Here is a 57,671-nt window from a genome sequence, read left to right as displayed (position 1 = left end):
CCGGGCCAGGGCCGGCGCCCTCGCCCCGCGCCAGCCGAACGAGGCCCTCGCCAGCACTGCGTAGGGCACGCCCCATTTCGCGCCCGCGTGGCCGATCAGCAGCATCGGAACCAGCACGATCAGGTTGCCCAGCAGAACGGCCCACACCGCCTGGGTCGCCGACATCCCCTGCTCGATCAGGCCCGCGGCCAGCATATAGGCCGGCACGGCGATGACCATGCCCAGCCACAGGGCCGCGAAATGCCACCAGCGCCAGGTGCGCTGGGCCGCCGTGGTCGGCGCCAGGTCCGGGTTCCAGAGGGTGTTGCCTGACTGATCCAATACCGCCCCCGCGATCGCGTCGTGGACGGAGCATGGGTCAGGGCCGGGTGGGCGTCACTGGGAAAGTGGGGAATGGCGGGCCAGCGCCCCGAAGTTGTCATCCCAGAAAGCGCGCAGCGCTTGTCCGGGACCCAGGTGAACCGCAAGGCATCAGCCCAGTCACCTGGATCCCGGACAGCCTCTACGAGGCTTCCGGGATGACAACATCAAGGTTCATTTGACGATCCCGTCCACCGTCTGCCGCGTGACCGCGTGATAGAGCGGCCGGGTCTTGGCGTAGAGCCGCTTGGCGATGGGCTGGCCCCAGTCGCCCTGGGCCATCAGGTCCTTGAACAGCGGGGCGACGAACTTGCGGCGGCCCTGGTCGGTCAGGAACGCTTCCAGCGAGGCAACGGCGGGCTCGTAGCGATTGGCCACGGCCAGCTCCAGCCAGACGAAGCGGATCTCGCTGTTGCCCTGGGCCGACAGGCCGAAGGCCTTGTCGAGCGCCGCCAGGCGCTCGGCCGACAGCTGGCGCGGCAGGCTGGCGACGAAGCGCGTGCGCTCCGGCGTGCTCCAGGCGTTCCATTTCGCGGTTGGGGCCGGTCCGCCCTTGGCGTAGGCGGCGGCCAGGGCGTCCACCGCCGGGAAGGCCGCCGACTTCACGTGCACGGCGTTGTCCGGCAGGCCCACGCCATAGACCCACTTGTCGATCCCGATCTGCGCCTCCAGCGTCGGGTCGCCCTTGATCAGGTTGGCGCGCAGGTCGGCGACGAAGCCGGCCGTGGTCTGGCTCTGGAAGGCGTGGCGGGCGAAGTAGTCCTTCAGATAGGCGTCCCAGCGGTCGCGGCCCACGGCCCTCTCAATGGTGCGCAGGAAGGTCGCGCCCTTCTCGTAGGCGATGTCGGTCATGCCGTCGTCGGGATCGCGGCCGGTCAGGTCCAGGTGCAGCCGGGTGTCGGCGCCGGTCGGGCCACCGGCGTCCTTGATCGCCGCCTGCAGGTCGCTCCAGCCCAGGTCGGCCAGCATGTCGGCGCGCGGCTTGCCGTACAGCTTCTCCATGATCCGGTTCTCGAAATAGACCGTGAAGCCCTCGTTCAGCCAGAAGTCCGACCAGGTGGCGTTGTTCACGAGATTGCCCGACCAGGAGTGGGCCAGCTCGTGGGCCACCAGGCTGACCAGCGAGCGGTCGCCGGCGATGATGGTCGGGGTGGCGAAGGTCAGGCGCGGGTTCTCCATGCCGCCGAACGGGAACGAGGGCGGCAGGACCAGCAGGTCGTAACGGCCCCAGGCGTAGGGGCCGTAGAGGCTCTCGGCGGCCTCGACCATCTTCTCGACGTCGACCAGCTCGTTGGCGGTCTTCTTCATCACCGACGGCTCGGTATAGACGCCGGTCCGCTGGCCGAGCGGCGTGAAGGCGATGTCGCCGACCGCGATGGCGATCAGGTACGAGGCGACCGGCTTGTCCATCTTGAAGCGATAGGCGCGACCGCCGGCGACCGGCTCGCCGTCCGGAGTCAGCATCTCGGCGCTCATCACCGCCTTCAGGCCCTCGGGCGCGACGATACGAGCCGTCCAGGTCTGGCGGATGCCCGGACTGTCCTGGGTGGGGATCCAGGTGCGGTTGAGGATCGCCTCGCCCTGGCTGAACAGGTAGGGCTTGGCCCTGCCCGCGGTCTGGGCCGGGGTCAGCCATTGCAGGGCCGCGCCGCCAGGGGCGCTGTCATAGCTGACCACGATGCGCCGGGCACCGTTCAGTTGCACCGTCAGCGGCGCGCCCAGGATCGGGTCGGCCTTGCCCAGGGTCCACGGCAGGGCCGCGCCCTTGGCGTCGGTGACGCGGCGGATCACCAGGCCCTTGCTGTCGAGCACCACCTCTTTCGCGTCCGGCGCGGCGGCGATGTCGAGGGCGGCCGTGCCGGTCATCTTCTGGTGTTCGAAGTCGGCGGTCAGGTCCAGGTCGATATGGGCGACCCGCGCCACCAGCGGCTGAGCGTAGGAGTGGATGTCGCGGGCTTCGGGGGTCATCAGGATGGCCGGGAGCGGCGGCTGGCCGGTCTGGGCCAGGGCGGGCGCGGCGACGCCGCAGAGCAGGACCGCCAGCAGGGCGGCGCGGGCGGTGGTCTTGAACGAGGGCATGGGAAGCGGGTTCCGTGTTCGGAAAGGCGTTGGGTCCGTCTTAACCCTTTGCTCCGCCTCCCCTCAACCGCGGTCGAAAGTTAGTTCAGATACTCCAGCAGGCTGGTTCCGCCCGTATTGACGCTGCCGTCGCTGTTGAACAGCGAGGCCAGCTTGTCGGAGAGGTTCTGCATCGCGACCATCTTGTCGTAGAGCGCCGGGGTCCAGCCGGCTGCCTGGCGCTCCTCGTCGCTCATGGCCGCGTACTGGGTGATCAGGCTCTTGCCGAAGGCCGAGCTGTCGGACCCTTGCGTGGTCTTGTAGGCGCTGGAGACGCTGTCGCGGTTGCGGGCCTTCACCTCGGCCGCCGCCTGGGCGACCTCGTGCTCGGAGAACTGGTCGCCCTTGTTCAGGGCCACGGCGGCCAGCGAGCGGTCATCGAACTTGGAGAAGTCGATGGTCCCGCCGTCGGGCGAGACCGCCATGCCCTCCTCGGTAGCCGAGGCGTACTGCTTGTCCAGCACGCTGCGGACGTCCGAGGCGACCTTGCCGATGTCGCGGGTGCGGGGGTTGGCGACCACGCCGCCGACGTCCTTCAGATAGGCCGCGACCGGATCGCCGTCTATGCCGCTGGGCGCGACGCCGGGCTTGGCCGTGGCCTGCTTGAGGCCCTCCGTCAGGGCGGCCTTGTCCTTGGCCCACTGCCCCATGGCCTTCTCCTCGGGACCGGCGGCCTCGAGATGGGCCAGGGCCGCCTTGTAGAGGCCCGCATAGTCGCCGGTCACCCGCATGGCCGACGCAGAGGCCGACAGGGCCGTGTCGCGGTCGGCCTTCATCTGCAGCGAGGCGACCACCTGCTCCTCGATCGAGAACTTGCCGCCCTTGTTGCTGGCGATGGCGTAGAGGCCGCGGCGGTCCAGGCCCGAGACGTCGATGGTCGCCTTGCCGTCCTTCAGGGCGCTGGTCGCTTTGGCGTCGGCCAGAAGCTTGTCCAGCGCCGTGCGGGCGGCGGCCACGACCTGGTCGGTGGTGCGGTTGTCGGTCTGGGCGGCGAGCGCGGCCTGGGCCTCCGCCGACAGGGTGACGTTGACGCTGGAGCCGCCGGTCTTGGCGGCGGCCGCCTCGGCCTGGGCGCCTTGGCCCGCCGTATTGGCGGCGCTGGCGGTCGTCGCCGTGGCGAGATAGGGATTCGCCGCGTAGCCGTTGGTGACGCTGCCGACCATGACGCCCTCGACTCGATCGCCGCGAAATTACGAATCGCGACGGGCCTGAAACATCGGAGCACAAGGCGCGATCAGGGTTAAGGGCGCATTAACCATGATCCGACGGGGAGCTTGGCCGCATGGTGGGGTCGAGCTACACCATGATGAGGCAGATGAAGGCGCATGCAGTGGGATGAAGACTTTGTTGCTCGAGACGTCCCAGATCCTGTTTCTGCTCGTAATCACCTCACCCGTTCTTTGGGCCCTGATCGTCAAGCCGTTGTTGATCATGGCGGTGTCGCCTCGATCCGACCTCCTGCGCATCAAGCGAGACTACAAGGGACGCGGCCGACGCGTGCTTAAGGCCATACGCCGGGGCACGATCTGGGGCTCCCGAAGCATGCCGAGCTATCGCCGCTATGAAGTCGAGGTCGTGCGGCATGACGGCCAGATCCAGACCTTCGAAGTCGGCGTGCAATTCACGCTTCTATCGGATCCAGGCCTGCAGGAGGGCGACGAGACGCGACGCAAGACGTTCTTCCGGGGCTCCGATAGCTATTTTGGGCCGGAAAGTTGAGGCGCCCCCAGCTCCGCCGCGCCATCGACGTGACGGCGTGGTTCAGGCCTTCGGCGCCCGTCGGCGGCGCGGAACCCGCACCGTGGCCTCGCCGTCCATCACCAGTTCGTCGCCGACGAAGGCCTCGCAGCGCAGGGTGACCCGTGCGCTGGCCTCGTCGACGGCCGAGACGACGACGCGGGAGCTCACCACGTCGCCGATGCGCACCGGCCGGTGGAACGCCAGGGTCTGTCCCAGATAGATCGCGCCGGCCCCGGGCAGGATGGTGCCGACCACGGCCGACCCGAACGAAGCCGACAGCAGGCCGTGGGCGATTCGGCCGCGATAGGCGGTCCTAGATGCGAAGGCCTCGTCCATGTGCACGGGATTGAAGTCGTCCGAAGCCTCGGCGAACTGCCCGATGCGCTGCTCGGTGACGGTGACGTGCTTTTCGGCGACCATCCCGACGACGAGTTCTTCGAGGATGTAGCCGCCGGAGGGATGAGCTTCGATCATGACGCGCCGTTAGCCGCGATGCCGCGCCATGGCCAGCGAAAATGCGCCGGAACGCGCTTGAGGCTCCTTTGATCCTTGTCCTGAACGAAACGGCGACGCCGCAGCCGGCTATCGGCGCGGCACGAAGCCGTCATCGGTGAGCTCCATGGCGGCCAGATCGAGTCCGGAGGCCAAGGCGCCCTGCCGGACGGCGGCGGCGACGCGCCGGGAAAGCGCGGGATCGCCCCTGGCCCCTTCCATGTGGGCGCTGATCAGCGCCGCCTGCACCAGATGGGCTTCCGCCATTTCCTGCTTCACCGCGTCGCCGGCCCCGGCCAGCGCCGGGGTAGCCATCAGGGCTTCGGCCGCCTGGGCGCGGACGGCCGCGACCTGCCTGGCCGTCGGGTCGTCGCTGCGCTGGCGTGAGGCGAGCCAGGCGTTGAGCCACCAGGCCGCATAGGCGTCGGCGACGTTGTCGGCGCGCATGCCGTAGCCGGCCAGGGCGCGGTTCATCCTTCCGATCACGTCGGTCCCCGCCAGCTCCTTTTCCAGCGTCGCCGCGCCGCGGGGATCCACCTTGCGCGACTTGGCGACGAAGCTGGCTAGGTTGGCGCGGCGGCGCTCCATCGACGGCGTGTAGGCCAGGCGCGACGGCGCGGGCGCCACGCGCGCGGCCTTGCGCCGGTCGCTCGACACGGTCTCCCGCGCCGCCTGCATGACGGTTTCCTCCAACGCGTAGACGCCCATGCCGGTCGCGTCCAACACGCCGTCCTGGCCGATCGCGGGCGGCGCCGCCACGACCAAGGCCAGCCCAAGAACCAGGCCGCGAACGGAGCTGAGACGAAGCGGCATGGAAAACTCCCCCGGTGAAGCAAAGCCTCACCGGAACGCGCGCGGCGGCCGTCGGTTCGTCGGCGATTGACGGCGTTGTTCCGGATCCGTCGGGTCGAAGGTCCGACAGGGGGCGACGCGGTCTGGCGAGGACGTCATTCCGTCTTCGGGTATTTGCTTCGCCACGGCGTCGACTTCAGCGTCGAGTCGCGGCCCCAGGCGCTGTTCGGTCGAAAGTCGGAAGCACGAGCGCCAGTTCTCGACCTCCTGGTTCAGTCGCCAGAATTCTCGTCCGGCCCGGGTGCCGATGAACGTCCGAAGCGCCTCAAGATCCGCGACCTGCAAGCGCGCGGCATAGCGCATGGCGACACAGGTGATCGCCGCGTCGATGATCTCGGCCTGCTCGGCCTTGGCGATCTTCTCGAGGCGCGCGTCCAGGGCGAAGTCGCGATCACGGGTATAGAGGTTCCGGGCGCGCAGGGCGTCGCCGCCGATCTGCGCGGCCGCGATGCTGATGCCCCACGAATTGACCGACTCGTTCGGATTGGCGGAAAACAGCGCCTTCGCCGCCTGTATCTGCTCGGGTGTCGGACGCGGCGGTCGCGGCGGCGGGATCGGCGCCCCGCCTATCGCCTGCGTCATCGCGAGAAATAGAAGCACGCCGTCCTCCCGCCAAAGCACGAGGACAGCTTCTCCGAGTTAGGAGCAGACGAGAAGCCCCGGGCTGGCGAAAGACCGCCTAGTCCGCGTGACCCGGCTTGCGCGGCGTCGACCAGGGCTCGGAGACGTCGGCCAGGATCACGTCCAGGCAGTCGACGGTCACCTTCAGGTCGCCCCCGCCGGCGAAGGTCAGCAGCACGGCCCCGCCCGGGGCCTCGCCGGGCTCGAAGACCACCGACAGCAGCTCGACCACCGCCCCCTTGGCGTCGCGACGCAGCTTGCGGGCCTGGACGCCGGTGACGTCGCCCAGCTGCAGGGCCGAGCGGATCCGCTCGCCTTTCTTGCCGCCGGACTCCCAGCGGAAGCGGTTGCAGGCCAGGGTCAGGGTCCGCGCCGAGGCGTCCCAGCGAATGTCGCCGATCTTGGCCACCGCGTCCTGTAGGGCGGCCGAGACCACCGCCAGATCGTCGACGTCCTGGGCCAGTAGTTTCAGGGGTGGGGGAGCCGCATCAGCCATCCAGGTCGCCCTCGCTGTCGCCCTTGATCCGGCGCACCTGGGCCCCGCAGGCACCCAGCTTCTCTTCCAGCCGCTCGAAGCCGCGATCCAGGTGATAGATGCGGCTGACCGTGGTCTCGCCGCGCGCCACCAGGCCTGCGATCACCAGGCTGACCGAGGCGCGCAGGTCGGTGGCCATGACTTCCGCGCCTTCCAGCCGCTCGACGCCGCGCACGCGGGCTTCGCCGCCCGACACCGAGATGTCGGCGCCCAGGCGCATCAGCTCGGGCGCATGCATGAAGCGGTTCTCGAAGATCGTCTCGCGAATCCGACTCTCGCCCTTGGCCGTGGTCATCAGGGCCATGAACTGGGCCTGCAGGTCGGTGGCGAAGCCGGGATAGGGCTGGGTCTCGACGTCGACGGCGTTCAGGCGCGTGCCGTCGCGCTTGATCACCACGCCGTCCTCGGTGCGGACCACGCCGCAGCCGGCCTCCTCCAGCTTGACCAGCAGGCTGTCGATCAGCTCGGGACGGGCGCGGGTCAGCTGGACCTCGCCGCCGGCCATTGCGGCGGCCACGGCGTAGGTGCCCATCTCGATGCGGTCGGGGATCACCGAATGGGTCGCGCCGTGCAGCTTGGCGACGCCAGTGATGGTGATGGTCGGGGTCCCCGCTCCTTGCACCTGAGCGCCCATGGCGTTCAGGCAGATCTGCAGGTCCAGCAGTTCGGGCTCGCAGGCGGCGTTGCGGATCACCGTGACGCCATCGGCCAGCACCGCGGCCAGCATGGCGTGCTCGGTGGCGCCCACCGAGACGAACGGGAAGACGATCTCCGCCCCCTTCAGGCCGCGCGGGGCCTGGGCGTAGACATAGCCCTCGTGCAGGTCGATCTTGGCGCCCAGGGCCTCCAGGGCCTGCAGGTGCAGGTCCACGGGCCGCGCGCCGATCGTGCAGCCGCCGGGCAGGCTGACCTTGGCCTGGCCAGTGCGGGCGATCAGCGGACCCAGCACGTTGAACGAGGCGCGCATCTGGCGGACCAGCTCGTAGGGCGCGAAGCCGCTGGTGATCTCCGGCGCGTGCAGCACCGTCTCCGAACCGTCCGGCCCCTCGCGCTCGTCCACGGTCGCGCCCAGGCGCGCCAGCAGCTTGCCCAGGAACCGGGTGTCGGCCAGGCGCGGCATGTTGGTCAGCCGCAGCGGCTGGTCGGTCAGCAGGCTGGCCGCCATCAGCTTGATGGCCGAGTTCTTGGCGCCGCTCACCGGGATGATCCCGTTCAGCTGCGCGCCGCCGGTGATGGCGATACGATCCAATGAAAGTCCCTCGTCACGCGGCCGGTCGGGGGGTGTCGCCGCGCGGTCACATGTGAAGGGGCGGTTCTACTGGTTGCAAGAGCCCGCGCAAGGGGGGGCGCCGATTCCTCAAGATTCCTCCTCAGCCGGAGGGGGTCTCGTCGTCCGACGCGGGCGAGTCCGGCCTGGCCGCGCCCTTGTCGGCGGCGGGCGGCGCGGCCTTCCTGCGGCGAAGATTGGTGCGCAGCGCCTGGGCCAGCCGCGCTTCGCGCTCGGCTTTTTCGTTGTGGGGCTTGGGGTTCCGGCTCATCTTTCCACAGGTGAAAGCGCTGCGACGATCGGTCAAGACGATTTTGTCTTTGCCAACCGCGTTTGGTTCGCTATACGCCCCCTCCTCTTCGCCGCCGTAGCTCAGTGGTAGAGCGCATCCTTGGTAAGGCTGAGGTCGGCAGTTCAATCCTGCCCGGCGGCACCATGAGGGTCCAAGCCTTAACCGGCTTGGACCCTCGCCACTTCCCCCCCCCCAAAATCCCAGGCTTCCATCGTCGGTCGCGGCGGGCGTGATCTCGCGACGCCTTCGCTATGAGGTTCCTTCCACCCTCTGTTCCGTCCAGGCGTGGACAGGCCGCCGACTTGGCTCTAGGGTGCCCCCATGATCCTCGCCGCCAGCCAACAGCTGTTTTGGTATTTTAGCTATCCGACGCCTCTGGCGCCGGGAGGGGATCGTTCGGCCTGAATTCAGAGCCGCGAACGTCTTCACCAGCCGCCAGGGGTTCCCCGGGCGGCTTTTTTCATGGCCGCCGGACGCCCAGATTTCTCCGGAGTTCCGCCATGCCTTCCTCGACCGCCGCCCACCTGTCCTCGATCCCCGTCCCCACCGACGACCTGCGCATCCAGCGCCTGCAGACCCTCAGTCCGCCCGCCCAGGTGATCGGCGAGGCCCCGGCCACCTCGTCGGTCGCCGAGGTCGTCGGCGACGCCCGCCAAGCCGTGCACCAGATCCTGCACGGCCGCGACGACCGCCTGGTGGTGGTGATCGGGCCGTGCTCGATCCACGACCCCAAGGCCGCCCTGGACTACGCCCGCCGCCTGGCCGTCGAGCGCGAGCGCCACGCCGGCGAGCTGGAAGTGGTCATGCGGGTCTATTTCGAGAAGCCGCGCACCACGGTGGGCTGGAAGGGGCTGATCAACGATCCGGACCTGGACGGCGGCTTCCGGATCAACGAGGGCCTGCGGCTGGCGCGGCGCGTGCTGCTGGACGTCAGCGCCCAGGGCCTGCCGGCGGCCTGCGAGTTTCTGGACGTCACCACCCCGCAGTACATCGCCGACCTGGTGGCCTGGGGCGCGATCGGGGCGCGCACCACCGAAAGCCAGATCCACCGCGAGATGGCCTCAGGCCTCTCCTGCCCGGTCGGCTTCAAGAACGGCACGAACGGCGACGTCAAGGTGGCCATCGACGCGGTGCTGGCCGCGGCCCAGCCGCACCATTTCCTGGCGGTGACCAAGGAAGGTCGCGCCGCCATCGCCACCACCACCGGCAACGCCGACAGCCACGTCGTGCTGCGCGGCGGCAAGACGCCCAACTACGACGCCGCCAGCGTCGCGGCCGTGGCGCAGGCCCTGGTCAAGGCCGGCCTGCCGCCGCGCATCATGGTCGACGCCAGCCACGCCAACAGCGGCAAGAACCACGAGAACCAGCCCGCCGTCGTCGCCGACCTCTGCGCCCAGGTCGCGACCGGACGCGCGCCGATCATGGGGGTGATGATCGAGAGCAACCTGGTTGCCGGCCGCCAGGACATCGTCCCCGGCCAGCCCCTGACCTACGGCCAGTCGGTCACTGACGCCTGCGTCGACTGGGAGACCTCGGTGCGCCTGCTCGACGACCTGGCGGCGGCGGTGCGCGCCGGACGCCAGGCGGCGAAGTCCTAGCTAGCGCGCCGCGGGTGACGGGACGCGCCGGCGTGTCCCGTCACCCCTCCCTATTGTCCTACAATTCGTCTGGCCCGTTTCGCGATCCGTGTTACCCATGGCTCAACGGCGCGACAGGCGCTGGCGATAGGGGATGACGTCATGCGGAACGGTGTCGGCGCGGGCTTGTTCGCCGCTTTCTGGCTGGCGGGATCGTCGGCCCTGGCCCAGGCGCCGCCCGCCGACATCCCGGTCTCGATCACCGTCGACGCCGGCAAACAGGTCGGCGAGCTGCGGCCGATCTGGCGGTTCTTCGGCGCCGACGAGCCGAACTACGCGACCATGAAGGACGGCCGCAAGCTGCTGGGCCACCTGGGCGCGCTCAAGCCCAAGGCCGTCTATTTCCGCACCCACAACCTGCTGAACACCGGCGACGGCACGCCGGCCCTGAAGTGGGGCAGCACCAATGTCTATACCGAGGACGCCCAGGGGCGGCCGGTCTATGACTGGACCATCCTGGACCATCTGTTCGACACCTACCTGGCCAACGGAGTGCGGCCCTACGTCCAGATCGGCTTCATGCCCCAGGCGCTGTCGACGAACCCGGAGCCCTACCAGCACGCCTGGCGGCCGGGCTTCGACTACAACCTGATCAGCGGCGGCTGGGGCTATCCGCCCAAGGACTACGACAAGTGGTCCGAGCTGGCCTACCGGTGGGTGCGCCACTGCGTCGAGCGATACGGTCAGGCCGAGGTCGAGACCTGGTACTTCGAGGTCTGGAACGAACCCAACGGCCCCGCCTACTGGAAAGGCACGCCGCAGGAATTCCACAAGCTGCACGACTACGCCGTCGCCGGCGTCCGGCGGGCCCTGCCCACCGCCAAGGTCGGCGGTCCGGACGTCGCCGGCAGCGGCGGCCAGTTCATGGAGGATTTCCTCACCCACCTGACCGACGGGACCAACTACGCGACCGGCCAGAAGGGCACGCCGACCGATTTCCTGTCCTTCCACGCCAAGGGCTCGCCGACCTTCGTCGACGGCCACATCCGCATGGGCATCGCCACCCAGCTGGCCGGCATCGACAAGGGCTTTTCGATGATCGCCGCGCGACCGACGCTCAAGGACAAGCCGATCGTCATCGGCGAGTCCGACCCGGAAGGCTGCGCCGCCTGCCAGGGCCCCAGCTTCGGCTATCGCAACGGCACGGTCTATTCCAGCTACACCGCCGCCAGCTTCGCCCGTGAGCATGACCTGGCCGCCCGGCGCGGCGTGACCCTGGACGGCGCCCTGACCTGGGCGTTCGAGTTCGAGGACCAGCCCTATTTCGCCGGCTTCCGCCAGCTGTCGAGCAACGGCTTGGACCTGGCGGTGCTCAACGTGTTCCGCATGTTCAGCCTTATGGGCCCCGAGCGGCTGCAGGCGGTCAGCTCTGGCCAGATCCCGCTGGAAGAGATCGTCGCCAGCGGCGTGCGCGGACGGCCCGATGTCGGGACCCTGGCCAGCCTGGGTCCCGATCGGCTGGCGATCATGGTGTGGAATTATCACGACGACGACGTGCCGGGCCCGACGGCTGACGTCAGCCTGGTCCTCAAGAACCTGCCCCGCGCCTTCGCCGGCGCCAAGCTGGTCCACTACCGGGTCGACGAGACGCACGGCAATGTCTACGGCGCCTGGCGGCGGATGGGCTCGCCCATGGCGCCCAGCAAGGCCCAGTACGACGCCCTGGAACAGGCCAGCGGCCTGGCCGCGATCGACACCCCGCCGCCGGTTCGCGGCAAGGACGGCCTGACCCTGAGCTTCCAGCTGCCGCGGCAGGGCGTGTCCCTGCTGGTCCTGGAGCGGCCCAAGCCGCAATAGCTGGAGATGACCGGCCGCGGCGATGCTCGCCGCGGCCGGCGCCCGATCTAGAACTTGTACTGCAGCCCCAGATTCCACTGCCGTCCGGTGTGGGTGTAGACGAACGTGCTGTCGCGGTCGGAATCGATGAACTGACGATTGAACCGGTCGAAGATGTTCAGCCCCTCCAGCGAGAGCTTGAAGTTCTCGTTGATCTGGTAGGAGGCGGCCAGGTCGAAGGTCAGGTTCTCGTCATAGCCTTCCAGGTCCTGGTAAGGATTGTTGGCCGGCAGGGCGACGATCGATTTGTCGCGGTAGGCCGCCGAGATCCGGGCGCTGAACTTGTCGTCTTCATAGAAGAGGGTGGCGTTGTAAGCCTTCTTCGACAGGCCCACGAGGTCGTTGGTCGTCACCCCGCCGGCCGCCAGGAAGTAGTCGATCTGGGAATCGACATAGGTGAAGTTGACCAGTGCGCCGGTGTGACGCAGCGGGCCCGGCAGGAACGTGAAGTTCTGCTGGTAGTTGATCTCGAAGCCCTTGAGCGGACCGCCCGGGGTATTTACCGGCCTGGTGACCGTAAAGTACGTTTGGTCTGGATCGAGTTTGGAGTCGCCCAGCAACGATAGCGGCAAGCCCGTTTGCCGGAAGGTCATCTGCTGGGATTGGTTCTGAACATAGGTCTCGATGTCCTTGTAGAAGACACCGAAACCCAGCAGCGCCCCGGGTGCGAAGTACCATTCGGCGCCCAGATCGGCGGTGGTGGCGCGGATCGGCTCCAAGTCCGGGTTGCCCGAGGTGATCGAGGGCGTGCCGTTCAGGTTCAGGCTGCCTCCCGGCGTCAGGAAGCCAAGGTCTGGCCGCGCGACGACCTTGGCCCCGGAGAAGCGCAGCACCAGGTTGTCGGTGGCGTCGACCGCGACGTTAAAGGACGGCAGGACGTCGTGATATTTGTTCTCGGCGGTGACCTGCTGCGGCAGCGGACCGATCTGGTAGCCGCGCGACTGCAACTCGGTCTGGGCGAAGCGGAAGCCGATGTCGCCGCGCACCGGCAGGCCGCCGATCACGGTCTTCAGGTCGGCCTGGAAATAGGCCGAGGCCACCTTTTCGTCGACGCGCCGGATGCCGCCGTAGTTGGGCACCAGGGCGTACATCCCTGTCTCGCTGTAGAGGTTCTGGCTGGCGACGAACTTGTCGTAGTCGATGGTCGCCCAGTTGCTGGGGAACACGCCGTCGTCGATGCCGTGGCCGCCGAAGCCGGACACCACCTTGGTGACCGCCTGCAGCTCGGCCGTGCTCAGGGTCGGGACCAGGAAGTTGTTCGACCGCTGCTTGGCCGAGGTGTCGAACGAGAACTCGTCATAGTGCCCGCCGACCTTGAGCGTCAGGTCGTCGTCATAGGCCCAGGCCAGGTTCACCTCGCCGGTCTTGTAGATGTTGGTCGTGTAGATCTGCTGCAGCCGCACCTCGGCGTTGGGCGCCCCGAAGCTGTAGAGCCCGGCGTTGGTGACGTCGAAGTCGTGCTTGATGATCGGCTGGTCGCGGTTGTTGCGGAAGTCGATGGTCATGCCGGCGTTGGGACGCTGGAACATGATCGTGGTGGTCATCGGCTGGTCGTAGTCGGACTTGGAGTAGCCGATCAGGCCCGTCACCTTCAGGCGGTCGGTCAGCTCGTGCGTCCCGGCCAGGGTGTATTGCTGGAAGACGTTCTCGAACTCGTCGTGCTGGGTGTCGGAGCGGATGTCGACGCCGTCGAAGCGGGCGTAGTCAACATCGTAGACCGTCTGCCCGAAATTGATTCCGGCGGTGTGGCTCGTCCCCGCATCGCGCAGGACCAGCTCGCGCACCGCGGTCTGCGGCTTGCCGTTCTGGGTGATCGGGCGGGCGAACGAGAAGCCCTCCAACCAGTTCTCCTCGCGCTTGACGTCATAGTCCGAATAGAGGGCGTCGAAGCTCAGCGAGGTTCGCGAGGTCGGCTTCCACTGCAGGGCCAGGGTGGCGCCGGTGCGTTCCTGGTTGTGATGGAAGCGGCCATAGCGCGGCAGGCGCGGGAAGAACACGGTCGAGCGGTTGGCCTGGGCGTAGACGGGGTCGCCGGTCGGCGGCCGGGCCACGCCGGTAGCGCAGTTGGCCGCGTCGGTGCCGTTGCCGGCGTTGGTGGCCGGGTTCTGCGGCGTGACCCCGACCGGGGTGCAGAAGCCTCCGTCGATCGTGGCCGGGTTCCAGCCGCCCGAGCCCCACTGGTCCTCCAGGAACTTGCGCTTGCTGTAGGCCAGCGAGGCCTGGGCCCCGAACTCGCCCCAGCGGGTGTCCCAGCTGTTGCCGACCACGGCGGTGAACTTGGGATCGACGTTCTTGGCCAGGTCGTTGTAGCCGGCCGAGGCGCCGAGCACGAAGGTCAGGCCCTTGTGGTCCAGCGGTTTGGCGGTTTCCAGGTCGACGGTCGCGCCCAGCGAGCCCTCGATCACCTCGGCCTGGGCCGTCTTGCGCACCGTGATGCCGCTGAACAGTTCCGAGGCGAAGGTGTTGAAGTCGAAGCCCCGGCCCAGGTTGGCGCCGCGGTCGCTGGTGGTGGCGCCGCTGGTCGACTGGGCCTCCATGCCGTTGATGCGCACGCGGGTGAAGGTGGGCGGCAGGCCGCGAACGGTGATCGTTCGGCCCTCGCCGGCCACGCGGGTGATCGACACGCCGGGCACGCGCTGGATCGACTCGGCCAGGTTGGCGTCGGGGAAGTCGGCGATGTCCTCGGCCTTGATGGCGTCGACCACGCCCGAGGACTGGCGCTTGACGCTCAGGGCGCTCCTGAGGCTCTCGCGGAAGCCGGTGACCACCACCTCCTCGACGGTGTTTTCCGGCGACTGGCCCGCCGATGGGGCGGTCTGGGCGCTGGCGGCGCCGGCGGCCAGGACCCCGGCGAAAGTCAGGGCGAGCGCCGAGCAACCCGTGCCCCAACGCTGAATGCGACGGTCAGACATCAATCCCTCCTCATGGAGGGCCGGCCCATGCCGGCCTCCCGTGTTTCCCCCAGGGCCGGTTCGTCCGATCCTGATGTCGAGAGAAATCCCATTTGTTGGGATGAACTCTCATTTTGTCGATAAGATAAATCCGGCAGGGTGAATTGCAACCGTTTTGAAATATTCATTCCGGCGTGAAGTTCGCCGAAGCGACGTGGGCGCGGTGTTCCAGGCGCTGGGTTGCCCGGACGAGGCTTTGACGCTAGCCTTCCATGAAATGGGACAAAGTCTCATTTTGTGAGAAATAAGACCCGCCAAAAACGGCGAGGCGCGAACCCGCGAGGGAGGAAACATGGTCACACCACGCCTTTCCGCGGCGCGTCTGACCCTGGCTTGTTCGCGATCGGCGAGCCTTGGATTCCAAAGCGAGCGGCCAGGCCCGTCGCCGTCCCGTGCATGACGCTCCAGGAGCCCGCCTTGTCCAAGACCCCTCCCCTGCTGCTCGCCGCCTCGGCCCTGGCCCTGCTGGCGAGCGCCGCCAGCGCCGCCGAGCGCGTCACCGTCCCGCTGACCGACGGCTGGCGCTTCGTTCAGGGCGATCCCGAGGGCGCGGAGACCCCGGCGCTGGACGACTCCCGCTGGGCGACCGTGTCGGTCCCGCACGACTGGGCCATCGCCGGGCCGTTCGACGTCAAGGCCCGGGCCGGCGGGGCCGGCGGCTTCCTGCCCACGGGCGTGGCCTGGTACCGCCGGACCCTGGACGTCAGGCCAACGGCCGGCCGGCGCGTGTTCGTCGAGCTGGACGGAGTGATGGAGCGCAGCGGCGTCTGGATCAACGGCCACCACTTGGGCCATCGGCCCAGCGGCTATGTCGGCCTGCGCTATGACGTCACCGACTTTCTCAAGGCCGACGGCCCCAACTTGCTGGCCGTGCGGGCCGATACCTCGTTCGCGCCGTCCTCGCGCTGGTACGCCGGCTCGGGCCTGGTCGGAAAGGTCCGGCTGATCGAGACCGGCGACCTGCACGTCGAGCAGGGCGGGGTCTTCGTCAGCACGCCGACCATCGCCAAGGACAGGGCCGTCGCCAAGGTCGAGGTCGACATCACCAACAATGGCGGGGCCGACGCTCGCGCCGGGCTGGAGATCGTCGTCACCGATCCCGAGGGCAAGGTCGTGGCTCGGCAAGGCGTCCCACCCGTCGCGATAGGCGTCGCCCGGACCGAGACCCTGAGCGCCGAGGTCGCCCTGCCCTCGCCCCGCCTGTGGGGCCTGGCCAGCCCGAACCTCTACCACGCCGCCGTCCGGGTGGTCGGCCCCGACGGCCAGGCGCTCGACAGCGACGTCGTCCCGTTCGGCGTCCGCGAGGCCCGGTTCGAGGCCGGCACCGGGTTCTGGCTGAACGGCAAGAACATCAAGCTCAAGGGCGTGGCCCTGCACGCCGACGGCGGCGCGCTGGGCGCGGCCGTGCCAATCGCCGTCTGGCGCCAGCGGTTCACGGCCCTGAAGGCCCTGGGCGTCAACGCCGTCCGCACCGCCCACAACCCACCCTCGCCGCAGGTGCTGGACCTGGCCGACCAGATGGGCTTCGTCGTCATGGACGAGCTGTTCGACCAGTGGAACGTCGCCAAGACGCCGGGCGACTATCACCTGTTCTTCGGCGACTGGCACAGGCGCGACGCCCGCGACATGCTGCGCCGCGACCGCAACCACCCCAGCGTGGTGATCTGGAGCGCCGGCAACGAGATCCACGACACCGCCTATCCGGTCCAGGCCAAGGCGGCGCTGAAGAGCCTGCTGGACGTGATGCACGCCACCGATCCGACGCGACCGGTGACGATGGGCCTGTTCCGGCCCAACGTGACGGGCGACTACGACAACGGCCTGGCCGACATGCTGGACGTGGTCGGGCAGAACTATCGCGAGAACGAACTGACCGCCGCCCACCAGGCCCGGCCGACCCGCAAGATCATCGGAACCGAGAACAGCCACGCCCGCGCCTCGTGGATCGCCGTGCGCGACTACGCCCCCTATGCCGGCATGTTCCTGTGGACCGGGGTCGACTATCTGGGCGAGGCCGACCGCAGCGGCTGGCCCAATATCGACAATCCCGCCGGCCTGCTGGACCGCACCGGCGCCCTGAAGGTCTCAGGCATGCAGCGGGCCGGCTGGTGGGCCGAGCAGCCGGTGATCCATGTGGTGCGCAACGCCGCGCCCGCCGCGCCGCCCCCTTCGAACGACGGCGCGGGACCGGCCCCCGCCCTGCCGACCATGATCGCCGTCGCCACGCCCCGGCCCAAGATCGACATCGCCGACGACTGGACGCCGGCCGACCTGTCGCCGCATCCCGAGACCATCGAGGTCTACAGCAACTGCCCCACGGTGGAGGTGACGCTGAACGGCAAGGCCCTGGGCGCCAAGCCCCTGCCCGCCGACGGCTCGCCCCGCCAGTGGGCGGTGACCTTCACGCCCGGCGAGGTCGTGGCCTCGTGCGGCGCAGCCGGTCCGCGCGACACCTTGCGCACCGCCGGCTCGCCGGTCCGCCTGGTGCTGTCGACCGACGACAAGGCCGTGGGCTCGACCTTCGACGACCTGGCCATCGTCCGCGCTAAGGTCATCGACGCCAAGGGCGTGATCGTGCCGGGCTCGAACACGGCCATCACCTTCGCCGTTAGCGGATCGGGCCGCTTGGTCACCGCCGACAACGCCGCCTCGACCGACCACACGCCGTTCGCCTCACCCACCCGCCAGGCCTGGCGCGGCAAGGCCATGGCCTTCGTGCGCGGATCAGGCTCCGGCGGCTCGGTGACGATCCAGGCCAGCGCCCCGGGCTTGACGACCGCCGCCCTGACCCTGCCCGTCGCCCGACCATGAGTTCCATTTTGCGGGACCTGATCTCGCAATATGAAATCCATTGCCTCGACGCGGGACGGCGGATATTTGTGGGATCAATGTAGCGCGACCCAGATCGCCGAGGGAGGCCGGGCCTTGATGTGGCATAGACGCGCGGTTCTGGCCGCCCTCGCCGTCGCGCCGGCCGCGAGCTGGGCGGCGGAGCCAGTGACACCGATGCAGAGCTGGGCCTTCGACTTCGGCGACGACAAGCTAGCGCCCGGCTATGTCCGCGTGATGCGCGACGCCGCCTATGACCCCGCCGCCGGCCACGGCTTCGAACCTTCCCCTGCTGGCGGCCCGTTCCTGTTCTCGCTGGCCGTCCCTGAAGGCGACTATCGCGTGACCCTGGAGCTGGGCGGCAAGGCCGCGTCAGACACCACGATCAAGGCCGAGTCCCGCCGGCTGATGGCCGAGCGGATCGTCGCCAGGGCCGGCAAGACCGCGACCGTCGAGTTCGTGGTCAACGTCCGCACCGCCGCCCTGAAGGCCCCGCCGACCAACGCCCCCGGCGGGGTGCGGGTGCTGCTCAATCCGCGCGAGGTCGGCGCCTACGACTGGGACGACAAGCTGACCCTGGAGTTCTGCGGCCCGGCTCCGGCCGTGCGCCGCCTGCGCGTCGAGCCCGTCACCGTGCCGGTCGTCTACCTGGCCGGCGACTCCACCGTCACCGACCAGCGCTTCGAGCCCGGGGCCAGCTGGGGCCAGATGCTGCCCCGGTTCTTCAAGCCCGACGTTTCGGTGGCCAACCACGCGGAGTCCGGCGAGACCCTGAAGTCGTTCCTGTTCGAGCACCGGCTGGACAAGCTGCTCAGCCGGATCAAGCCCGGCGACTGGCTGCTGATCCAGTTCGGCCACAACGACCAGAAGGTCCAGTGGCCCCAGACCTATGTCGAGGCCGCCACCACCTATCGCGACTATCTGAAGGCCTATATCGGCGAGGCCCGGCGGCGCGGGGCCAGGCCCGTGCTGGTCACCTCGATGCACCGCCGCAAGTTCGACGTGGCCGGCAAGATCGTCAACACCCACGGCGACTATCCCGAGGCGGTGCGCGCGGTCGGCCGCGAGACCGGCGTTCCGGTCATCGACCTGCTGGACATGAGCGCTGCGCTGTACGAGGCCTTGGGGCCAGACAACGCCTGGAAGGCGTTCGCCGACGGCGGCAAGGACGCCACCCACCACAACAATTACGGCGCCTATGTGCTGGCCCAGTGCGTCGTGAACGGCGTCCGCGCCCAGGTTCCGGACCTGGCGGCCCATCTGGTCGACGGCCTGCCGCCGTTCGATCCGGCCCATCCGCCCTCGCCCGACAGCTTCGTCCTGGCGCCCAGCGCCGCCCACAGCACGGAGGCTCCCCGTGGCAACTGATCTGGCGACCGATCGCCGTTCGCTCCTGGGCCTGGGGGCCCTGGCCCTGGCCGCGCCGACCCTGGCCCGCGCGCAGGCGTCCGCCGCTCCCTCGACGATCGAGGTCATGGACCTGTGGCCTGGCAAGGCGCCCGGCGGCGAGAAGGTCACGGTCACCGAACAGGTGATCCTGCGCAAGCCCGGCGGCGATCCCAACGACACGGCCTTCCTGAACGTCACCAAGCCCTGGCTGATGATGCGCCGGCCGGCCAAGCCCAATGGCGCGGCGATCCTGATGATCCCGGGCGGCGGCTATATCCGCGTGGCGGTCAGCAAGGCGGGTGGGCCGATCGACGCCTGGATCGCCGACCAGGGCGTCACCGCCTTCGTCATGGACTACCGCCTGCCGGCCGACGGCTGGGCCGCGGGGCCGGACGTCTCGCTGCAGGACGCCCAGCGCGCCATCCGCCTGATCCGCGCCAACGCCGGCAAATGGGGACTGGATCCCGAGCGGATCGCCGTGATCGGCTTCTCGGCCGGCGGCCATGTCGCCGCGCGGCTGGCCACCCGCTTCGGCGTCGAGACCTACGCCCCCGTGGATGCGGCCGACCGCCTGTCGACCCGTCCAGCGGCGGCGGGCCTGTTCTATCCAGTCATCACCATGACCGCGCCCCACGCCCACGGCAGCTCGCTGAAATCGCTGCTCGGGACCAACCCGACGGACGCCCAGCGCCTGGCGGTCTCGGCCGAGCACGACATCCCCGCCGACGCCCCGCCGACCTTCATCGCCGCCGCGGCCGACGACAAGGTGGTGGCGATGGAGAACAGCCTGATGATGTTCCAGGCCCTGCGCGCCCGGAAGATCGCCAGCGAGTTGCACGTCTTCGAGTCCGGCGGCCACGGTTTCGGCCTGACCGGTCCCGCCGGCGTCGCCATGCCCTGGCCCGCCCTGCTGGACGCCTTCCTGAAACGGCACGGCCTTTACGCATGACCCGCGCGCCGTTCGACGTCCGGGCGTTCGGCGCGACGGGCGACGGCGTGACCCTGGACACCGAGGCGATCAACGCCGCGATCCATGCGGCCCATGCGGCCGGCGGCGGCGAGGTGGTGCTGCCGGCCGGGCGCTGGCTGTCGTTCTCGATCCGCCTGCTGAGCGGCGTCACCCTGCGGCTGGACGAGGGCTGCGTGCTGGAGGCCGCCGACCCGGCCCGTCACGCCGGCGCCTATGATCCGCCCGAGCCCAACCCGTTCGACCTCTACCAGGACTTCGGCCACAGCCACTGGCGCAACAGCCTGATCTGGGGCGACGGCGTCGAGGACGTGGCGATCGTCGGTCCGGGCATGATCGACGGCCTCGGCCTGACCCGCGAGGGTCCCGGTTCGCGCTGGACGCGCCAGGCCGGCGAGTTTCCGGTCAGCATGGCGGGCCTCTCGGCTGAGGAGATGGCGATCCTGGTTCCCGACCTGGAGACCATGGCCGGCCAGGGCAACAAGGCCATCGCCCTGAAGAACGCCCGCCGCGTTCGGCTGGAAGGCTTCACGATCTGGCGCGGCGGGCATTTCGCGGTGCTGGCCACCGGCTGCGATCACTTGGCGATCAAGAACCTGCGGATCGACACCAACCGCGACGGGCTGGACGTCGACGGCTGCCGCGACGTGACCATCGCCGACTGCCGGGTCAACACGCCCAACGACGACGCCATCGTGCTGAAGAGCTCGCTGGCCCTGGGCGAGCTTCGCTCCACCGAGCGGGTCGAGATCACCCGCTGCCACGTCAGCGGCTTCGACCTGGGCACGATGCTGGACGGGACCGAGGGCCGGACCCAACAGCTGGCCCCCGACCAGGACCGCGTCACCGGCCGGATCAAGCTGGGCACCGAGTCGAACGGCGACTTCCGCCACATCACCATCCGCGACTGCGTGTTCACCCGCTCGCGGGGGCTGGCGCTGGAAACCGTCGACGGCGGGACCATCGAGGACGTCGCGATCGACAACCTGGTCCTGCGCGAGGTGACCACCGCCCCGCTGTTCCTGCGCCTGGGCCGCCGGGGGCGCGGACCGGAGGGGACAGGCCGCGGGGCCCTGCGGCGGATCAGCGTGCGCAACCTGACCGCCTTCGACATCCTGCCCGACTACGCCGCGACGATCGCCGGCCTGGAAGGCGACCCGATCGAGGACGTCACACTGACCGACATTCGACTGGTCTATGCCGGCGGCGGCGAAGCGGACTGGGCGCGGCGGCGTCCGGACGACATGGCCCAGGCCTATCCGGAGCCCAGCATGTTCGGCCCAACCCCTGCCCACGGCCTCTGGGCCCGGCACGTGACCGGCTTGACCCTGGACAGGGTGCGGATCGAGACCCTGAAGCCCGATCCCCGCCCGCCCATCCTGCTGCAGGCCGTGCACGGCGCGCGGTTCGGCCAGTTGGAGCTGGACTGGCCGGACGGCGTCGAGCCCATCGTCTGCGAGGACGTTTCGGGCCTGGTCGCCGAGCCGCCTCTGCGATCGGCGCTGGCGACCGTCGAAGGGGACAATCGGTGAGGCGCCGCGCGATGCTGGGCGGCTTGGCGACGCTGGCCGCCGGCCCCGCCCTCGCCGCCCCGACGCGGCCGCCCCGGCCCAGGCGTCGCCTGCACGCTGACGACTTTCGCCACGGCCTGGACCAATGGGCGATCGAGGCCGAGAAGCCCGCCAGGATCGGCGCCCAGGGCGGCGTGCTGGACATCGACACCCCCGCCGGCCTGACCCTGTGGTTCCGGCCCGAGCTGGTCGGTCCGGTGCTGATCCAGTACCAGGCCCAGGCCGTCTCGGCGGGCGGAGCCAACGACCGGGTCAGCGACCTGAACGCCTTCTGGATGGCGCGCAACGCCGATGGCGGCAGCCCGCTGGCCACGCCGCGCACCGGGGCCTTCGCCGACTACGACACCCTGAAGACCTATTATGTCGGCCAGGGCGGCAACGGGAACACCTCGACCCGCTTTCGCCGCTATGTCGGCCGACCGGGCGAGCGGCCGCTGCTGCCGCGCAACGACCACGCGGCCGCCGACGAGATGCTGGTCCCCAACCGCTGGCAAACCGTGCGGCTGGTCGCCGACGGCGGGCGGATTCAATACTGGAACGACGACCGCAAGCTGTTCGAACTGGACGACGCCGAGCCCTATACGCGCGGCTGGTTCGGCCTGCGCACGACGTTCAGCCACCTGCGGGTGCGGCGGTTCCGGGTGTACGCGCTGGCGCGATAGCCGCCGGCGACGGGGTACATAGAAAAAGGCCGCGCCATGCCGGCGCGGCCTTGAGTCATCCTAGATCGTGATCTCCGAAGGCGGCGATGGCGAAGGACCCGGGCTCGACACCGGACCTTCGCCACGCCATCTCGTCCTAGAACTTCGCCGTCATGCCGACGAAGAAGCGGCGGCCGAAGTAGCCCAGTTCGGTCAGGCGGATGTCGCCCGCGGTCGAACGCTCGTCTTCCTTGGTCAGGTTCTTGCCTTCGACGAAGAACGACAGGTTCGGCGCCCAGCTGAAGCCGGGTTTCACGGTGACCTTGCCGTCGAGATAGCCGGTCGAGTCGCGATAGACCGGCTGGAGCGAGTTGTCGGCGGCCGACACCAGGTAGCGGGAGCGGTAGTTGTAGGCCAGGCGGGCGTTGAACGGCCCCTTGTCGTACCACAGGGTCAGGTTGGCGCTGTCCGAGGACAGGCCCGGGAACGGCAGCGGCGAGCCGTCCAGCTGCGAGAACAGCCGGACGTTCTTGGCCTTCTGGTAGGTGTAGTTCACGTCGACGCCGAAGCCCGAGAGGAAGCCTGGCAGGAAGGTGAAGGCGGTCTTGGCGGTCACCTCGACCCCCGAGATCTTGGCGCCCTGGCCGTTGATGTAGGTGTTGTAGTTGTAGAGCTGGCCGTCGCCATAGACGTCGCGCTTGCCGATCAGGGTGCGCGACGACACGTAGAACGACTCGATGTCCTTCTTGAACAGGCCGACCGACACCTGGGTGTCCTGGTTGGGATAGTATTCGAAGCTGAGGTCGTACTGGTTGGCGCGGTAGGGCTTCAGCTCGGGGTTGCCGGCGTTGCAGCTCGGCTCGTCGAACTCGCCGTTGGCGTCGGGCGAGGCGTCGGTGGTGCAGGCCACGGTCGGCATCAGGAAGTCCATGCGCGGACGGGCCATCAGGTCGGCGAAGCCGGCGCGCGCCGACAGCTTGTTGGGAATGAACCACAGGCCGACGTTGAAGCTGGGAAGCCAGACCGTGTAGTCCTTGGTCATCTTGCCCAGGGAGTTGCTCAGCGTGTAGGTGGTCGTCCCGTAGGTGGCGCTGCGGCTCGAGACGCCCTCGCCGGTCGTCTGGGTGTGGACCCGGCGCCAGCCGAAGTTGCCGTCGACCTCATAGCTTCCCAGCGGGAAATTGTAGTCGAACTTCAGGTAGATGGCGTCGGTCTTTTCCGCGATGCGATACGGAAACTGGCTATGGGGCTTGCCGTCGCTGCCGACGGTGTTCTCCAGGTTGTTCAGGTTGAAGTGCGAGGTGTCGAGGTTCTTCGACACCTTGTCGAAGTCCGGATAGTTCCAGCTGGTCGGGATCGAGCCGCCGCCCCAGTAGAAGTCGCTGGACAGCGGAGTCATCGCCGAGCCGAACAGGGCGTTGGAGAAGCCGCGCGACCAGGTCTCCGTCGAGGTCCAATAGCCCGTGGTGCTGGGAGCCCCCAAGGTCGGATCGGTCTGGTCGGCCAGCTGGGTCGCCAGGACCCCCGCCGTCGAGTTGACGGCGTTGGAATAGATCACGGTGTCATCGAGGAGCGACGAGGGGTTGGCGCCGCCATCGAGGATGAAGCCGCCGTAGCCGTAGCCCTTCGTCGAGAAGTCGGTGGCGCGGCCGCCGAACTCGATCTTCTTGATGAACGGCAGGTTGGTCTCGTAGTCGAAGTCGAGCTTGTACTGCTCTTCCTTTGATCCGTTGTTCGACGGGCGATACTGGATCTGCCACTGGCGGATCGCCGAGGCGTCGCTGGGGCTGTAGCCGCTGGCGAAGGCGAACGACGGATTGCCGGTGGCCGGATCGAGGGTCACGGTCATGCCGGGCGTGTCGAAGCTGACGCTGACATTGTTGGTCTGCGACACGGTGCTGGTGTCGGCCTTGGAGCCCTGGAACTCGATCTGCAGGCGGTCGCCGCGATAGTTGGCGCCGAAGTTGTAGTAGTTGCTGGTGGTGTCGTACTTGAAGTCGCGGGCGCTGATGCCGAAGCCGTTGTTGCCGCCGGCCCCCGTGGTGTTCACGCAGTTGCCCAGCGTGTAGCCGATGACGTTGTGTTTGGCGTTCACCTTGACCGCGCTGGCCGTGGTGTTCGTCGACGAGCAGGTGGTGGCGGTGGCCGTATTGCGCAGGCGGTTGGCCGTGGTGAAGTCGGTGCCGTAGTTGATGTCGTTGAGGGTCTGGGTGCGGTCGTTGCGGTTGTAGCTGACCCAGGCGTCGATCTTGTCGGTGAAGCGATACTGGGCCGTGAACTCGGCCGAGATGCGCTCGTCGTTGCGGGTCCAGACGCCGTAGCGAGCCGTGCGTGGCGCGTAGTCGTACCATTGCGACAGGCAGGCGTTGCGCAGGTTGGTGGTCGAGATCTGGGTAGAGTCGGGCGTGGTCAGGCCCGAGCATCCGGCGGCGGTCGTGACGTTGCGCGCCAGGTCGTTGATCTGGGAATTATAGGCGCTGCTGTAGTACGGGACCGTCTTGTCGGCCGAGGCGTCGAAGTCGGCGAACCGCCCCCACGACGAGTTGCGGACATAGTCGCCGCGGGTGTCGACGTCGTCGTAGGTGACATTGGCCATCAGGCCCAGCCGACCATCGAACAGGGTGGTGGCGGCGAAGATATTGCCGCGCGGCTTCCAGGTGTCGGCCGTGTCGAGGTTCTGGGCCGACGCGGTCAGCGACAGGACCGGCTTCTTGAAGTCCAGCGGCTTGCGGGTCTTGACCGAGACCGTGCCGCCGACGCCGCCTTCGGTCATGTCGGCGGTGAAGCCCTTGAACACGTCGATCGACTGGACCAGTTCCGAGGCCAGTTCGCGGAAGTCGTTGGACCGGCCGCCGCCGCCATAGACCTGCAGGTTGCCGGCCGTCGACAGCGTGCTCATGCCGTTGATCTCGACGCGGTTCAGGTCGGGCTCGACGCCACGGATCGAGACCGCGTTGCCTTCGCCGAAGTCGCGGGCCAGCTGCACGCCGGTGATCCGGCCCAGGGCCTCGCCGACGTTCTTGTCGGGGAATTGGCTGATGTCCTCGGCGACGATCGAGTCCGAGATCGTGCCGTTGCGCTTCTTGCGGTTCATGGCCGACTGCAGGCTGGCGCGGGTGCCGACCACGACCACTTCGTCGACGGTGCTGACCTTGTCCTCGGCCTGGGCGCCCGTGCTCTGGGCGTGCGCGCCCGTGGTGAAGGCCAGGCTGGCCGCCAGGGCCAGCAACGATGTGGTGGCGACGGCCGCCCGACGGCCGCGAGTGGATGCAAGCATTGAGTTCCCTCCCTCTAACCAGGCTTGGGGCCTCCCGACGAAGGTCCCCGGACGCCTTACCGGCCCTGCGGCCCTCCTTGCTCGGACGGCTCGCGGCGCTCGGCGGCGCATTTCTCATACAATAGGAATAATTCCATATATTGAGATGTCAACGCAATTTGTGGGAAGACAGCCGTTTCGTTCCATGGTGTAAGTTCGACGCAACGCTCGCGAGGCGGCCCCAGCGCCGATCCGAAGGCCGCGAAGAACGGTCGTCACGAGCCGGAAAACGGGGAAACCAAAGGGGTTCGACGCATGAGCAAGCGTGGTGAGAACCGGGGCGCGCGGGTCGCGGCGGCGGCCCTGCTGTGCGCGACGACGCTGTCATCGGTCGGCGGGTCGGCCTTGGCCGCGACGCGCCGGATGGAAGCCCTGGATCGCGGCCTGGTCGCCGTGCCGGCGGTGGACGGCGGCGTGCTGGTCAGCTGGCGGCTGCTGGGCGACGAGCCCGCCAGGACCGCTTTCAACCTCTATCGCGACGGCGTGAAGCTGAACGCGGCGCCGCTGGCGGGGCCCACCGACTTCGTCGACAAGACCGGCGCTCCGTCCGCCACCTACACCGTGCGCGCCGTGGTCGGCGGCAAGGAGGCGCCGGCCAGCAAGCCGGCCAAGGTCTGGGCGCAGGGCTATCTCAGCGTGCCGATCCAGCCGCCCGCCGACGGCGTCACCCCCGCCGGTGAGGCCTATTCGTATACCGCCAACGACGCCAGCGTCGGCGACCTGGATGGCGACGGCCGCTACGAGATCGTCCTCAAGTGGGACCCGACCAATTCCAAGGACAACGCCTTCGGCGGCTATACCGGCGACGTCTTCCTGGACGCCTACACGCTGGAGGGCCGGCGCCTGTGGCGGATCGACCTGGGCCGCAACATCCGGGCCGGCGCCCACTACACCCAGTTCCAGGTCTTCGACTACGACGGCGACGGCAAGGCCGAGATCGCGGTGCGAACCAGCGACGGCACGGTGGACGGGACCGGCCAGGTGCTGGGCGACCCGAACGCCGACTGGCGCGAGACCGGCGGGGAGCGGCCCCAGGCCGACAGGACCGGCGCCACGGTCCTGCCCGACGGCACAAAGGTGGCCAGGGTGCAGGGCCGCATCCTCAAGGGGCCCGAATACCTGACTGTCTTCGACGGCCTGACGGGCGAGGCCCTGGCCAGCGCGCCCTACGCGCCGCCGCGCGATCCGCGCACTGACGCTCCGACCATCGAGCAGATGACGCAGGTCTGGGGCGACGGCTACGGCAACCGCTCCGACCGCTTCCTGGCCGGCACGGCCTATCTGGACGGCCAGCATCCCAGCCTGGTTTTCGCCCGTGGCTATTACGGCCGCACCACCTTGGCGGCCTGGGACTTCCGGAACGGCAAGCTGACCCAGCGATGGCTGTTCGACAGCGCTACGCCGGGCAACGAAACGTTCGGCGGCCAGGGCAACCACCAGCTCAGCGTCGCCGACGTCGACGGCGATGGGCGCGACGAGATCGTCTACGGCTCGATGGCGATCGACGACGACGGCAAGGGCCTGTGGAGCGCCCAGCTGTTCCACGGCGACGCCATGCACGTGTCCGATCTGGATCCCACCCGTCCCGGACTTGAGAAGTTCGGCGTGCACGAGAGCCCCGGCAAGAACGGCGGCGTCGGCGCGGCCATGCTCGACGCCCGCACCGGCAAGGTGCTGTGGAGCACGTCCACCGACCGAGACACCGGCCGAGGTCTGGCCGCCGACATCGACCCGCGCTTTCCCGGCGCCGAGGCCTGGGGCAGCAACGGCGACGCGCTCTACACCGCCCAGGGCAAGCCGATCGAGGGCGTCAAGCACCCCCGCCAGACCAATTTCGCGATTTGGTGGGACGGCGATGACCTGCGCGAACTGCTCGACAGGAACCAGATCAGCAAGTGGGACTGGAAGACCGGCCAGGCGGTTCCCCTGCTGACGGCCGAGGGCGTGACCTCCAACAACGGCACCAAGGCGACTCCCGCCCTGTCGGCCGACATCCTGGGCGACTGGCGCGAGGAAGCGGTCTGGCGGGCGGAAGACAATCGAAGCCTGCGGATCTACGCCACGCCCTACGTCACCCAGCGGCGACTGGTCACCCTGATGCACGACCCGCAGTATCGCGTGTCGATCGCCTGGCAGAACACCGCCTACAACCAGCCGCCGCACACCAGCTTCTATCTCGGCGAGGGCATGAAGGCCCCGCCCCGTCCCGACATCCGGACCCAGTGAGACCGCCGATGAAAGCTCCCCTCCTCTCCGCCCTGGCGCTGGCCTTCATGGTCCTGGCGCCGTGCGCCCACGCCCAGGACGTCGTCACCCAACCCAAGCCGGGGACGCCCGAGCCGCCGCGCGAATGGGTCGACAAGGACACCGGCCACCGGGTGATCCGCCTGTCCGACAAGCCCGGCAGCGGCAGCCTCTATTTCAACTTCAACGGCTACACGCCCGACGGCGCGACCCTGGCCATCAGCACGCCCGACGGGATCTCGGGCGTCGACCTGAAGACCCACGCCCTGCGCCCGCTGGTCGAGGGCAAGGTCCGGCTGCTGTTCGTCGGCCGCAAGACCGGCCAGGTCTACTATCAGCGCCTGGTCGAGGACGGTTCGGGCGTGGTCGAGGCGGTCGATCCGAAGACTCGGAAGGTCCGCCAGGTCGCCAAGCTGGCCAAGGGCGTGGGCATCCAGACGATCAACGCCGACGAGACCCTGCTGGCCGGGGTGGCCAACCGCACCGACGTGCCGATCCCGCCCAACCTGATGGACGCCCTGCCTCGCAATCCCGACGACGTGAAGGGACCGGACGGCCGCGCGCTGTCCTATGCCGAGGGCCGCGAGGTGCAACTGAACGCCCGCCTGGACAGCCGCATCCCGATGGAGATCTTCACGATCGACACGGCCACGGGCGAGCGCAAGGTCGTGCACCAGGCGACCGACTGGCTGAACCACCTGCAGTTCTCGCCCACCGACCCGCACCTGCTGATGTTCTGCCACGAGGGCCCCTGGCACAAGGTCGACCGCCTGTGGCTGACCCGGACCGACAAGCCTGGCACCGCGCCGACCAAGATCCACACCCGGACCATGAACATGGAGATCGCCGGCCACGAGTGGTTCAGCGCCGACGGCAAGACCGTCTGGTACGACCTGCAGACCCCGCGCGGCGAGGACTTCTGGGTGGCCGGCTACGAGATCGCCACCGGCAAGCGCACCTGGCTGCACCTGGACCGCAACGCCTGGTCGGTGCACTTCAACACCTCGCCGGACGGCAAGCTGTTCGCTGGCGACGGCGGCGACAGCGAGATGGTCGCCCACGCGCCGGACGGCAAGTGGCTGTACCTGATGCGCCCGCGCGCCATCCCCGACGTCGCCGGCATCCACGCCCCCGGCTCCGAGGTGCTGGTCCAGCCGGGCGTGCTGGACACCGAGAAGCTGGTGAACATGAAGGACCACGACTACCGGCTGGAGCCGAACGTCAACTTCACCCCCGACGCCAAGTGGATCGTGTTCCGCTCCAACATGCACGGGGCCAACCATGTGTATGCGGTGGAGGTGGCGAAGGCGGCCCAATAAATCCTCCCCCCGTGGGGGAGGTGTCGGCGAAGCCGACGGTGGGGGGAGTGATCGGCAGGTCCTCCCAACCCGGATCGACGATCGTAAAACTCCCCCCACCGATCGCTACGCGATCGCCTCCCCCATAGGGGGAGGACCTGGGGACGGCGCCAATCACGGCCGCCGATACAGCTCCGCCTCGATGATCCCCAGGCCGCCGCCGGCCGCCACCTTCTCGGCGCCGGTGTCGAGGCCGGCCTTGGCGCCGGTGATCTCGACGATCTTGCCGAAGGCGTCGCGGTCGACGGTCGGGCCGGTCAGGGCGATGCGCAGTCTGCGCCCCTTCACCGGCTTCAGCGGCAGGGTGACGTAGCCCAGGCTCTTGGCCGGCGCGCCTTCGTAGACGGTGACGCCGTCCACGGTGATGCGCAGCGGGTACGAGCGCAGGCGCCAGCCGATCAGCTTCAGCACCACCTCGTCGACCACCTGGGGCTTTTCGAGCTGGTATTCGATCCAGGCGTTGGCCAGCTGGCCGTCGCTGGCCCAGTGGGTGGTCTCGTCGTCGTCGCGGGCCAGGCCGACCGTGTCGGGGTTCGAGCCGGCCAGGGTGGCGACGGGTTTCAGCGCCACACGGCGAACCTTGAACGACGGCGTGGCCGGCGTCGGCCCCCGCGCCAGGCTGACGGGCAGGAGAGGCTCGACCGCCGCCGGCGCGGCGACGTCCAGCGTCACGGTCGCCGGCTTCAGCCCCTGAGCCCGCGCCGTCACCGTGACCTTGCCGGCCTCGAGCGTCGAGCGCAGGGCCACGCGGTTGATCCCCGCCTCGACCGGCAGGGTCCGGGACAGGATGTAATTGTCGTCGCCGCGCGAGGCGCCGGCGTAGGAGGTCACCCCGTCCACCGTATGCGCTCCGGTGACGACGTCGCCCGTGGACGAGGCGGGCGCCTGCGTCGGCTTGGCCCCGCCTTTGGAGTCGCCCTGGGCGATGCCGCCGCGCCATTCGGCCGGGCCGGCGAGGTCGAAGGTCACCAGGTCCAGGGCGGTCGGCACGCGCCGGCCTTCCGCGTCCACCGCCTCGACATCGACGAGGGCGAGGTCCGCGGCGTCGGCCCGCCAGCCGGACGGACCGACATGCGGCGTCAGGCGCAAGGCCACGGCCGGGCCGGTGGTGACGCGCTCGTCCGACGACACCACCTTGCTGGCGGCGTCGCGTCCCACCGCCCGCAGGGTCCCCGGCGCCCAGGCCACGGCCTTGAAGGTGAACAGGAAGCCGTCGGACTTCACGCCCCGGCCCAGAGACTTGCCGTTCAGCAGCAGCTCGACGCTGTCGGCGCTGGAGACCACCAGTACGTCCTTGGTCACGCCCGGCGCGTAGTTCCAGTGGCCGATGATGTGGCTGCGCGGGCGCTCGACGTCGACCCAGCCGTCCCACATCACCTGATGGGCGTAGAAGCCTTCCTTGGGCAGGCGCATGGCGTCGACCTCGCCGCTGCGGCGGTAGTTGTTGTCGCCGCGGAAGTGGGTGTTGCTGTCGGAGAAGATGATGTTGACCCCGCCCGAGCTGACGCGGTCGCCGCCGCCGGGCCGCTCGCGCCAGTAGTCGTACCAGCGGCGCACGTTCTCGGCCGCGTGGCTGTCCTGGTTGCGGTTGTAGTCGGGGCTGTCGATGTGGAACGGCGGGGTGAAGTCGTCCTGGAACTTTCGCGCCGCCTCGTCGCGGGAATATTCCATGGCCCAGACCGGCTTGGTCCCGCTCTTGTTGATGTACAGCATCTCGCCGCCGTACTCGGCCACCTTGCTGTTGAGCATCTCGCGCGAGCCGATGGCGCGGCCGCCGTGCGGGTCGAACTGGTCGCGGACCGCCTTCAACTCGGCCATGTGCGCGTCGCTGATGTTCTCGTTGCCGCCCTCGTAGAACAGGATCGAGGGGTTGTTGCGGAAGCGGACGATGGCGTCGCGCATCACCTCGACCCGCTGCTCCCAGCGGCGGCCGGTGACGTCGCTCTCGGCGTCGCCGGCCGGCATGGCCTGGGCCAGGCCCACGCGATCGGCCGACTCGACGTCCTGGGCGGCCGGGGCGATGTGCATCCAGCGCACCAGATTGCCGCCGCTCTCGACCATCAAGGCGTTGGAGAAATCGCTGATCCACGGCGGGATGTCGGTCCCCAGCGCCGGCCATTCGTTGCTGGTGCGCTGGGCGTAGCCGTGCACCTGCATGACCCTGTCGTTGAGGAAGATCATCCCATTCCTGAACGCGGTCTTGCGGAAGCCCGTGCGGGTGACGACCGTGTCGACGCTGGCGCCGTCCTCCACCAGTTCGGTGGTCACGGCGTAAAGATAGCCGTAGCCCCAGCTCCAGAACTTCAGGCCCTTCAGCGCCGCCTGGGCCGCGACCGTGCGGGTCTCGCCGGGCGCCAGGGTGACCGTGGGGCCGTCGAACGCGCCGGCCAGCTTGCCGTCGGCGTCGCGCAGGGTCACCCGATAACGGAAGGTGCGCGGCCGGTCGGAGGCGTTGCGCACCTGCGACTCGGCGTGGACGGTCGCCGCCCCGCCCTTGATGTCGAACGCGTCGGCCCAGACATAGACGCCGGTCGTGCCCAGGCTGGAATACAGCGGCAGGGTCTGGTGCAGGCTTCCGGTCAGGACCAGCCGCACCGCCCTGTGGATGCCGCCGTAATTGACGTTGAAATTGTCGTTGTTCCACTGGAAGCCGCTGCCTGTGGCGCGCTCCTTGTACTTCCAGTCGCTGTCGACCCGCACGGCCACGACATTGACGAACGGCGCGGGCCTGAGCGCCGCGGTGGCGTCGACGCCGAACGCCGTGACGCCGTTCTCATGGCCGCCGACCCGCACGCCGTTGACATAGACGTCGCCGGCCTGGCGCACGCCCTCGAACGCGATGAACGCCTTGCCGCCGGCCGCCGGTCCGACGCCGGGCGGCAGGACGAAGCGCTTGCGATACCAGGTGATCCCCCCTTTCAGGTCGTGGATGTCGACCTTGAAGGCCTCGTCCTCGTTCCAGGCGCGCGGCAGGGTGACGGGCTTCCAGGCGGCGTCATCGAACTCGGGCTTTTCGGCCCCGGCGATCTCGCCCGTCGCCATGCGCCAGCCGTCGTTGAAGGGACGGTCGATCCGCGAGGCGGCGGACGGGCTGGTCAGCAGCACCGAGAGGCACAGGGCGGCGCACAGCCTGCCCAGGATCGACCCCGAAAGGATGCGCCGCATCGTGCTGCCTCCGCAATTGGCCAGGCCACTTCAGGCCTTTCGCCACCTGTGGCTTGACATCCGGGAGCCTGTCAAGATATTCTCATTATATCGAGTGATGTTCCACATTGTGGAATATCAGGCGTAGGTTTTGGACTCCTGTCCATTCCTCCTCACACACGACTCGCCCGTTCTTTCCCCCATCCGGGCCAGCGGGGCGCCGCCGAGGCGCTCCGCTTTTCTTTTGCCGTTCGCCGGGATGAGCGGATGCCCTAACGCCCCGGGCAGCGCGGGCCGCCGAGGATCGGCTGGTCGCCGGTCGAGGCCGGATGGACATAGGCCGAGACGGGCAGCTTCAGGAACGCCAGGCGGGCCGCCACCAGCGACGCCGCCAGGCGCGCCCCGCCCTCGTTGATGTGGGTGGTGTCGCTGTTGCCGTTCGGGTAGCGAGCGACGCCGTCCTGCGGCGTGTAGATCAGGTAGAAGCCCCGCGACCCGGCCTCGCCCCGCGCCTGCTGTGCCCCCATCATGTCGGCGTCCAGGTCGATCAGCGGCGCGCCCGTGGCCCTGGCCACATCGCGGACCGCCTGGGCGTAGGCGCCGTGGGTCTCCTGCACCTGGTCGCCGACGAAGACGTGCTTGGCGATCGGGGTCATCAGCACCGGCTGGCCGCCCTTGGCCCGCACGTCGGCGACGAAGCGGGTCAGGTTATCGGTATAGGCGCCCTTGGGGTCGGTGAAGCGGACGATCTTCACCCGGTCGGCGTCGTTGTGACCGAACTGGATCAGCACGGTGTCGCCGGGCTTCAGCTTGTCGAGCAGGCCCGTCCACAGGCCTTCCTCGATGAAGGTCTTGGTCGAGCGGCCGCCGCGCGCCAGGTTCACCACCTCGACGCGGGGATCCAGCGAGCATTTCAGCACCATGCCCCAGCCCATCTGCGGATAGGCCGAGGCGCCGTAGTTGGCGGCGGTGGAGTCGCTGGCGATCAGGATGCGCGCGACGGGCGCCTCCATGGCCGCCGGCGGCGGCACGTCGGTCAGGTCGGGCCTGGGCGCGCCCGGCGCCGAGACCTGGGCGAGAGCCAGGGCTGCGGTCAAGACCAACGACACGACGCTCATCGGTCGACCTTCGCCAGGATCGAGCGGTCGATCTCGGCGAGGCTGTTGACGCCGGTCAGGGCCATGGCCACCCGCATCTCCTTCTCGATCAGGTCCAGCAGCTGGCTGACCCCCGGCCCGCCGCGCGCGGCCAGGGCGTAGATGAAGGCCCGGCCCAGCAGCACGCCCTTGGCGCCCAGGGCCAGCATCCGCACCACGTCCAGGCCCGAGCGCACGCCGCTGTCGGCCAGCACGGTCAGGCGGTCGCCCACCGCCTCGGCGATGTCGGGCAAGGCGCGGGCCGAGGACAGCACCCCGTCCAGCTGCCGGCCGCCGTGGTTGGAGACCACGATGCCGTCCGCGCCGATGTCGGCGGCGGCCTTGGCGTCCTCGGGATCCAGCACGCCCTTGATGATCAGTGGGCCCTTCCACTGGTCGCGGATCCAGTCCAGGTCCTTCCACTGGATCGAGGGATCGAAATTGGCCCCCAGCCAGCCCATGAAGTCCTCGAGGCCCGAATTGGCGCCCAGCACCGGGGCGACATTGCCCAGGGTGTGGGGCCGACCCATGACGCCGACGTCCCAGGCCCACGACGGCTTGAACACCGCCTGCATCAGGCGCCGGGCCGCGGCGTTGGGACCGCTCATGCCCGAATGGGCGTCGCGATAGCGGGCCCCGGGCACGGGCATGTCGACGGTGAACACCAAGGCCGTGGCCCCGGCGTCGGCCGCCTTGGCCAGCAGGTCGCGCATGAAGGCCCGGTCGCGCAGCACGTAGAGCTGGAACCAGATCGGCGCGGGGCTGGCCTTGGACACTTCGGCCAGGTCGCAGACCGAGACGGTCGACAAGCAGAACGGCACGCCCTTGGCGGCGGCGGCCTTGGCCGCCTGGCACTCGCCGCGGCGGGCGTACATGCCCGTCAGCCCCACCGGCGCCAGGGCGACCGGCAGGGCCTGGTAGTGGCCGAACAGGGTAGTCGACAGGTCGACCTGGGAAACGTCCTTCAGCACCCGTTGGCGCAGCGACAGGTCCGCCAGGTCCGAAACGTTGCGGGCCAGGGTGCGCTCGGCATAGGCGCCGCCGTCGATATAGTCGAACAGGAAACGCGGCAGCTTGCGCCGCGCCGCCTCGCGAAAGTCGGTGGTCGAGGAAACGATCACGGCGTCACTGCAGGTTCACGAACGCGCCGCCGTCGACCAGCAGGGCCGCGCCGGTCACGTACTTGGCCAGGTCCGAGGCCAGGAAGACGATCGGCCCGGCCAGGTCGTCGGGCTCGCCCAGGCGGCCCAGCGGAATGCGGCCGGCCATGTATTCGCGCTTCTTGACGTCGGCCAGGTCTTCCTTGTTGATCGCCGTCTCGATGGTGCCCGGCAGCACCGAGTTGCAGCGGATGCCGTACTTGCCGAGCGCGATGGCGGTCGACTGCATCAGGCTGTGCACCCCGGCCTTGGTCGGGGTGTAGTGGGTCTGCATGCCGCCGCCGACCAGGGCGCTGATCGAACTGACGGCGATGATCGCCCCGCCGTCGCCCTGTTTGACCATCTGGTTGGCCGCGGCCTGCACCATGTAATAGGCGCCGAACAGATTGACCTTCATCGTCCGCTCCATGACCTCGGGCGGCATGTCGAGGAAGGCGTGGAACGGGCAGATGCCGGCGTTGTTGACGAACACGTCGACCCGGCCGAACGCCGCGACGGCGGCGTCGACGAAGGCCTGGGCGGTGGCGACCTCGGCCACGTCGCCCTTCACGGCGATGGCGCGGCGGCCCAGGGCTTCGATCTCGCGCACGGCGTCGGCCGCGCCCGCTTCGTCGGAATGGTAGTTGATCGCCACGTCCGCGCCGTGCCGGGCGCAGCCGATGGCGGCGGCCTTGCCGATCCCGCCCGAGGCGCCGGTCACCAGCACCACCTTGTCCTTCAGAAGCATCGTTCCTCCACTCTCACGCTTGAACAGGCCGCCTAGCGCTTGGCGACCGTCCTCTTCTCGTTCCAACCCAGTTCGAAACTGATGGCGTTGGCGCACTGGCGCACGTCATCGGTCAGCGTCGCCATGCGGGCGTCGTCCATGTACTGGGCCGCGCCCGAGACGCTGATCGCCGCGACGATCTGGCCGCTGGGCCCGCGGATCGGGGCGGCCACGCAGCGGATACGGTCCTCGTTCTCTTCCAGGTCGAAGGCCACGCCGCGCTTGGCGTAGTCGCGCATCCAGGCGATCCACTGCTCTTCGTCCGGCCCGTGCTCCGAGCGCGGGCCTTCCTTGCGATAGAGCTCGCGCCAGCGCTCCTCGGTGTCGTCCAGCACCAGGGCCTTGCCCAGGCCGGTCGAGCGGATCGGCTGGCGGTCGCCGACGCGCGAGCTGATGTTGATCCGGCGGCGGCCGGTCAGCTTGTCCAGATAGTGGGCGCGGTCATCTTCCAGCACGCCCAAGTGGACGGTGTCCTCCAGCTCTTCCCACAGCTTTTCGAGATGCGGGCGGGCCAGGCGCGGCAGGTCCATCTGCTGGCCGGCCAGATAGCCCAGCTCCAGCAGCTTGGAGCCCAGGCTGTAGCCTTCGCGCGGAGCCTGGGACAGCAGCCGACGCTCGACCAGGGCGGTGGCCAGGCGGTGAGTCGTGCTACGGGTCAGGCCCAGCCGCTGGGCCAGGGCGGGCAGGCCGATGGTGCCGGAGTCGGCGACCACGTCGAGCAGGTCCAGGCCCCGGAACAGAGTCTGGCTGCCGCTGGGCGCCTTGGCTCCGGAGTTGTCTTCCTTGGCTGCCACTGAGGCTCCCCTTGACGCGTCACGTTTCATTTTGTAGCACTCTCTCTCATAATATGGTACCTAGCGCAAGCGGCGAAGGTGACGATCCGGTCTCCGAAAGTCAGGGCGCGCCACCGTGTCATAGGACGTCCCGGGGAGGTAGGCGCGACCTTTCAAAGTCTCGCCAAGCATGTCGAAGGCTTTGCCTCACGATACGCCCTTCTCTTCCTTTAAGTTGATCGCTTCCTTGCAGGAAGTGCTTGGGCTGGAGCTGGTTTTTCCCATGCCGTTTCCCCTTATCCGGCAGGTTCGGGCCTATGTCGTGCGCGGCGGCGGAGCCGACTATCACGACCAGGGCGAAGGTCACTGGATCGACGACCACATCGCCACGCCGATGTCGCGCTATCCGGAATACCGCCAGAGCCGGCAGAGCTTCGGCATCAACGTGCTGGGCACGCTGGTGGTCGAGATCGAGGCCGCCGACGGCACGGTCGGCTTCGCGGTGACCACCGGCGGCGAGCCCGCCGCCTACATCGTCGAGAAGCACCTGGCCCGCTTCCTGGAAGGCCGCGATCCGACCGAGATCGAGAAGATCTGGGACCAGATGTACTTCTCTACTCAGTATTACGGCCGTAAGGGCCTGGTGGTGAACGCCCTGTCCGGCGTCGACCTGGCGCTGTGGGACCTGCTGGGCAAGCTGCGCGGCGAGCCGGTCTATCACCTGCTGGGCGGCAAGGTCCGCGACGAGCTGACCTTCTACGCCACCGGCGCCCGGCCCGACCTGGCCCAGAAGATGGGCTTCATCGGCGGCAAGATGCCCCTGCACCACGGCCCGGCCGAGGGCGAGGAAGGCCTGCGCAAGAACCTGGAAGAACTGGCCACGATGCGCGAGCGCACGGGCGAGGACTTCTGGCTGATGTTCGACTGCTGGATGGCGCTGGACCTGAACTACGCCACCAAGCTGGCCCACAAGGCCCATGAGTATGGCCTCAAGTGGATCGAGGAAGCCCTGAGTCCCGACGACTACTGGGGCTATCGCGACCTGAAGAAGAACGCCCCCAAGGGCATGCTGGTCACCACCGGCGAGCACGAAGCCACCCGCTGGGGCTTCCGCATGCTGCTGGAGATGGAGTGCTGCGACATCATCCAGCCCGACGTCGGCTGGTGCGGCGGCATGACCGAACTGGTCAAGATCTCGAACCTGGCCGACAGCCGCGGCGTGCTCTGCATCCCGCACGGCTCCAGCGTCTACAGCTACCACTTCGTGGTCACCCGCCATAACAGCCCGTTCGCCGAGTTCCTGATGATGGCCCCCAAGGCCGACGAGGTGGTGCCGATGTTCCACCCGCAGCTGATTGGCGAGCCCGTGCCGGTGAACGGCAAGCTGAAACTCTCCGACGCCCCCGGCTTCGGCGTCGAACTCAATCGCGAGGTCGGTCTGCACCGGCCTTACGCCCGCTGATCTTCTCGAAAGACTAGAGCCATGAAACTCCTGCGTTACGGCCCGCGCGGCGCCGAAAAGCCCGGCCTCCTCGACGCCGAGGGCCAGATCCGCGACCTGTCGGGCCACGTGTCCGACATCACCGGCGCGGTGCTGTCGCCCGAGGGCCTGGCCAAGCTGGCCGCCATCGACCCGGCCACCCTGCCGGTGGTCGAGGGCTCGCCCCGTTACGGCGTGCCGATCGGCAATGTCGGCAAGTTCCTGGCCATCGGCCTGAACTTCGCCGACCACGCCAAGGAAGCCGGCCTGGAGCCGCCGCCCGAGCCGATCTTCTTCACCAAGGCGACCTCGTGCCTGAACGGCCCGAACGACGACGTGATGCTGCCCAAGGACGCCCTGAAGGGCGACTGGGAGGTCGAGCTGGGCGTGGTGATCGGCAAGCGCGCCCGCTATGTCGAGCAGAGCGAAGCCCTGGACTATGTCGCCGGCTATGTGCTGGTGAACGACGTCTCCGAGCGCGCCTTCCAGAAGGAGCTGGGCTCGCAGTGGGACAAGGGCAAGGGCTGCGACACCTTCGGTCCGGTCGGCCCGTGGCTGGTCACCGCCGACGAGGTCGGCGACTGCCAGGACCTGGACATGTGGCTGGACCTGAACGGCAAGCGCATGCAGACCGGCAACACCAAGACCATGATCTTCGGCGTCGCCGAGCTGATCGCCTATATGAGCCGCTTCGTGACCCTGGAGCCGGGCGACATCCTGACCACCGGCACGCCGCCCGGCGTCGGCGAGGGCCAGAAGCCCGACAAGATCTTCCTGAAGGCCGGCGACGTCATGCGCCTGGGCATCGAGAAGCTGGGCCAGCAGCAGCAGACGGTCGTCGCCTGGACCAAGGAAGGCCTCGCTTGAGCACGCCCTACGCCAACCCCTATGTCGGGCGCTTCTCCGGCCGCGCGGCGGTGATCACCGGCGGGGCCTCGGGCCTGGGCAAGGCCGTGGCCGCGCGGATCGTCGCCGAGGGCGGCCAGGTGTCGCTCTGGGATCTGGACGCCGAGGGCCTGAAGGCCGCCGCCGCCGAGGTCGGGGCCAAGCATGTCGTGGCCCTGGACGTCTCCGACGAAGCCGCCGTCCTGGCCGCTGGCCAGGCCGCCGACGCCGCGCTGGGCCGCATCGACGTGCTGGTCGCCTCGGCCGGCATCACCGGCGCCACGGCCACGGTGTACGAGTACCCCACCGACAGCTGGAAGCGGGTCTTCGACATCAACGTCAACGGCGTGTTCTACAGCTGCAAGGCCGTGGTCCCGTTCATGCTGGCCAACGGCTATGGCCGCATCGTCAACGTCGCCTCGGTGGCCGGCAAGGAAGGCAACCCCAACGCCGGCGCCTATTCGGCGTCCAAGGCGGCGGTGATCGGCCTGACCAAGTCGCTGGGCAAGGAACTGGCCACCCAGGGCGTGATCGCCAACAGCCTGACCCCGGCCACCTTCGAAAGCCCGATCCTGGAGCAGCTGCCGCCCAGCCAGGTCGAGTACATGAAGGGCAAGATCCCCATGGGGCGCCTGGGCGAGATCCACGAGAGCGCCGCCATGGTCTGCTTCATGGCGTCAGAGGAATGCAGCTTCACCACCGGCGCCACCTTCGACACTTCCGGCGGCCGCACCACGTTCTAGGCCAAACCTTTGGGAGAAACGGGAGCGATGACCTATCTCGGCCCGATCATCGACCCGCACATGCACCTGTGGGACCTGGACCGGCACTATTACGGCTGGCTGCAGGACAGGCCGCTGCCGAACAACCCGGCCGGCGACATGTCGCCGATCGCCTATAAGTCCTATGGGCTGGACGACTACCTGGCCGACGCGGCCGGGTGGAACCTCGTCCAGACCGTCCATGTCGAGTGCGGTCTGCCGCCCAAGGACCAGCTGTCAGAGACCGACTGGCTGCAGGGCCTGGCCGACACGCGCGGGGTGATCGGCGGCATCGTGGCCGGCGCCAACCTGGACGATCCGCGCGTCGAGCCCCTGCTCGAAGCCCAGGCGGCGCGGGTCAATGTTCGCGGGGTGCGCCAGATCGTCAACTGGCACAAGGACCCGGCCAAGACCTACGGCCCGACCGACCTGCTGCTGAGCGACGCCTGGCGAGCCGGCTACGCGCTGCTCGCCAGGTACGGCCTGTCGTTCGACCTGCAGCTCTATCCCTCGCAGATGGCGACCGCCGCCGCCCTGGCCGCCGCCCATCCGGACATCCCGGTGATCGTCAACCACGCCGGCATGCCCACCGACCGCGACGAGGCCGGCCTGGCGGCCTGGCGCGACGGTCTCGCCCAACTCGCCGAGTTGCCGAACGTCAGCTGCAAGATCTCGGGCCTGGCGATGATCGACCGCGCTTGGACCGTCGACAGCCTGCGGCCGTTCGTGCTGCGGGTGATCGAGACCTTCGGCCCGGCCCGCTGCATGTTCGCCAGCAACTTCCCGGTGGAGAAGGTGCACGGGTCGTTCGGCGACTTCTACGCCGCCTATGACGCGATCACCGCCGATTTCGGCCAGGCCGAGCGGGACCAGATGTTCGCCGGAACGGCCAGTCGGATCTACCGCCTGCCGCCGCCGACGACCTAATCCATCACAAAAGCAAGAAACGGGAGGACACGATGAGCAACCACCAGGACCGGCCCCTCGCCTTCCGCATGCAGCTCAAGCCCGGCGTCGCCGCCGAGTACGAGCGCCGCCACGACGACCTGTGGCCCGACCTCGCCGAGGCGCTGCGCAAGGCGGGGATCCACGACTATTCGATCTTCCTGGACGAGCAGACCATGAGCCTGTTCGCCGTGCTGCGCCTGCGCCCCGACAACGCCAAGGACGCCCTGCCGCTGGAGCCGGTGATGAAGCGCTGGTGGGACTACATGGCCGACCTGATGGAGGTCCATCCGGACAACAAGCCCGTCGAATGGCCGCTGAAGCCCGTCTTCTATTTCGGGGGCTAGGGATGACCCGCCTGCCCCTCAAAGCGCTCGGCCTGGTCGCCGCCCTGCTGACGACCACCGCCTTTGTAGAGCCCGTCCGGGCCGAGCCCGCGCGCTACACCATGACGGCGTTCACCAACGCCAGCCAGTCGAACATGAGCGTCTACGACTCGGCCGACGGCACGCGCTTCACCCTGAAGAAGCCGCTGGCCTACACCCCGCCCAAGGGCCTGATCCGCGACCCCAGCGTGATGAAGCACACCGACGGCTGGTACTACGTGGCCTACACCACCGGCTGGACCGGGAACACCATCGGCCTGGCCCGCAGCCGGAACCTGACCGACTGGACCTTCCTGCGCGACGTCACGATCGACGTGCCCGGGGCGACCAACAGCTGGGCGCCGGAATGGTTCGTCGACCAGGACGGCGCGATCAACCTGATCCTGTCGGTCTCGACCACCAGCATCGCCGGCCAGTTCCAGCCCTACCGGATCACCGCCACCGACGCCTCGCTGGCGACCTGGTCGGCGCCCAAGCCGCTGAGCGGCCTGGGTCCCAACTTCATCGACACCTTCGTGGTGCGCGAGGGCGGGCTCTACAACGCCTTCGCCAAGAACGAGACCAGCAAGTTCATCGAGCTGTGGACCGCCCCCTCGCTGGACGGCCCCTGGCAGGCCAAGGGGACCGGCGACTGGGCCGGCTGGGGCAAGGGCGTCGAAGGCCCGGCCATGGTGCGGACACCCGACGGCGGCTGGCGGATCTATTTCGACGAATATTCGGCCAAGCGCTACTGGTACAGCGACAGCAAGGACGGCTTCCGCACCTGGACGCCGAAGGCCGAGCTGCCGGACCTGTCGGGCACGGTGCGCCACTTCACGGTGCTGAAGGAAGGCGACCAGGCCGTCGCGGCCAAACCGGCGCCGGCCCACCAGATCACCTGGGACAAGTACTCGCTGAAGGTCGATGCCCAGCGCGTCTTCTCGTGGGGCGGCGAGTTCCACCCGTTCCGCGTGCCCAGCCCCGACCTGTGGCGCGACATCCTCCAGAAGATGAAGGCCAGCGGCTACAACACCGTCGCCATCTATTTCGACTGGGGCTACCACTCGCCCAAGCAGGGGGTCTACGACTTCGACGGCGTGCGCGACATGGACCGCGTGCTGACCATGGCCAAGGAGGAAGGCCTCTACGTCATCACCCGCGCCGGGCCCTATGTGAACGCCGAGCTGACCCGCGGCGGCTTCCCCGGCTGGATGGTCAACCAGCAGGCCCGGGCTCGCACCGACGCGCCGGAATACGTCGCCGCCGCCGACGAGTGGCTGACCCGGATCAACGCCGTCATCGCCCGTCATCAGTTGACCACCGGCCAGGGCACGGTGATCGCTCACCAGATCGAGAACGAGCTGGACGTGGTCGGCGCCCCGCAGCAGCGCTACATGCGGTGGCTGGACGACAAGGCCAAAGCCGACGGGATCACCGTCCCGATCTTCCACAACGACAAGGGCCGCAACGGCTATTGGGTCCCCAAGGGCTCGAACGTGCCGGGCACGGTGGAGGGCCCCAACGACCTCTACGCCTTCGACGGCTATCCCGGCGGCAGCTGCAAGGTCGACTCCACGCCGTCGGCGCCCGGCGTCGCGCCCGACTGGGGGCTGTACGGTCCCGGCGGGGCCAGAGGCGGGGCCTCGGCCAGCCCCAACACCCCCGGCTTCGCGGCCGAGTTCGGCGGCGGCTGGTTCGACTACTGGGGCAGCAACGGCGACTACGACTGCACCGCTATCCATCGCGGCGTCGGCTACCAGCGGGTGTTCTACGGCACGAACATCGCCAACGGCCTGACGATCCAGAGCTTCTACATGACCTATGGCGGGACCTCGTGGGGCTGGCTGCCGGCCCCGGTGGTGTTCACCTCCTACGACTACGGCTCGGCGATCGACGAGGCCCGGGGCCTGCGCGACAAGGCTCGCGTCATGAAGCAGATGGGCGAGTTCATCGCCGCCGTGCCCGACCTGCGCCGCATGGACAAGGGCGAGGCCGTCGTCCCGTCCAACGACAAGGTCCGCGTCTATCACAACGTGAATCCCGAGACGGGCGGCCACCTCTATGTGGTGGTGCACAACCCCAGCAGCGGCACGAGCGACGAGGCCTTCACCTTCAAGGTCAAGACCCGCGACGGCGAGTACGAGGTCGCCTCGCGGATCAAGGGCCAGGACAGCAAGATGCTGATGGCCAGCTACGACCTGGGCGGCCAGCGGCTGGTCTATTCGACGTCCGAGATCCAGACGCACCTGAAGTGGAACGACGGCGACCTGGCCCTGCTCTACGGCCGGGCCGGCGAGGCGGGCGAGACGGTGCTGCGCTACGCCTCGGCGCCGAAGGTCGAGGTTCTGGAAGGCGACGTTCAATCGGCCTTCGACGCCGCCAAGGGCGACCTGAAGCTGACCTACGCCCACGGGGGCGTCCAAGGGGGCCTGGCCCGGGTGCGGATCACCGGCGGCGGCCGTCCGCCGCTGACCCTGCTGCTGGCCGACGCCGAGACCGGCCAGACCTTCTGGCGCCGCGACGCCCTGCTGGTGCGCGGTCCCGGCCTGGTGCGCAGCGACGCCGTCAGGGGCGGCGTGCTCAGCCTGACCGGCGACACCGAGACCGACAGCCCGCTGGAGGTCTTCGCGCCCAAGGGCGTGACCGCCGTCCGCTGGAACGGCGCCAAGGTCGCGGTCAAGGCCACCGCGTCGGGCAGCCTGCTGGCCGAACGGCCGCTGGCCGGTCCGGCGGCGGTCGCCGTGCCCGATCTGGCCCGGCTGGAGTGGAAGACCGCCCCGGGCTCGCCCGAAGCCGACCCGAAGTTCGACGACGCCGCCTGGCTCAAGACCGAGGGCCGCCGCAGCGGTTCGACCGTGCGCGGTCCGACGGGCCAACCGGCGCTCGACATGAGCGCCTACGGCTTCCACCAGGGCGACGTCTGGTATCGCGGCCGCTACCAGGGCAAGCCCGACATCGACAGCCTGACCCTGCACTATGGCGGCGGCGGCGCGGGCATGCTGCAGGTCTGGCTGGACGGCCGGTTCCTGGGCCAGCACGAGCTGAACGGCGGCCTGCCGCGCCCGATCACCACCGGGGTGGCCAACTTCAAGCTGCCGGAAGACCTGCGCGGAACGGGCGAGCACCTGATCTCGGTGATGGTCCGCAACAACGGCCACAACTGGGACCTCGACGCCGACGATTTCCACAAGGAGGCCCGCGGCCTGGTCTCGGCCTCGCTGTCGGGACCGGGCAGCTACAGCTTCGCCGTGCCGATCGCCTGGAAGATCCAGGGCAACCTCGGCGGCGAGGACATCCAGGACCCGGTGCGCGGCAACGCCAACAACGGCGGCCAGTACGGCGAGCGGATGGGCTGGCACCTGCCCGGCTTCCCCGACGCGGGGTGGGCCAAGGCCGACATGGCCGCGACCAAGCCGGCCGCCGGCACGACCTGGTACCGCACGAGCTTCGACCTGGACCTGCCCAAGGACCAGGACACCACCCTGGGCCTGACCATCGGCGATCCGAACACGCCGCGCTCGCCGGGCCGCTACCGGGTGCTGATCTTCGTCAACGGCTGGAACATGGGCCAATTCATCGCCCATGTCGGCCCGCAGCGGACCTTCGTCCTGCCGACGGGCATCGTCGATCTGCACGGCAAGAACACCCTGGCCCTGGCGGTGACCAGCGACGGCGCCCCCGGCGACGCCCTGGAGACGGTGAAACTCGTCAACCTGCGCACCGTGCGCGGCGGCCTCCCCGTCGCCCGCGTTCCCGCGCCCGACTTCAAACCCTGACCGGACGCTCCCCCGTCCGCGCCTGAAAGACTTCCAAGGAGACTATCGTGCCCAATCTCGCCCACGGCCTCGAGGCCAAGGACATCAAGGCCAAGATCGCCCTGCTGATCAGCAACCTGGTCGACATCCAGGACGAGACCGGCGAGTTCCTGCTGCGCCTGGACGACGGCCGGGTGATCGACACCAAGGGCTGGAACGACTGGGAGTGGACCCACGGCGTGGGCCTGTACGGCCTGTGGAAGCAGTACGAGATGACCGCCGATCCGCGGGCCTTCGAGATCATGACCCAGTGGTTCGCCGACCGCTTCGAGGCCGGCACCCCCACCAAGAACATCAACACCGTCTCGCCGTTCCTGACCCTGGCCTATCTCTACGAGGCCACGGGCGACCACACCTATCTGCCCTACCTCGAAACCTGGGCCGACTACGTGATGTACGAGGGTCCGCGCACCGAGGAAGGCGGCTTCCAGCACATCGTCTTCAACAGCGAGAACCCCCAGCAGCTGTGGGACGACACGCTGATGATGAGCGTCCTGCCGCTGGCCAAGATCGGCCTCTTGCTAGGCCGCGACGACTTCGTCGAGGAGGCCAAGCGCCAGTTCATGGTGCACATCAAGTACCTGGCCGACCGCAAGACCGGCATGTGGTTCCACGGCTGGACCTTCGAGGGCCGGCATAACTTCGCCGACGCCCTATGGGCGCGCGGCAACTGCTGGGTGACGATCGCCATTCCGGAGTTCATCGAGCTCTTGGACTTGAAGCCCGGCGACGCCCTGCGCGATTTCCTGATCGACACGCTGGAGGCCCAGATCAAGGCCCTGGCCCGCTACCAGGACGCCGAGACCGGCCTGTGGCACACGCTGGTCGACGACAAGACCTCGTACCTGGAAGCCTCGGCCACGGCCGGCTTCGCCTACGGCGTGCTGAAGGCGGTGCGCAAGCGCTACATCGGCCGCGAGTATCAGGAGATGGGGATCAAGGCGCTGAAGGGCGTGCTGGCCAATATCGACGACAAGGGCGAGCTGCAGCAGGTGTCGTTCGGCACCCCGGTGTTCGACACCCTGCAGGGCTACAAGGACATCCCCCTGACCTCGATGCCCTACGGCCAGTCCTTGGCCATCCTGGCCCTGGGCGAGTTCCAGCGCGCCTTTATCTAGGGCTCCGACTCAGCGCGTGGTCCTCGTCCTTCGACAGGCTCAGGATGAGGACCAGAGCCAGATTCCGGCAGTAGAAAACCTCATCCTGAGCTTGTCGAAGGACGAGGTTTTCGCCCCAACCGCCGCACAACAAACGAGGGGGCTCCAGAACCTCGCCTCCAAGGGAAGAGACACGCAGATGGCGACGCCGGAACTCCGCACACCCACCTGGATCAATTACTGGGGCTGGGGTTCCGGCGACATGCTGGGGGCCGGCGCCCAGGCGGTGATCACCGGCTGGCTGGCCTATTTTTTCATCACCTTCTGCGGCCTGTCGGCGGTCGAGACCGGCCTGATCCTGGGCCTGCCGCGCCTGCTGGAGGCGATCACCTGCCCGCTGATCGGCTACATCTCCGACAACCTGCGCCACACCTGGGTCGGGCGGCGCATCGGACGGCGCAAGATCTTCCTGATCCTGACCATCCCGCTGCTGCCCAGCTTCGCCCTGATCTTCGTCACCGGCCAGACGTTCGCCTACTACCTGACGACCTTCGTCTTCTTCGAGTTCCTCTACACGATGTTCCTGATCCCGTGGGAAACCCTCGCGGCGGAGATGACCAAGGACTACGGCAAGAAGGCCAAGTTCGCCGGCGCGCGGATGCTGATCGCCCAGAGTTCGGCGATCCTGGCCTCCTACCTGCCGACCCTGATCATCAACCACTTCGGCGGCAAGGACTCGCCCGGCACCTTCCTGATCATGGCCGCCATCTTCGGCGGGCTGTTCAGCCTGGTCGTGCTGCTGGTCGTGCTGTTCACTTGGGAGCGGCCCTACACCGAGGCCGAAAAGCTGATCCAGCCCGAGCCGATGGACTGGACCAAGGCGGCGCTGATCCCGGTCAACATGTTCCGCGACCTGTTCTCGACCCTGCGCATCAAGGCCTTCCGCCAGCACCTCAGCCTCTATCTGGGCGGCTACATCAGCCAGGACATCTTCAACACCGCCTTCCCGCTGTTCGTGGCGACGGTGATGATGGGCGCGACCCTGGTGATCTCGCAGCTGATGACCACCATGTACGTCGCCCAGTTGGTCTCGGTGATGATCGCCATCAACGTGGTCATCCGCACCGGGCCCACCGCCGCCTATCGCATGGCCATCAGCTTCGTCGGCGCGGCCCTGCTGCTGTTCCTGGCCTTCTACCTGATCCGGCCGGCGGGCTTCGCCGAGGGCCTGACGGCGATGGGCGGCAACCTGTTCAGCGCCGCCAACCCGATGGTGCTGTTCTGGCTGTTCGTGCCGATCATCCTGGCGGGCCTGGGCCGCGGGACGCTGAACTTCGTGCCCTGGAGCGTCTACAACTACCTGCCCGACATCGACGAGGCCGTGACCGGCCAGCGCCGCGAGGGCATCTTCGCCGGCGTGATGACCTTCGTGCGCAAGATCGCCCAGTCGGGGGCCATCGTCGTCACCACCTCGCTGATCGGCCTGGGCGGCTATGTCTCGGCCGACAAGGCCCATCCCGGCGTGGCCGTGGTCCAGACCCCCGAGGCCGTGCGCGCCGTGGTGCTGGTGATGGTCGGCGGCCCGATCCTGATGATGCTGTGGGGCTTGGTCGTCTCCTGGTCGTTCCGCCTCAACGCCCAGACCCACCAAGTGCTGATCCACGAGGTCGAGCGTCTGCGGGCCGGCGAGACCCAGGCCGAGAGCGCCGAGTCCCAGGCGATCGTCGAGAACCTGACCGGCTGGCGCTTCGAGCGGCTGTGGGGACGGGGGTAGGGATTAGAAGGTTGTCATCCCGGAAGCCTCGCAGAGGCTGTCCGGGAACAACCAGGGCAGCGGAATCCCTACCCCTGCCCCGGGATCGGCAGCTGCTCCATGACCTCCACGGAGTCCCCTGGAAAGATCGTGAAGTGGGGGTGGTTCTCGAACAGCTTCGCCGCCGCCTCGTGCGACTCCGCCTGGACGACGATGTAGCCCGCGACCTTGTTGCGAATGTCGGTCACGCCGTCCTTGCCGGTCTTCTTGGTCTTGCCCACCGGACCGCCGGTCACGACGACATGGGCGGCGTTGTCGGTCATCCATCGCCCCCAGGCGGCCATGCCCCTGTCGATGGTCGCCTGGTCCAGCGCGCCCGGATCCACCGGCGTGTCGGAGCCCATATAGAGGGCCAGGAACGTCTTCATCGCCATTTCCTCCTCGGTTTCGGAACGCCGTTCAAGCTCGGCGACCCTAGCCCATTCAGCCCGACTTGACGCCGACAAGAAAGGCTGGCGATCGCCGCCGCCGCTCGCTAAATACTCAGACAAAACAGCTTCAAGGGGAACGGGAATGGCGGGATGGACACAGGGAGCGCGGCTGGCCCTGGCGCTGTGGACGACGACGGCCCTGGTCGCGCCGGCGGCCGCGGCGACCTCCCCCAAGCTGGACGCTCACGCCATAACCGTCACCCGGTTCGGCAACGACGCCCCCTGGTACGAGGGCAACATCCCGCTGTTCGAATCCTCGGACCAGAAGCTTGACCAGATCTACTATTATCGCTGGAGCGTGTTCCGCGCCCACCAGCGCGACCTTGGCCCGCGCGGCTATATCACGACCGAGTTCCTCGACGACGTCGGCTGGCAGCGCGAGCCCTACGCCAGCCTCAACGACGCCACCGGCTTCCATATCCAGGAGGGCCGCTGGCTGCGCGACCGGCGCTACGCCGGCGACTATGTCGACTTCATGTACGGCCAAGGCGGCAACGACCGCCACTTCAGCGAAGCAATCGCCGACGCCACCTGGGCCCGGTTCCTGGTCGACGGCGACCAGGCGGCCGCGACCCGACACCTGGCGGTGATGAAGCACATCTACGCCCTGTGGGACGACCACTACGACTTCGACAAGAAGCTGTACTGGGTCGAGCCGCTGGCCGACGCCACCGAATACACCATCAGCTCGATCGACGCCTCGGGCGGCAAGGACGGCTTCACCGGCGGCCAGGCCTTCCGGCCGTCGATCAACAGCTACATGTACGCCAACGCCCGGGCGATCAGCCGGCTGGCGGCCCTGACCGGCGACAAGGCCACGGCCGCCGACTACGCCGCCCGCGCCGCCGACCTGAAGGCCCAGGTGCAGAAGAGCCTGTGGAGTAGGGACTTCGCCCACTTCATCGACCGCTACAAAGTCAACAACGAGCACGTGAAGTACTGGGACCCGATCCGCGGCCGCGAGTTGGTCGGCTACCTGCCCTGGACCTTCGGCCTGCCGGACGACACCCCGGCCTATGCGGCGGCGTGGAAGCACGCGATCGACCCGGATGAACTGGCGGGCCCCGCCGGCCTGCGCACGGTCGAGCCGTCTTACGAGCACTACATGCGCCAGTACCGCTACATCAAGGAAACCGGCGAGCGCGAGTGCCAGTGGAACGGGCCGATCTGGCCGTTCCAGACCACCCAGGTGCTGACGGGCCTGGCCAACCTGCTCAACGACTATCGCCAGGAGGTCGTGACCCGCGCCGACTACGCCCGCATGCTGGCCCAGTACACCCAGCTGCATTTCAAGGACGGCAAGCCGGACCTGGAGGAGGATTACGATCCGGCCACCGGCAAGGCCATCGTCGGTCTGGCCCGCAGCCACCATTACAACCACTCGGGCTATGTCGACCTGGTCATCAGCGGCCTGGTCGGCCTGCGACCGCGCGCCGACGACGTGCTGGAGGTCAATCCCCTGGCCCCCAGCGATCCAGCCGACCCGCACTTCCTGAAGTATTTCAGCCTGCAGGACACGCCCTATCACGGCCATCTGGTCGGGATCGCCTGGGACGCCGACGGCTCGCGCTACGGCCGCCGCGGCCTGGTGGTGACGGTGGACGGCCGCGAGGTCGCCGCCTCGCCCACCCTCGCCAGGCTCACGGTCCCGCTGGCCCGCAAGCCGGCCGCGCCGATCGCCCGTCCGATCGACCTGGCGGTCAACCTGGTCCGCTCCGACTATCCCAAGGGCTCGGCCTCGACCGGCGACGATCCCAAGACCGTGCACCAGGCCCTGGACGGGCGGGTGTGGTTCTTCCCGGAAATGGCCAACGGCTGGTCGCCGGGCGCCGGCCAGGCCCAGCCGTGGTTCGCGGTCGACTTCGGCACGCCGGTGTCCGTGCGTTCGGCCGAGCTCAGCTTCTTCGCCGACGGCAAGGTCCTGGCCGCCCCCAAGGCCTATCGGCTGGAGGCCTGGATCGGTGGGAAGTGGGTGGAAACCGCCAAGGTCGCCGCGCCCCTCGACAACGGCGTCGACCGCATGACCTGGAAACCAGTCACGACCTCGAAACTGCGCGCGGTCTTCGACCTGGCGCCGGGCCAGGACATGCGGTTGGTCGAGATGAAGGTGTTTTGAACTACAGCCAAAACCCGCCGGATGAGCAGATCGGAGGGAGCCGGGGACATGCACATGTGCATGTCCCCGCTCTTTTAGAGCCTTAGTTCAGATCCAGCACCACCACCGACTTGCTCGGCAGGGTGGCGGTCAGCACGTCGCCCTTGATCGAGGCGCTGGTGAAGGTCGCCGGCTTGACGGCGTTGGGGGCGTCGAAGGTGTTGTGGGCGGCCATGGTCGAGGCCGTCAACACCCGGCCCTTGGCCGTCTTGCCGGCCGCGCCCGTAAGCTTGATCGTCACGGTCGCCGACTTGTTCGGATCCACGTTGACCAGCGCCAGGTGCACCACGCCCGCCGTGTCCCGCGCCGCCGAGGCGCTGACCGCCGGGACGCTGGACTTGCCCAGGGTATAGTTCGGGCTGTTGACCTCCAGCGGCAGCGAGGTCGCGCCCTGGAACGGCTTGTAGAGGTCGTAGACCCAGTAGGTCGGGGTCAGGACCATCTTTTCCTTGTCGGTCAGGATCATCGCCTGCAGCACGTTGACCATCTGGGCGATGGCGGTCAGCCGCACCCGGTCGGCGTGCTTGTGGAAGATGTTCAGGTTCACGCCGGCCACCACCGCGTCGCGCATGGTGTTCTGCTGGTAGAGGAAGCCCGGATTGGTGCCCGGCTCGACATTGTGCCAGATGCCCCATTCATCGACATAGAGCCCGACCTTCTTCTCGGGGTCGTACTTGTCCATGATGGCGCTGTGCTTGGTGACAAGCTCTTCCATCTTCAGGGTCGAGACCATGGTGTCGGCCCACAGCTGCTCGTTGAACTCCGTCGCCGAGCCCTTGTCCTTCCAGCTGCCGGTCGGGATCGTGTAGTAGTGCAGGCTCAGCGCGTTCATGTTCTTGGCCGCGCCGGCCATCAGGGTCTCGGTCCAGCTGTAGTCGTCGGCGTTGGGGCCGCTGGCCACCTTCACCGTGTTGGTCCCACCCGGCACCCGCACGAACTCGGCGAAGTTGCGGTAGAGGTTGGTGTAGTGGGCCGCCGTCATCTGGCCGCCGCAGCCCCAGTTCTCGTTGCCGACCCCGAAGAAGTCGAGCTTCCAGGGCTTGTCGCGGCCGTTGGCGCGGCGCTGGTTGGCGATCGTCGACTTGGTCGGCGAGACCATGTACTCGACCCACTCGGCCATTTCCTGCGGCGTGCCGCTGCCGACATTGCCGGCGACATAGGTCTTGGCGCCGATCAGCTCGGCGAAGTCCATGAACTCGTTGGTGCCGAAGCTGTTGGGCTCCTCGACGCCGCCCCACATCACATTGACCTTGGTCGGGCGCTTGTCGCGCGGGCCGATCCCCTCGCGCCAGTGATAGTCGTCGGCGAAGCAGCCGCCCGGCCAGCGCACGACCGGCACGTGGATCTGCTTCAGGGCCGCGACCACGTCGTTGCGGTAGCCCTTGGTGTTGGGGATCTTGCTGTCCTCGCCGACCCAGACGCCCTCGTAGATGCCCCGGCCCAGGTGCTCGGCGAACTGGCCGTAGATCTCCGGCTGGATCACCGCGCCGGGCTGGTCGGCCCGCAGGGTGGCGGTCACGGCGGTCTGAGCGACGGCGGTCCCGGCCGTCGCCAGGGCGGCGACGGCAAGGCCCGCGACGAGCGCGTGCTTCAGCGTGGTCAGCTTCACGATATTCTCCCTAGGTCGCCGTTTTGTCGGCGCTTGTCTTCGGTGGATTGGATCAGTGGTTGTCGCGCGGCAGGCCCTTGGTCTGGGCGATGCGCTGGTACTTGATCGCCGGCTCCAGCACGGCCCCGGTTTCCATCTGGCCGACGATGGCCCGCTGGATCTCTTGCCAGGGCGTCTGGCTTTCCGGATAGGCGTAGCCGCCGGCCGCCTCTAGCACCTTGCGCCGGGCGACGATCTCTTCGGGCGTGACCAGCACGTCCACCCGCGACTTGCGCAGGTCGACCCGCACGCGGTCGCCGGTCTTCAGCAAGGCCAGGCCGCCGCCGGCCGCCGCTTCGGGCGAGGCGTTGAGGATCGAGGGCGAGCCGGAGGTGCCCGATTGGCGCCCGTCGCCGATGCACGGCAGCTGGTGGATCCCCCGCTTGATCAGGTAGTCGGGGGCCCGCATGTTCACGACCTCGGCCGCGCCGGGATAGCCGATCGGCCCGGCCCCGCGCATGAACAGCACGCTGCGCTCGGTGATGCCCAGGGCCGGATCGTCGATCCGATGGTGGTAGTCCTCGGGCCCGTCGAACACCACGGCCTCGCCTTCGAAGGCGTCCGGGTCGTTCGGGTCGGACAGGTAGCGGTCGCGGAACTCGGCGGTGACCACGCTGGTCTTCATGATCGCCGAGTTGAACAGGTTGCCGCGCATGACCACGAAGCCGGCGCGCTCGACCAGCGGCTTGTCGAACGGACGGATCACCGCCTCGTCCTCGATGATCGCGCCGCGGCAGGCCTCGCCGATGGTTTTGCCCGAGACGGTCAGGGCGTCCTCGCGGATCAGGCCCTGGCCCATCAGTTGGTTGACGACGGCGGGCACGCCGCCGGCGTGGTAATAGTCCTCGCCGAGATATTCGCCGGCCGGCTGCAGGTTGACCAGCAGCGGCACCTCTTCGCCATAGGTCTGCCAGTCATCGACCGAGAGCTCGACGCCCATGTGCCGGGCCAGGCCGTTCAGGTGGATCGGGGCGTTGGTCGAGCCGCCGATCGCCGAATTGACGACGATGGCGTTCAGGAAGGCGTCGCGGGTCAGAATGTCGGACGGCTTGATGTCCTGTTCGACCAGTTCGACGATCCGCAGGCCGGTCTCATAGGCGTTCTGCTGCCGGTCGCGGTACGGCGCGGGAATGGCGGCCGAGCCGGTCAGCGACATGCCCAGCGCCTCGGTCAGCGAGTTCATGGTCGTGGCCGTGCCCATGGTGTTGCAGTAGCCGGTCGACGGGGCCGAGCTGGCCACCAGCTTGATGAAGCCGGCGCGGTCGATCTCGCCGGCCGCCAGCATCTCGCGCGCCTTCCAGACGATGGTGCCCGAGCCGGTGCGCTGGCCCTTGTGCCAGCCGTTCAGCATCGGCCCCACCGACAGGGCGATGGCCGGGATGTTGACCGTGGCGGCGGCCATCAGGCAGGCCGGGGTGGTCTTGTCGCAGCCGATGGTCAGCACCACACCGTCGATCGGATAGCCGTACAGGGTCTCGACCAGGCCCAGATAGGACAGGTTACGGTCCAGGCCCGCGGTCGGGCGCTTGCCGGTTTCCTGGATCGGATGGACCGGGAACTCCAAGGCGATGCCGCCGGCGGTGCGGATGCCTTCACGGATCCGCTCGGCCAGCACCAGGTGGTGGCGGTTGCAGGGCGACAGGTCGCTGCCGGTCTGGGCGATGCCGATGATCGGCTTGCCCGACTGCAGCTCCTCTAGCGACAGGCCGAAGTTCAGGTAGCGCTCCAGGTACAGCGCCGTCATGTCCGCGTTGTCGGGGTTGTCGAACCAGGCGCGCGAACGAAGGGCGCGGGGCGGAACGGCGGCAGAGCTCATGACAGTCCTTGATAAGGCGGCCCTTGATCGAAGAGGGGGCCTTGGGTCGGCGACGGCGGGAGGGTTTGGCGGGACATCAGGAGGCCTGTCCGCCATCCGGGCGGAGCGATCGACACCCCACTCGGTTCACTCCTGTTCATTTGTCTGACTATACCGCTCGCAACCCCGCGTCAACGTGAGAGCTGCGCCGTGGAGGGGCGTGGGCGGGTCAGGTTTTCTAATTGAACGGATAAGGAAATCGTTCCGTGACAGTTGTCGGACGATAGGTTGCAGAGGACGGGCTGGCGGAGCCGAAAAATCGACCTGCGTCGCATCCATTCGCGCCCCGCGGTGGTCCGGCGACCACAGCCGTCGTCGCGCCCAGGCGTCTTTGGATCGTACGAACCGATGATTCTTTCGCGCCGCGACGGCGAGCGTCGAAACCCGGCGCGGGGTCTCCGCTCAGTCCTTGGGGTCGATCGCCGCCCGGGTGTCTTCCAGGGCCAGGCCGACCAATTTTTCCATGGCCTGCCGCGCCTGGTCCGGCCGGGCGGCGGCGATAGCGTCGAACACTTTCCAGTGGTCGGGCATCGGGTCGCGCGGCAGCTCGCGCTTGCGCTGCTTGAAGATCGTGGTCCAGCGCACCGCCGCGCCAATGCTGCTGGACAGGGTGAACAGCGGCGCGTTGCCGGTGGCCTCCAGCACGGTGTCGTGGAAGTCGCGGTCGGCGGCCTGGCCGGCGTCGGTGGCCAGGGTCTGGCTCTCCATCTGGATCAGCGCCTTGCGCATGCGCTCCAGCTGGCCGTCGTCGCGGCGTTCGGCGGCCAGGGCCGCGGCGGCCGGCTCGACGATCATCCGCAGTTCGTATAGGCCCTTGAGGAACTCCTCGCTGGGCTCGGATTCGAAGAACCAGGCCAGGACCTCGGGGTCCAGCAGGCTCCAGCGGTTGCGCTCGGTGACGCGGGTGCCGGTCTTGGGACGGCTCTCCACCAGCCCCTTGGCGGCCAGGATACGGATCGCCTCGCGATAGGCGCTGCGCGAGACCTGCAACTGCTCGCTGGAATCGATCTCGTTGTTGAGGATGTCGCCCGGCGCGTACTGGCCCGAGACGATGGCCACACCAAGGGTGCGGGCGATCGAGCCGTGGATCCGGCTGTTGGTCAGCCCCTCCCGCGCGAACTCCCCGTCCCCGGCCCTGTCCTTCTTCTTCCGCACGCGCGCTTCACTCCCTGCTCCGTCGGGGACGGAGCCCCCGCCCGTCCGCCGATCCGGCGCCGCGCGACACTAGCGAGACAGTTTGTGCGCCGACAAGGGATTTCGCGGCTCGGCCGCCGATCGCGGCGTCAAATTCCGCGCTCAAAAGTACGATGATTGCCCAAACCCCGACGCGGCGCGGGTTTGCGCACGTTCCCGTGCTATCACAGCGCCCGGCCCGCGACCAAGACCGCCTCGCCGCCGTCGATCCGGGTTTGACACCGTCAGGCAGATCGCTATTTGTCTGACTAAATAGCCAAACCCGCTGGGAGGTAACGACAGCCATGGTGCTGCGGTTCGTGCAACTGAAGGAAAAGGACGGGGCGCGAATCCTCGCGGCGGTCAACGATTCGGGCCTGGCCCGCAAGGTCGAGGTGGCCGACACCCTGCTGGCCCTGGCCCAGGCGGCCCTGGCCGCTGGCGCCACCCTGGCCGAAGCCGCGCAGGCCCATCCGCTCGGCGCGGAGGTCGACCTCGCCGCCGCCCTGGCCGAGGGCCGGGTGCTGGCCCCGATCGACCATCCCGATCCCGCCCACCTGGTGCTGACCGGCACCGGCCTGACCCACCTGGGCTCGGCCGAGGGCCGCGACAAAATGCACAAGGCCGCCCAGGCTGGCGAACAACTGACCGATTCGATGCGGATGTTCCTGATGGGCGTCGAGGGCGGCAAGCCCGCCGCCGGCGCGGTCGGCGCTCAGCCGGAGTGGTTCTACAAGGGCGACGGCTCGCACGTGGTCGGCCACGGCGCGCCCCTGACCTCGCCCGCCTTCGCCAAGGACGGCGGCGAGGAGCCCGAGATCGCCGGGGTCTATCTGATCGGTCCGGACGGAACGCCCTATCGCCTGGGCTTCTGCCTGGCCAACGAGTTCTCGGACCACGTGATCGAGCGCGGCAACTATCTGTGGCTGGCCCACTCCAAGCTGCGCCAGGCGGCCCTCGGCCCCGAACTGCTGACCGGCGACCTGCCGGCCGACGTGCGCGGGGCCAGCAAGATCCTGCGCGACGGCCAGGTGGTCTGGGAAAAGCCCTTCCTGTCGGGCGAGGCGAACATGTCCCACACGATCGCCAATCTCGAGCACCATCACTTCAAGTACGACATCTTCCGCAAGCCGGGCGACGTGCACGTGCACTTCTTCGGCACGGCCACCCTGTCGTTCTCGGAGGGCTTCCAGACTCAGGTCGGCGACGTGTTCGAGATCAGCGCCGCCCCGTTCCTCCACCCGGTCAGCAACCCGCTGGCCCAGGCGCAGGACAAGCCGGTGACGGTGCGCAGCCTGTGAGCAAGATCCGCCTGGCTCTCGTTGGCCTGGGCAAGATCGCCCGCGACCAGCACCTGCCCGCCATCGCCGCCGACGACCGCTTCGAGCTGGTCGCCATCGTCAGCCGCAACGCCGACCTGGAGGGCGTGGCCCACTTCACGACCCTGGCCGACCTGCTGGCCAGCGACGTGGCGGTCGACGCGGTGTCGCTGTGCACCCCGCCCCAGCCGCGCCACGCCCTGGCCCACCTGGCCCTGGCGGCCGGCAAGCACGTGATGCTGGAAAAGCCGCCCGGCGCGACGCTGAGCGAGGTCGAGGACCTGCGCCTGACCGCCGCCGCCCGCGGCCTGACCCTGCAGACCACCTGGCACTCGCGCTACGCCCAGGGCGTGGCGCCGGCCCGGGCCTGGCTGGCCGACAAGACCATCAAGGCCGTGCGCATCGACTGGCGCGAGGACGTCCGCGTCTGGCATCCGGGCCAGACCTGGATCTGGGAGGCCGGCGGTCTGGGCGTGTTCGACCCCGGCATCAACGCCCTGTCGATCGCCACCGCCATCCTGCCCCGGCCGTTCTTCCTGACCGGCGCGGTGCTGCACGTGCCCGAGAACTGCCAGTCGCCGATCCAGGCCGAGCTGGACTTCGTGGACGCCGCCGGCGCCCCGGTCCGGGCCGAGTTCGACTTCCTGCAGACCGGTCCGCAGAGCTGGGACATCGCGGTCGAAACCGACGCTGGCGTGTTGAAGCTGTCGCACGGCGGCGCCAAGCTGTTCATCGACGGCGACCTGCTCCATGAGGGTCCGGACGCCGAATATGCCGGCCTCTACGACGCCTTCGCGCGCCTGGTGGCCGGCGCCGTCAGCGATGTCGACGTCAGCCCGCTGCGCCACGTCGCCGACGCCTTCCTGCTGGGTCGACGGGTCGTCGCCCCGGCGTTCATCGAATAGAGCGAGACTTGCTAATGGCCGAAGCCGCCCTGCGGGCCCTGAACCCCGCCACCAACGAACACTTCGGCCCCAGCTTCCCAGAGCCCAGCGCCGCCCAGATCGAGGCGGCCCTGGCCGCCGCCGCCGCCGCGTTCGACACCTATCGCGAGACCGACCTGGAGACCCGCGCGGCCTTCCTCGAGGCGATCGCCACCGAGATCGAGGCGCTGGGCGACGACCTGATCCAGACCGCCATGGCCGAGACCGGCCTGCCCCAGGCCCGGATCACCGGCGAGCGCGGCCGCACCTGCGGCCAGTTGCGGCTGTTCGCCCAGGTCGTGCGGCGCGGCGACTGGATCGGCGCCCGGATCGACCCGGCCCTGCCCGAGCGCGCGCCCCTGCCCCGCGCCGACCTGCGCCAGCGCTTCATCCCGCTGGGCCCTGTGGTGGTGTTCGGCGCCAGCAACTTCCCTCTGGCCTTCTCGACGGGCGGCGGCGACACCGCCTCGGCCCTGGCGGCCGGCTGCCCGGTGATCGTCAAGGGCCACTCGGCCCATCCCAACACCGGCGCGATGGTCGGTAGCGCGATCGACAAGGCGGTCAAGGCCGCCGGCCTGCCGGCCGGGGTGTTCTCCATCCTGATTGGCCAGCAGCGCACCCTGGGCGCCGGCCTGGTCGCCGATTCGCGCATCAAGGCCGTGGGCTTCACCGGCTCGCGGGCCGGCGGCGTGGCCTTCATGCGGATCGCCGCCGACCGCCGCGAGCCGATCCCGGTCTTCGCCGAGATGAGCAGCATCAACCCCGTGGTGCTGATGCCCGCCGCCCTGGCCGCCCGGGCCGAGGCCCTGGGAACCGCCTTCGTCGGTTCGCTGACCATGGGCGCGGGCCAGTTCTGCACCAATCCCGGCCTGGTCTTCGCGCTCGACGGCCCGGACCTGGACCGTTTCGAAGCCGCCGCCGTCGTCGCCCTGACCGCGGCCCAGCCCCAGGTCATGCTGACCCCCGGCATCTTCGGCGCCTTTGAGCAGGGCGTGAACCAACTGCTCGACC

General features: G+C 68.6%; 43 protein-coding genes and 1 tRNA gene (2 of these 44 running past the window's edge). 24 read left to right on the top strand and 20 right to left on the bottom strand.

Features of this window, described 5'->3' with window-relative positions; genetic code table 11:
- The 3 genes from J2X41_RS18765 to J2X41_RS18755 all read right to left on the bottom strand — a co-directional run.
- Positions 1–321, bottom strand: partial view of an NCS1 family nucleobase:cation symporter-1 gene (locus tag J2X41_RS18765; RefSeq protein ID WP_310084217.1) — the 5' portion only. The gene continues 1,149 nt to the left of window position 1, outside the view; only the first 321 of its 1,470 coding nucleotides appear in the window; its start codon is at positions 319–321; its stop codon lies off the left edge, out of view.
- 213 nt (positions 322–534) lie between these two features.
- Positions 535–2,439: a M1 family metallopeptidase gene (locus J2X41_RS18760; RefSeq protein WP_310084214.1), complete on the bottom strand. Its 1,905-nt coding sequence runs from the start codon at positions 2,437–2,439 to the stop codon at positions 535–537.
- A gap of 80 nt (positions 2,440–2,519) precedes the next feature.
- Positions 2,520–3,641, bottom strand: a complete 1,122-nt coding sequence (locus tag J2X41_RS18755) for a hypothetical protein (RefSeq protein WP_310084211.1) — start codon at positions 3,639–3,641, stop codon at positions 2,520–2,522.
- A 172-nt stretch (positions 3,642–3,813) separates the two neighbouring features.
- Here J2X41_RS18755 and J2X41_RS18750 point away from each other — a divergent pair, with 172 nt between their 5' ends.
- Positions 3,814–4,197: a hypothetical protein gene (locus J2X41_RS18750; protein WP_310084208.1), complete on the top strand. Its 384-nt coding sequence runs from the start codon at positions 3,814–3,816 to the stop codon at positions 4,195–4,197.
- A 42-nt stretch (positions 4,198–4,239) separates the two neighbouring features.
- On the opposite strand, the gene J2X41_RS18745 is transcribed toward J2X41_RS18750, so the two are convergent.
- The 6 genes from J2X41_RS18745 to J2X41_RS18720 form a co-directional block, all read right to left on the bottom strand.
- Entirely contained in the window at positions 4,240–4,692 is a 453-nt protein-coding gene (locus tag J2X41_RS18745) for a MaoC family dehydratase (protein WP_310084205.1), read from the bottom strand.
- A gap of 108 nt (positions 4,693–4,800) precedes the next feature.
- Complete coding sequence (locus tag J2X41_RS18740) at positions 4,801–5,523, bottom strand: DUF6683 family protein (protein WP_310084202.1); 723 nt, start codon at positions 5,521–5,523, stop codon at positions 4,801–4,803.
- Positions 5,524–5,550: 27 nt separating this feature from the next.
- Positions 5,551–6,162 (bottom strand): hypothetical protein, encoded by a 612-nt coding sequence (locus J2X41_RS18735; RefSeq protein WP_310084198.1) that lies wholly within the window; start codon positions 6,160–6,162, stop codon positions 5,551–5,553.
- 79 nt (positions 6,163–6,241) lie between these two features.
- Complete coding sequence (locus J2X41_RS18730) at positions 6,242–6,679, bottom strand: DUF2948 family protein (RefSeq protein WP_310084195.1); 438 nt, start codon at positions 6,677–6,679, stop codon at positions 6,242–6,244.
- Entirely contained in the window at positions 6,672–7,967 is a 1,296-nt protein-coding gene (murA, locus tag J2X41_RS18725; protein ID WP_310084193.1) for a UDP-N-acetylglucosamine 1-carboxyvinyltransferase, read from the bottom strand. Before murA ends, J2X41_RS18730 begins: the two co-directional genes overlap by 8 nt.
- 121 nt (positions 7,968–8,088) lie before the next feature.
- Complete coding sequence (locus tag J2X41_RS18720) at positions 8,089–8,256, bottom strand: hypothetical protein (protein ID WP_310084190.1); 168 nt, start codon at positions 8,254–8,256, stop codon at positions 8,089–8,091.
- A 90-nt stretch (positions 8,257–8,346) separates the two neighbouring features.
- Between J2X41_RS18720 and J2X41_RS18715 the strand changes: the two genes are divergently transcribed.
- From J2X41_RS18715 to J2X41_RS18700, 4 genes are all read left to right on the top strand, one after another.
- Positions 8,347–8,421 (top strand) — tRNA-Thr (locus J2X41_RS18715).
- 177 nt (positions 8,422–8,598) lie between these two features.
- Positions 8,599–8,682 carry a hypothetical protein gene (locus J2X41_RS18710; protein ID WP_145688053.1) on the top strand — a complete coding sequence of 28 codons (84 nt, stop codon included), beginning with the start codon at positions 8,599–8,601 and terminating at the stop codon, positions 8,680–8,682.
- A 95-nt stretch (positions 8,683–8,777) separates the two neighbouring features.
- Positions 8,778–9,875 (top strand): 3-deoxy-7-phosphoheptulonate synthase, encoded by a 1,098-nt coding sequence (locus J2X41_RS18705; protein ID WP_310084187.1) that lies wholly within the window; start codon positions 8,778–8,780, stop codon positions 9,873–9,875.
- 141 nt (positions 9,876–10,016) lie between these two features.
- Positions 10,017–11,711 carry a GH39 family glycosyl hydrolase gene (locus J2X41_RS18700; RefSeq protein ID WP_310084184.1) on the top strand — a complete coding sequence of 565 codons (1,695 nt, stop codon included), beginning with the start codon at positions 10,017–10,019 and terminating at the stop codon, positions 11,709–11,711.
- Between the two features lie 47 nt (positions 11,712–11,758).
- On the opposite strand, the gene J2X41_RS18695 is transcribed toward J2X41_RS18700, so the two are convergent.
- Positions 11,759–14,662: a TonB-dependent receptor gene (locus tag J2X41_RS18695; RefSeq protein WP_310084181.1), complete on the bottom strand. Its 2,904-nt coding sequence runs from the start codon at positions 14,660–14,662 to the stop codon at positions 11,759–11,761.
- 456 nt (positions 14,663–15,118) lie between these two features.
- Here J2X41_RS18695 and J2X41_RS18690 point away from each other — a divergent pair, with 456 nt between their 5' ends.
- From J2X41_RS18690 to J2X41_RS18670, 5 genes are all read left to right on the top strand, one after another.
- Complete coding sequence (locus J2X41_RS18690) at positions 15,119–17,512, top strand: glycoside hydrolase family 2 TIM barrel-domain containing protein (protein ID WP_310084178.1); 2,394 nt, start codon at positions 15,119–15,121, stop codon at positions 17,510–17,512.
- A 195-nt stretch (positions 17,513–17,707) separates the two neighbouring features.
- Positions 17,708–18,898, top strand: a complete 1,191-nt coding sequence (locus J2X41_RS18685; RefSeq protein ID WP_310084175.1) for a rhamnogalacturonan acetylesterase — start codon at positions 17,708–17,710, stop codon at positions 18,896–18,898.
- On the top strand, positions 18,888–19,868 hold the full coding sequence (locus J2X41_RS18680) for an alpha/beta hydrolase (protein ID WP_310084173.1): 981 nt from the start codon (positions 18,888–18,890) through the stop codon (positions 19,866–19,868). The genes J2X41_RS18685 and J2X41_RS18680 overlap by 11 nt, the downstream gene beginning before the upstream one ends.
- Positions 19,865–21,418 carry a glycosyl hydrolase family 28-related protein gene (locus J2X41_RS18675; RefSeq protein WP_310084170.1) on the top strand — a complete coding sequence of 518 codons (1,554 nt, stop codon included), beginning with the start codon at positions 19,865–19,867 and terminating at the stop codon, positions 21,416–21,418. Before J2X41_RS18680 ends, J2X41_RS18675 begins: the two co-directional genes overlap by 4 nt.
- Positions 21,415–22,119, top strand: coding sequence for a DUF6250 domain-containing protein (locus J2X41_RS18670; protein WP_310084167.1), 705 nt, complete (start codon positions 21,415–21,417; stop codon positions 22,117–22,119). The genes J2X41_RS18675 and J2X41_RS18670 overlap by 4 nt, the downstream gene beginning before the upstream one ends.
- A 136-nt stretch (positions 22,120–22,255) precedes the next feature.
- On the opposite strand, the gene J2X41_RS18665 is transcribed toward J2X41_RS18670, so the two are convergent.
- Entirely contained in the window at positions 22,256–25,375 is a 3,120-nt protein-coding gene (locus J2X41_RS18665) for a TonB-dependent receptor (RefSeq protein ID WP_310084164.1), read from the bottom strand.
- A gap of 294 nt (positions 25,376–25,669) precedes the next feature.
- Between J2X41_RS18665 and J2X41_RS18660 the strand changes: the two genes are divergently transcribed.
- Both J2X41_RS18660 and J2X41_RS18655 read left to right on the top strand, forming a co-directional pair.
- Positions 25,670–27,640, top strand: coding sequence for a rhamnogalacturonan lyase (locus J2X41_RS18660; protein WP_310084162.1), 1,971 nt, complete (start codon positions 25,670–25,672; stop codon positions 27,638–27,640).
- Between the two features lie 8 nt (positions 27,641–27,648).
- Positions 27,649–28,977 (top strand): oligogalacturonate lyase family protein, encoded by a 1,329-nt coding sequence (locus J2X41_RS18655; protein ID WP_310084160.1) that lies wholly within the window; start codon positions 27,649–27,651, stop codon positions 28,975–28,977.
- 153 nt (positions 28,978–29,130) lie between these two features.
- On the opposite strand, the gene J2X41_RS18650 is transcribed toward J2X41_RS18655, so the two are convergent.
- The 5 genes from J2X41_RS18650 to J2X41_RS18630 form a co-directional block, all read right to left on the bottom strand.
- Entirely contained in the window at positions 29,131–32,181 is a 3,051-nt protein-coding gene (locus J2X41_RS18650; RefSeq protein ID WP_310084158.1) for a DUF4982 domain-containing protein, read from the bottom strand.
- A 251-nt stretch (positions 32,182–32,432) separates the two neighbouring features.
- Entirely contained in the window at positions 32,433–33,278 is an 846-nt protein-coding gene (locus J2X41_RS18645) for a rhamnogalacturonan acetylesterase (RefSeq protein WP_310084155.1), read from the bottom strand.
- Positions 33,275–34,417 (bottom strand): FMN-dependent L-lactate dehydrogenase LldD, encoded by a 1,143-nt coding sequence (gene lldD / locus J2X41_RS18640; RefSeq protein WP_310084152.1) that lies wholly within the window; start codon positions 34,415–34,417, stop codon positions 33,275–33,277. Before lldD ends, J2X41_RS18645 begins: the two co-directional genes overlap by 4 nt.
- Positions 34,418–34,421: 4 nt before the next feature.
- Positions 34,422–35,183, bottom strand: coding sequence for an SDR family NAD(P)-dependent oxidoreductase (locus J2X41_RS18635; protein WP_310084149.1), 762 nt, complete (start codon positions 35,181–35,183; stop codon positions 34,422–34,424).
- 32 nt (positions 35,184–35,215) lie between these two features.
- Positions 35,216–36,016, bottom strand: coding sequence for an IclR family transcriptional regulator (locus J2X41_RS18630; RefSeq protein WP_310084146.1), 801 nt, complete (start codon positions 36,014–36,016; stop codon positions 35,216–35,218).
- Positions 36,017–36,278: 262 nt separating this feature from the next.
- Between J2X41_RS18630 and rhmD the strand changes: the two genes are divergently transcribed.
- The 8 genes from rhmD (at position 36,279) to J2X41_RS18590 (ending at position 47,117) form a co-directional block, all read left to right on the top strand.
- Positions 36,279–37,457, top strand: a complete 1,179-nt coding sequence (gene rhmD, locus J2X41_RS18625) for an L-rhamnonate dehydratase (protein ID WP_056759691.1) — start codon at positions 36,279–36,281, stop codon at positions 37,455–37,457.
- A 21-nt stretch (positions 37,458–37,478) separates the two neighbouring features.
- Positions 37,479–38,342, top strand: coding sequence for a fumarylacetoacetate hydrolase family protein (locus tag J2X41_RS18620; protein WP_310084144.1), 864 nt, complete (start codon positions 37,479–37,481; stop codon positions 38,340–38,342).
- Positions 38,339–39,103 carry an SDR family NAD(P)-dependent oxidoreductase gene (locus J2X41_RS18615; RefSeq protein ID WP_310084140.1) on the top strand — a complete coding sequence of 255 codons (765 nt, stop codon included), beginning with the start codon at positions 38,339–38,341 and terminating at the stop codon, positions 39,101–39,103. Before J2X41_RS18620 ends, J2X41_RS18615 begins: the two co-directional genes overlap by 4 nt.
- A gap of 27 nt (positions 39,104–39,130) precedes the next feature.
- Complete coding sequence (locus J2X41_RS18610; RefSeq protein WP_310084137.1) at positions 39,131–40,048, top strand: amidohydrolase family protein; 918 nt, start codon at positions 39,131–39,133, stop codon at positions 40,046–40,048.
- A gap of 32 nt (positions 40,049–40,080) precedes the next feature.
- Positions 40,081–40,413 carry an L-rhamnose mutarotase gene (gene rhaM / locus J2X41_RS18605; RefSeq protein ID WP_310084135.1) on the top strand — a complete coding sequence of 111 codons (333 nt, stop codon included), beginning with the start codon at positions 40,081–40,083 and terminating at the stop codon, positions 40,411–40,413.
- A gap of 2 nt (positions 40,414–40,415) precedes the next feature.
- Positions 40,416–44,207: a beta-galactosidase gene (locus J2X41_RS18600; RefSeq protein ID WP_310084132.1), complete on the top strand. Its 3,792-nt coding sequence runs from the start codon at positions 40,416–40,418 to the stop codon at positions 44,205–44,207.
- Between the two features lie 47 nt (positions 44,208–44,254).
- Positions 44,255–45,364 (top strand): glycoside hydrolase family 105 protein, encoded by a 1,110-nt coding sequence (locus J2X41_RS18595; RefSeq protein WP_056752357.1) that lies wholly within the window; start codon positions 44,255–44,257, stop codon positions 45,362–45,364.
- A 178-nt stretch (positions 45,365–45,542) separates the two neighbouring features.
- The gene (locus tag J2X41_RS18590; RefSeq protein WP_310084126.1) at positions 45,543–47,117 is read left to right on the top strand and encodes an MFS transporter; all 1,575 of its coding nucleotides are present in this window, start codon (positions 45,543–45,545) and stop codon (positions 47,115–47,117) included.
- A 68-nt stretch (positions 47,118–47,185) separates the two neighbouring features.
- Here J2X41_RS18590 and J2X41_RS18585 read toward each other — a convergent pair whose 3' ends face one another.
- A complete protein-coding gene (locus J2X41_RS18585; RefSeq protein WP_310084121.1) occupies positions 47,186–47,524 on the bottom strand; it encodes a hypothetical protein in 339 nt (112 codons plus the stop codon).
- Between the two features lie 145 nt (positions 47,525–47,669).
- On the opposite strand from J2X41_RS18585, the gene J2X41_RS18580 reads away from it, so the two are divergent.
- The gene (locus tag J2X41_RS18580; RefSeq protein WP_310084118.1) at positions 47,670–49,703 is read left to right on the top strand and encodes an MGH1-like glycoside hydrolase domain-containing protein; all 2,034 of its coding nucleotides are present in this window, start codon (positions 47,670–47,672) and stop codon (positions 49,701–49,703) included.
- Positions 49,704–49,785: 82 nt separating this feature from the next.
- Here J2X41_RS18580 and J2X41_RS18575 read toward each other — a convergent pair whose 3' ends face one another.
- The 3 genes from J2X41_RS18575 to J2X41_RS18565 form a co-directional block, all read right to left on the bottom strand.
- A complete protein-coding gene (locus tag J2X41_RS18575; protein ID WP_310084115.1) occupies positions 49,786–51,351 on the bottom strand; it encodes an alpha-L-arabinofuranosidase C-terminal domain-containing protein in 1,566 nt (521 codons plus the stop codon).
- Positions 51,352–51,403: 52 nt separating this feature from the next.
- Positions 51,404–53,206, bottom strand: a complete 1,803-nt coding sequence (locus tag J2X41_RS18570) for an IlvD/Edd family dehydratase (RefSeq protein ID WP_310084113.1) — start codon at positions 53,204–53,206, stop codon at positions 51,404–51,406.
- Between the two features lie 441 nt (positions 53,207–53,647).
- Positions 53,648–54,349, bottom strand: a complete 702-nt coding sequence (locus tag J2X41_RS18565; RefSeq protein WP_404979958.1) for a FadR/GntR family transcriptional regulator — start codon at positions 54,347–54,349, stop codon at positions 53,648–53,650.
- A gap of 374 nt (positions 54,350–54,723) precedes the next feature.
- Between J2X41_RS18565 and araD1 the strand changes: the two genes are divergently transcribed.
- The 3 genes in view from araD1 to J2X41_RS18550 are tightly spaced (at most 14 nt apart) and all read left to right on the top strand, a layout consistent with a single transcriptional unit that may run on beyond the window.
- On the top strand, positions 54,724–55,719 hold the full coding sequence (gene araD1 / locus J2X41_RS18560) for an AraD1 family protein (RefSeq protein ID WP_310084107.1): 996 nt from the start codon (positions 54,724–54,726) through the stop codon (positions 55,717–55,719).
- Positions 55,716–56,642: a Gfo/Idh/MocA family oxidoreductase gene (locus J2X41_RS18555; RefSeq protein WP_310084105.1), complete on the top strand. Its 927-nt coding sequence runs from the start codon at positions 55,716–55,718 to the stop codon at positions 56,640–56,642. The genes araD1 and J2X41_RS18555 overlap by 4 nt, the downstream gene beginning before the upstream one ends.
- A 14-nt stretch (positions 56,643–56,656) precedes the next feature.
- On the top strand, positions 56,657–57,671 hold the 5' portion of the coding sequence (locus J2X41_RS18550; RefSeq protein WP_310084102.1) for an aldehyde dehydrogenase (NADP(+)). The gene runs 512 nt beyond the window's last position; the window shows 1,015 of its 1,527 coding nt (coding positions 1–1,015); the start codon lies at positions 56,657–56,659; the stop codon falls past the right edge of the window.

The sequence above is a fragment of the Caulobacter sp. BE254 genome (assembly GCF_031457295.1).
Classification (GTDB): domain Bacteria; phylum Pseudomonadota; class Alphaproteobacteria; order Caulobacterales; family Caulobacteraceae; genus Caulobacter.
Note: the sequence above shows the minus strand (reverse complement) of the source record. Positions and strands in the feature narration are given on the sequence as shown.

Coding starts and splice junctions, on each gene's coding strand:
- J2X41_RS18760 (WP_310084214.1), bottom strand. CDS start 2,439: ATGCCCTCGTTCAAGACCACCGCCCGCGCCGCCCTGCTGGCGGTCCTG.
- J2X41_RS18755 (WP_310084211.1), bottom strand. CDS start 3,641: ATGGTCGGCAGCGTCACCAACGGCTACGCGGCGAATCCCTATCTCGCC.
- J2X41_RS18750 (WP_310084208.1), top strand. CDS start 3,814: ATGAAGACTTTGTTGCTCGAGACGTCCCAGATCCTGTTTCTGCTCGTA.
- J2X41_RS18745 (WP_310084205.1), bottom strand. CDS start 4,692: ATGATCGAAGCTCATCCCTCCGGCGGCTACATCCTCGAAGAACTCGTC.
- J2X41_RS18740 (WP_310084202.1), bottom strand. CDS start 5,523: ATGCCGCTTCGTCTCAGCTCCGTTCGCGGCCTGGTTCTTGGGCTGGCC.
- J2X41_RS18730 (WP_310084195.1), bottom strand. CDS start 6,679: ATGGCTGATGCGGCTCCCCCACCCCTGAAACTACTGGCCCAGGACGTC.
- J2X41_RS18720 (WP_310084190.1), bottom strand. CDS start 8,256: ATGAGCCGGAACCCCAAGCCCCACAACGAAAAAGCCGAGCGCGAAGCG.
- J2X41_RS18710 (WP_145688053.1), top strand. CDS start 8,599: ATGATCCTCGCCGCCAGCCAACAGCTGTTTTGGTATTTTAGCTATCCG.
- J2X41_RS18705 (WP_310084187.1), top strand. CDS start 8,778: ATGCCTTCCTCGACCGCCGCCCACCTGTCCTCGATCCCCGTCCCCACC.
- J2X41_RS18700 (WP_310084184.1), top strand. CDS start 10,017: ATGCGGAACGGTGTCGGCGCGGGCTTGTTCGCCGCTTTCTGGCTGGCG.
- J2X41_RS18695 (WP_310084181.1), bottom strand. CDS start 14,662: ATGTCTGACCGTCGCATTCAGCGTTGGGGCACGGGTTGCTCGGCGCTC.
- J2X41_RS18685 (WP_310084175.1), top strand. CDS start 17,708: ATGCAGAGCTGGGCCTTCGACTTCGGCGACGACAAGCTAGCGCCCGGC.
- J2X41_RS18675 (WP_310084170.1), top strand. CDS start 19,865: ATGACCCGCGCGCCGTTCGACGTCCGGGCGTTCGGCGCGACGGGCGAC.
- J2X41_RS18665 (WP_310084164.1), bottom strand. CDS start 25,375: ATGCTTGCATCCACTCGCGGCCGTCGGGCGGCCGTCGCCACCACATCG.
- J2X41_RS18660 (WP_310084162.1), top strand. CDS start 25,670: ATGAGCAAGCGTGGTGAGAACCGGGGCGCGCGGGTCGCGGCGGCGGCC.
- J2X41_RS18655 (WP_310084160.1), top strand. CDS start 27,649: ATGAAAGCTCCCCTCCTCTCCGCCCTGGCGCTGGCCTTCATGGTCCTG.
- J2X41_RS18650 (WP_310084158.1), bottom strand. CDS start 32,181: ATGCGGCGCATCCTTTCGGGGTCGATCCTGGGCAGGCTGTGCGCCGCC.
- J2X41_RS18645 (WP_310084155.1), bottom strand. CDS start 33,278: ATGAGCGTCGTGTCGTTGGTCTTGACCGCAGCCCTGGCTCTCGCCCAG.
- J2X41_RS18635 (WP_310084149.1), bottom strand. CDS start 35,183: ATGCTTCTGAAGGACAAGGTGGTGCTGGTGACCGGCGCCTCGGGCGGG.
- rhmD (WP_056759691.1), top strand. CDS start 36,279: ATGCCGTTTCCCCTTATCCGGCAGGTTCGGGCCTATGTCGTGCGCGGC.
- J2X41_RS18620 (WP_310084144.1), top strand. CDS start 37,479: ATGAAACTCCTGCGTTACGGCCCGCGCGGCGCCGAAAAGCCCGGCCTC.
- J2X41_RS18610 (WP_310084137.1), top strand. CDS start 39,131: ATGACCTATCTCGGCCCGATCATCGACCCGCACATGCACCTGTGGGAC.
- rhaM (WP_310084135.1), top strand. CDS start 40,081: ATGAGCAACCACCAGGACCGGCCCCTCGCCTTCCGCATGCAGCTCAAG.
- J2X41_RS18600 (WP_310084132.1), top strand. CDS start 40,416: ATGACCCGCCTGCCCCTCAAAGCGCTCGGCCTGGTCGCCGCCCTGCTG.
- J2X41_RS18590 (WP_310084126.1), top strand. CDS start 45,543: ATGGCGACGCCGGAACTCCGCACACCCACCTGGATCAATTACTGGGGC.
- J2X41_RS18585 (WP_310084121.1), bottom strand. CDS start 47,524: ATGAAGACGTTCCTGGCCCTCTATATGGGCTCCGACACGCCGGTGGAT.
- J2X41_RS18580 (WP_310084118.1), top strand. CDS start 47,670: ATGGCGGGATGGACACAGGGAGCGCGGCTGGCCCTGGCGCTGTGGACG.
- J2X41_RS18570 (WP_310084113.1), bottom strand. CDS start 53,206: ATGAGCTCTGCCGCCGTTCCGCCCCGCGCCCTTCGTTCGCGCGCCTGG.
- araD1 (WP_310084107.1), top strand. CDS start 54,724: ATGGTGCTGCGGTTCGTGCAACTGAAGGAAAAGGACGGGGCGCGAATC.